The organism is Pseudonocardia aurantiaca (assembly GCF_039526725.1).
GTDB classification, from domain to species: domain Bacteria; phylum Actinomycetota; class Actinomycetes; order Mycobacteriales; family Pseudonocardiaceae; genus Pseudonocardia; species Pseudonocardia aurantiaca.
Window position 1 is genome coordinate 303,612 of sequence record NZ_BAAAJG010000003.1, and the last position, 55,929, is coordinate 359,540.

The 55,929-nt window shown below is 70.9% G+C and carries 58 protein-coding genes and 2 pseudogenes (1 of these 60 cut by a window edge); 40 read left to right on the forward strand and 20 right to left on the reverse strand.

Features of this window, described 5'->3' with window-relative positions:
* The first annotated feature begins 43 nt into the window (after nt 1-43).
* The 6 genes from rpsF (at nt 44) to ABD143_RS06010 (ending at nt 3,878) form a co-directional block, all read left to right on the forward strand.
* The gene (rpsF, locus tag ABD143_RS05985) at nt 44-379 is read left to right on the forward strand and encodes a 30S ribosomal protein S6 (RefSeq protein WP_343973387.1); all 336 of its coding nucleotides are present in this window, start codon (nt 44-46) and stop codon (nt 377-379) included.
* Nucleotides 380-389: 10 nt separating this feature from the next.
* Nucleotides 390-899, forward strand: a complete 510-nt coding sequence (locus tag ABD143_RS05990; RefSeq protein ID WP_343972334.1) for a single-stranded DNA-binding protein — start codon at nt 390-392, stop codon at nt 897-899.
* Between the two features lie 58 nt (nt 900-957).
* On the forward strand, nt 958-1,194 hold the full coding sequence (rpsR, locus tag ABD143_RS05995; RefSeq protein ID WP_094923024.1) for a 30S ribosomal protein S18: 237 nt from the start codon (nt 958-960) through the stop codon (nt 1,192-1,194).
* Nucleotides 1,195-1,207: 13 nt separating this feature from the next.
* Entirely contained in the window at nt 1,208-1,657 is a 450-nt protein-coding gene (rplI, locus tag ABD143_RS06000; protein WP_343972346.1) for a 50S ribosomal protein L9, read from the forward strand.
* A 536-nt stretch (nt 1,658-2,193) separates the two neighbouring features.
* Nucleotides 2,194-3,597, forward strand: coding sequence for a replicative DNA helicase (gene dnaB / locus ABD143_RS06005; protein WP_343972349.1), 1,404 nt, complete (start codon nt 2,194-2,196; stop codon nt 3,595-3,597).
* 62 nt (nt 3,598-3,659) lie between these two features.
* Nucleotides 3,660-3,878 carry a hypothetical protein gene (locus ABD143_RS06010; RefSeq protein ID WP_343972352.1) on the forward strand — a complete coding sequence of 73 codons (219 nt, stop codon included), beginning with the start codon at nt 3,660-3,662 and terminating at the stop codon, nt 3,876-3,878.
* 150 nt (nt 3,879-4,028) lie between these two features.
* Here ABD143_RS06010 and ABD143_RS06015 read toward each other — a convergent pair whose 3' ends face one another.
* Nucleotides 4,029-4,916 (reverse strand): alpha/beta fold hydrolase, encoded by an 888-nt coding sequence (locus ABD143_RS06015; RefSeq protein WP_343972355.1) that lies wholly within the window; start codon nt 4,914-4,916, stop codon nt 4,029-4,031.
* 86 nt (nt 4,917-5,002) lie between these two features.
* Here ABD143_RS06015 and ABD143_RS06020 point away from each other — a divergent pair, with 86 nt between their 5' ends.
* Nucleotides 5,003-5,482 carry a MarR family winged helix-turn-helix transcriptional regulator gene (locus ABD143_RS06020; RefSeq protein ID WP_343972358.1) on the forward strand — a complete coding sequence of 160 codons (480 nt, stop codon included), beginning with the start codon at nt 5,003-5,005 and terminating at the stop codon, nt 5,480-5,482.
* Here the strand turns inward: ABD143_RS06020 and ABD143_RS06025 are convergent.
* Together ABD143_RS06025 and ABD143_RS06030 are read right to left on the reverse strand one after the other, a co-directional pair.
* Nucleotides 5,479-5,871, reverse strand: coding sequence for a hypothetical protein (locus tag ABD143_RS06025; protein ID WP_343972361.1), 393 nt, complete (start codon nt 5,869-5,871; stop codon nt 5,479-5,481). The genes ABD143_RS06020 and ABD143_RS06025 overlap by 4 nt on opposite strands.
* 187 nt (nt 5,872-6,058) lie before the next feature.
* The gene (locus ABD143_RS06030) at nt 6,059-6,784 is read right to left on the reverse strand and encodes a hypothetical protein (protein ID WP_343972364.1); all 726 of its coding nucleotides are present in this window, start codon (nt 6,782-6,784) and stop codon (nt 6,059-6,061) included.
* Nucleotides 6,785-7,433: 649 nt separating this feature from the next.
* Between ABD143_RS06030 and ABD143_RS06035 the strand changes: the two genes are divergently transcribed.
* The gene (locus ABD143_RS06035) at nt 7,434-7,835 is read left to right on the forward strand and encodes a YidB family protein (RefSeq protein WP_343972367.1); all 402 of its coding nucleotides are present in this window, start codon (nt 7,434-7,436) and stop codon (nt 7,833-7,835) included.
* Between the two features lie 414 nt (nt 7,836-8,249).
* On the opposite strand, the gene ABD143_RS06040 is transcribed toward ABD143_RS06035, so the two are convergent.
* Complete coding sequence (locus tag ABD143_RS06040) at nt 8,250-9,206, reverse strand: methyltransferase domain-containing protein (RefSeq protein ID WP_343972370.1); 957 nt, start codon at nt 9,204-9,206, stop codon at nt 8,250-8,252.
* 270 nt (nt 9,207-9,476) lie between these two features.
* Between ABD143_RS06040 and ABD143_RS06045 the strand changes: the two genes are divergently transcribed.
* The 8 genes from ABD143_RS06045 (at nt 9,477) to ABD143_RS06080 (ending at nt 16,440) form a co-directional block, all read left to right on the forward strand.
* The gene (locus ABD143_RS06045) at nt 9,477-10,286 is read left to right on the forward strand and encodes a CoA transferase subunit A (protein ID WP_343972373.1); all 810 of its coding nucleotides are present in this window, start codon (nt 9,477-9,479) and stop codon (nt 10,284-10,286) included.
* A complete protein-coding gene (locus ABD143_RS06050; protein ID WP_343972376.1) occupies nt 10,283-11,080 on the forward strand; it encodes a CoA-transferase subunit beta in 798 nt (265 codons plus the stop codon). Before ABD143_RS06045 ends, ABD143_RS06050 begins: the two co-directional genes overlap by 4 nt.
* A complete protein-coding gene (pcaD, locus tag ABD143_RS06055; RefSeq protein WP_343972379.1) occupies nt 11,077-11,850 on the forward strand; it encodes a 3-oxoadipate enol-lactonase in 774 nt (257 codons plus the stop codon). Before ABD143_RS06050 ends, pcaD begins: the two co-directional genes overlap by 4 nt.
* A 109-nt stretch (nt 11,851-11,959) precedes the next feature.
* Complete coding sequence (locus tag ABD143_RS06060; RefSeq protein WP_343972382.1) at nt 11,960-12,223, forward strand: DUF3040 domain-containing protein; 264 nt, start codon at nt 11,960-11,962, stop codon at nt 12,221-12,223.
* A 241-nt stretch (nt 12,224-12,464) separates the two neighbouring features.
* Complete coding sequence (locus tag ABD143_RS06065) at nt 12,465-13,337, forward strand: aldo/keto reductase (RefSeq protein WP_343972385.1); 873 nt, start codon at nt 12,465-12,467, stop codon at nt 13,335-13,337.
* 92 nt (nt 13,338-13,429) lie between these two features.
* A complete protein-coding gene (locus ABD143_RS06070; RefSeq protein ID WP_343972388.1) occupies nt 13,430-15,604 on the forward strand; it encodes a hypothetical protein in 2,175 nt (724 codons plus the stop codon).
* A gap of 328 nt (nt 15,605-15,932) precedes the next feature.
* On the forward strand, nt 15,933-16,136 hold the full coding sequence (locus ABD143_RS06075; RefSeq protein WP_343972391.1) for a hypothetical protein: 204 nt from the start codon (nt 15,933-15,935) through the stop codon (nt 16,134-16,136).
* 13 nt (nt 16,137-16,149) lie between these two features.
* Complete coding sequence (locus ABD143_RS06080; RefSeq protein WP_343972394.1) at nt 16,150-16,440, forward strand: hypothetical protein; 291 nt, start codon at nt 16,150-16,152, stop codon at nt 16,438-16,440.
* 130 nt (nt 16,441-16,570) lie between these two features.
* Here ABD143_RS06080 and ABD143_RS06085 read toward each other — a convergent pair whose 3' ends face one another.
* Both ABD143_RS06085 and ABD143_RS06090 read right to left on the reverse strand, forming a co-directional pair.
* On the reverse strand, nt 16,571-17,932 hold the full coding sequence (locus tag ABD143_RS06085; protein WP_343972396.1) for an amidohydrolase family protein: 1,362 nt from the start codon (nt 17,930-17,932) through the stop codon (nt 16,571-16,573).
* Nucleotides 17,929-18,555, reverse strand: a complete 627-nt coding sequence (locus tag ABD143_RS06090; RefSeq protein WP_343972398.1) for an NYN domain-containing protein — start codon at nt 18,553-18,555, stop codon at nt 17,929-17,931. The genes ABD143_RS06085 and ABD143_RS06090 overlap by 4 nt, the downstream gene beginning before the upstream one ends.
* 73 nt (nt 18,556-18,628) lie before the next feature.
* Here ABD143_RS06090 and ABD143_RS06095 point away from each other — a divergent pair, with 73 nt between their 5' ends.
* Nucleotides 18,629-19,057, forward strand: a complete 429-nt coding sequence (locus tag ABD143_RS06095; RefSeq protein ID WP_343972401.1) for a hypothetical protein — start codon at nt 18,629-18,631, stop codon at nt 19,055-19,057.
* A gap of 46 nt (nt 19,058-19,103) precedes the next feature.
* Nucleotides 19,104-19,487 carry a hydroxyphenylacetyl-CoA thioesterase PaaI gene (paaI, locus tag ABD143_RS06100; protein ID WP_343973390.1) on the forward strand — a complete coding sequence of 128 codons (384 nt, stop codon included), beginning with the start codon at nt 19,104-19,106 and terminating at the stop codon, nt 19,485-19,487.
* 6 nt (nt 19,488-19,493) lie between these two features.
* Here paaI and ABD143_RS06105 read toward each other — a convergent pair whose 3' ends face one another.
* From ABD143_RS06105 to ABD143_RS06120, 4 genes are all read right to left on the reverse strand, one after another.
* A complete protein-coding gene (locus ABD143_RS06105; RefSeq protein WP_343972404.1) occupies nt 19,494-20,657 on the reverse strand; it encodes a nitric oxide synthase oxygenase in 1,164 nt (387 codons plus the stop codon).
* 256 nt (nt 20,658-20,913) lie between these two features.
* Nucleotides 20,914-21,624 (reverse strand): tRNA (guanosine(46)-N7)-methyltransferase TrmB, encoded by a 711-nt coding sequence (gene trmB, locus ABD143_RS06110; RefSeq protein ID WP_343972407.1) that lies wholly within the window; start codon nt 21,622-21,624, stop codon nt 20,914-20,916.
* Complete coding sequence (locus ABD143_RS06115; protein WP_343972410.1) at nt 21,617-22,636, reverse strand: glycosyltransferase family 2 protein; 1,020 nt, start codon at nt 22,634-22,636, stop codon at nt 21,617-21,619. Before ABD143_RS06115 ends, trmB begins: the two co-directional genes overlap by 8 nt.
* A gap of 36 nt (nt 22,637-22,672) precedes the next feature.
* Complete coding sequence (locus ABD143_RS06120; protein ID WP_343972413.1) at nt 22,673-23,545, reverse strand: glycosyltransferase family 2 protein; 873 nt, start codon at nt 23,543-23,545, stop codon at nt 22,673-22,675.
* Between the two features lie 166 nt (nt 23,546-23,711).
* Here ABD143_RS06120 and ABD143_RS06125 point away from each other — a divergent pair, with 166 nt between their 5' ends.
* From ABD143_RS06125 to ABD143_RS06155, 7 genes are all read left to right on the forward strand, one after another.
* Entirely contained in the window at nt 23,712-25,844 is a 2,133-nt protein-coding gene (locus tag ABD143_RS06125) for a DUF2339 domain-containing protein (RefSeq protein ID WP_343972416.1), read from the forward strand.
* Nucleotides 25,845-25,916: 72 nt separating this feature from the next.
* Nucleotides 25,917-26,717 (forward strand): hypothetical protein, encoded by an 801-nt coding sequence (locus ABD143_RS06130; RefSeq protein WP_343972419.1) that lies wholly within the window; start codon nt 25,917-25,919, stop codon nt 26,715-26,717.
* Complete coding sequence (locus ABD143_RS06135; RefSeq protein ID WP_343972422.1) at nt 26,710-27,042, forward strand: hypothetical protein; 333 nt, start codon at nt 26,710-26,712, stop codon at nt 27,040-27,042. Before ABD143_RS06130 ends, ABD143_RS06135 begins: the two co-directional genes overlap by 8 nt.
* Before the next feature lie 32 nt (nt 27,043-27,074).
* Nucleotides 27,075-28,598 carry a TldD/PmbA family protein gene (locus ABD143_RS06140; RefSeq protein ID WP_343972425.1) on the forward strand — a complete coding sequence of 508 codons (1,524 nt, stop codon included), beginning with the start codon at nt 27,075-27,077 and terminating at the stop codon, nt 28,596-28,598.
* Nucleotides 28,595-30,004, forward strand: a complete 1,410-nt coding sequence (locus ABD143_RS06145; RefSeq protein WP_343972429.1) for a metallopeptidase TldD-related protein — start codon at nt 28,595-28,597, stop codon at nt 30,002-30,004. Before ABD143_RS06140 ends, ABD143_RS06145 begins: the two co-directional genes overlap by 4 nt.
* 186 nt (nt 30,005-30,190) lie before the next feature.
* Entirely contained in the window at nt 30,191-30,451 is a 261-nt protein-coding gene (locus tag ABD143_RS06150) for a hypothetical protein (RefSeq protein ID WP_343972432.1), read from the forward strand.
* An 803-nt stretch (nt 30,452-31,254) separates the two neighbouring features.
* Nucleotides 31,255-32,598 (forward strand): GGDEF domain-containing protein, encoded by a 1,344-nt coding sequence (locus ABD143_RS06155; RefSeq protein ID WP_343972435.1) that lies wholly within the window; start codon nt 31,255-31,257, stop codon nt 32,596-32,598.
* Nucleotides 32,599-32,607: 9 nt separating this feature from the next.
* On the opposite strand, the gene ABD143_RS06160 is transcribed toward ABD143_RS06155, so the two are convergent.
* Nucleotides 32,608-33,171, reverse strand: coding sequence for a TetR family transcriptional regulator (locus ABD143_RS06160; RefSeq protein ID WP_343972438.1), 564 nt, complete (start codon nt 33,169-33,171; stop codon nt 32,608-32,610).
* A 216-nt stretch (nt 33,172-33,387) separates the two neighbouring features.
* Between ABD143_RS06160 and ABD143_RS06165 the strand changes: the two genes are divergently transcribed.
* Nucleotides 33,388-35,082: an MFS transporter gene (locus tag ABD143_RS06165; protein ID WP_379659610.1), complete on the forward strand. Its 1,695-nt coding sequence runs from the start codon at nt 33,388-33,390 to the stop codon at nt 35,080-35,082.
* Here the strand turns inward: ABD143_RS06165 and ABD143_RS06170 are convergent.
* Together ABD143_RS06170 and ABD143_RS06175 are read right to left on the reverse strand one after the other, a co-directional pair.
* Nucleotides 35,038-35,601 (reverse strand): annotated as a pseudogene (locus ABD143_RS06170) (TetR/AcrR family transcriptional regulator); the annotation flags it as partial. The gene ABD143_RS06165 and the pseudogene ABD143_RS06170 sit on opposite strands and share 45 nt — an antisense overlap.
* A gap of 13 nt (nt 35,602-35,614) precedes the next feature.
* Nucleotides 35,615-36,061, reverse strand: coding sequence for a hypothetical protein (locus ABD143_RS06175; RefSeq protein WP_343972444.1), 447 nt, complete (start codon nt 36,059-36,061; stop codon nt 35,615-35,617).
* Between the two features lie 448 nt (nt 36,062-36,509).
* Between ABD143_RS06175 and ABD143_RS06180 the strand changes: the two genes are divergently transcribed.
* Together ABD143_RS06180 and ABD143_RS06185 are read left to right on the forward strand one after the other, a co-directional pair.
* Nucleotides 36,510-38,333 (forward strand): phosphoenolpyruvate carboxykinase (GTP), encoded by a 1,824-nt coding sequence (locus tag ABD143_RS06180; RefSeq protein WP_343972447.1) that lies wholly within the window; start codon nt 36,510-36,512, stop codon nt 38,331-38,333.
* A 292-nt stretch (nt 38,334-38,625) separates the two neighbouring features.
* A complete protein-coding gene (locus ABD143_RS06185; RefSeq protein WP_343972450.1) occupies nt 38,626-40,539 on the forward strand; it encodes a hypothetical protein in 1,914 nt (637 codons plus the stop codon).
* An 18-nt stretch (nt 40,540-40,557) separates the two neighbouring features.
* On the opposite strand, the gene ABD143_RS06190 is transcribed toward ABD143_RS06185, so the two are convergent.
* The gene (locus tag ABD143_RS06190) at nt 40,558-40,863 is read right to left on the reverse strand and encodes a DUF3024 domain-containing protein (protein WP_343972453.1); all 306 of its coding nucleotides are present in this window, start codon (nt 40,861-40,863) and stop codon (nt 40,558-40,560) included.
* Between the two features lie 41 nt (nt 40,864-40,904).
* Between ABD143_RS06190 and ABD143_RS06195 the strand changes: the two genes are divergently transcribed.
* From ABD143_RS06195 to ABD143_RS06215, 5 genes and pseudogenes are all read left to right on the forward strand, one after another.
* On the forward strand, nt 40,905-41,492 hold the full coding sequence (locus tag ABD143_RS06195) for a peroxidase-related enzyme (protein ID WP_343972456.1): 588 nt from the start codon (nt 40,905-40,907) through the stop codon (nt 41,490-41,492).
* A gap of 68 nt (nt 41,493-41,560) precedes the next feature.
* Nucleotides 41,561-42,670: a glycosyltransferase gene (locus ABD143_RS06200; protein WP_343972459.1), complete on the forward strand. Its 1,110-nt coding sequence runs from the start codon at nt 41,561-41,563 to the stop codon at nt 42,668-42,670.
* A complete protein-coding gene (locus ABD143_RS06205) occupies nt 42,649-43,158 on the forward strand; it encodes an acyltransferase (protein WP_343972462.1) in 510 nt (169 codons plus the stop codon). Before ABD143_RS06200 ends, ABD143_RS06205 begins: the two co-directional genes overlap by 22 nt.
* Nucleotides 43,155-43,661 carry a class I SAM-dependent methyltransferase gene (locus ABD143_RS06210; RefSeq protein ID WP_343972465.1) on the forward strand — a complete coding sequence of 169 codons (507 nt, stop codon included), beginning with the start codon at nt 43,155-43,157 and terminating at the stop codon, nt 43,659-43,661. Before ABD143_RS06205 ends, ABD143_RS06210 begins: the two co-directional genes overlap by 4 nt.
* Nucleotides 43,662-43,963: 302 nt before the next feature.
* Nucleotides 43,964-44,116: pseudogene (locus ABD143_RS06215) on the forward strand (VOC family protein); the annotation flags it as partial.
* A gap of 70 nt (nt 44,117-44,186) precedes the next feature.
* Here the strand turns inward: ABD143_RS06215 and ABD143_RS06220 are convergent.
* A complete protein-coding gene (locus ABD143_RS06220; RefSeq protein ID WP_343972468.1) occupies nt 44,187-44,942 on the reverse strand; it encodes an SDR family NAD(P)-dependent oxidoreductase in 756 nt (251 codons plus the stop codon).
* Entirely contained in the window at nt 44,942-45,796 is an 855-nt protein-coding gene (locus tag ABD143_RS06225; RefSeq protein WP_343972471.1) for a fumarylacetoacetate hydrolase family protein, read from the reverse strand. The genes ABD143_RS06220 and ABD143_RS06225 overlap by 1 nt, the downstream gene beginning before the upstream one ends.
* A 140-nt stretch (nt 45,797-45,936) precedes the next feature.
* On the opposite strand from ABD143_RS06225, the gene ABD143_RS06230 reads away from it, so the two are divergent.
* From ABD143_RS06230 to ABD143_RS06260, 7 genes are read left to right on the forward strand one after another with little or no spacing between them, the layout of a single operon-like run.
* Entirely contained in the window at nt 45,937-47,223 is a 1,287-nt protein-coding gene (locus ABD143_RS06230; RefSeq protein ID WP_343972474.1) for an L-fuconate dehydratase, read from the forward strand.
* On the forward strand, nt 47,216-48,196 hold the full coding sequence (locus ABD143_RS06235; protein WP_343972476.1) for an aldo/keto reductase: 981 nt from the start codon (nt 47,216-47,218) through the stop codon (nt 48,194-48,196). Before ABD143_RS06230 ends, ABD143_RS06235 begins: the two co-directional genes overlap by 8 nt.
* Nucleotides 48,193-49,071 (forward strand): amidohydrolase family protein, encoded by an 879-nt coding sequence (locus ABD143_RS06240; protein ID WP_343972479.1) that lies wholly within the window; start codon nt 48,193-48,195, stop codon nt 49,069-49,071. The genes ABD143_RS06235 and ABD143_RS06240 overlap by 4 nt, the downstream gene beginning before the upstream one ends.
* Nucleotides 49,065-49,469 (forward strand): RbsD/FucU domain-containing protein, encoded by a 405-nt coding sequence (locus ABD143_RS06245; RefSeq protein WP_343972482.1) that lies wholly within the window; start codon nt 49,065-49,067, stop codon nt 49,467-49,469. Before ABD143_RS06240 ends, ABD143_RS06245 begins: the two co-directional genes overlap by 7 nt.
* Nucleotides 49,466-51,028, forward strand: coding sequence for a sugar ABC transporter ATP-binding protein (locus ABD143_RS06250; RefSeq protein ID WP_343972485.1), 1,563 nt, complete (start codon nt 49,466-49,468; stop codon nt 51,026-51,028). Before ABD143_RS06245 ends, ABD143_RS06250 begins: the two co-directional genes overlap by 4 nt.
* The gene (locus tag ABD143_RS06255) at nt 51,025-52,029 is read left to right on the forward strand and encodes an ABC transporter permease (RefSeq protein WP_343972488.1); all 1,005 of its coding nucleotides are present in this window, start codon (nt 51,025-51,027) and stop codon (nt 52,027-52,029) included. The genes ABD143_RS06250 and ABD143_RS06255 overlap by 4 nt, the downstream gene beginning before the upstream one ends.
* Nucleotides 52,030-52,071: 42 nt before the next feature.
* On the forward strand, nt 52,072-53,052 hold the full coding sequence (locus ABD143_RS06260; RefSeq protein WP_343972489.1) for an ABC transporter substrate-binding protein: 981 nt from the start codon (nt 52,072-52,074) through the stop codon (nt 53,050-53,052).
* A gap of 85 nt (nt 53,053-53,137) precedes the next feature.
* Here ABD143_RS06260 and ABD143_RS06265 read toward each other — a convergent pair whose 3' ends face one another.
* The 4 genes from ABD143_RS06265 to ABD143_RS06280 all read right to left on the reverse strand — a co-directional run.
* Nucleotides 53,138-53,812 (reverse strand): FadR/GntR family transcriptional regulator, encoded by a 675-nt coding sequence (locus ABD143_RS06265; protein WP_343972491.1) that lies wholly within the window; start codon nt 53,810-53,812, stop codon nt 53,138-53,140.
* 212 nt (nt 53,813-54,024) lie between these two features.
* Entirely contained in the window at nt 54,025-54,474 is a 450-nt protein-coding gene (locus tag ABD143_RS06270; protein WP_343972494.1) for a hypothetical protein, read from the reverse strand.
* A 602-nt stretch (nt 54,475-55,076) separates the two neighbouring features.
* Entirely contained in the window at nt 55,077-55,841 is a 765-nt protein-coding gene (locus tag ABD143_RS06275; protein WP_343972497.1) for an amino acid ABC transporter ATP-binding protein, read from the reverse strand.
* On the reverse strand, nt 55,841-55,929 hold the end of the coding sequence (locus ABD143_RS06280) for an amino acid ABC transporter permease (RefSeq protein ID WP_343972499.1). The gene runs 841 nt beyond the window's last position; the window shows 89 of its 930 coding nt (coding positions 842-930); its start codon lies beyond the right edge, outside the window — the gene reads right to left on this strand; it ends in the stop codon at nt 55,841-55,843. Before ABD143_RS06280 ends, ABD143_RS06275 begins: the two co-directional genes overlap by 1 nt.

The window sequence follows — 55,929 nt, forward strand, 5'->3', positions numbered from 1 at the left end:
ATGGACCGCGACCGTTCCAGTCCATAGGAGGTGAGTGGTTCTCATGCGTCATTACGAGCTGATGGTCATCCTCGACCCCAGCCTTGACGAGCGCACTGTGACGCCGTCCCTGGAGACGTTCCTCAACGTCGTGAAGACCGACAAGGGCACCGTCGAGAAGATCGAGGTCTGGGGCAAGCGCCGCCTGGCCTACGAGATCGCCAAGAACGCCGAAGGCATCTACGCGGTCCTCGAGGTCACCTGCGAGCCGGCCACCGTCGCTGAGCTCGACCGCCAGCTGGGGCTCAACGAGTCCGTACTGCGCACGAAGGTGATGCGTCGGGAGCCGAAGCGGGCCGCCGAGCCGAAGCGGGCGCCCGCGCCCGCTGCCGCGAGCTGAGGCGATAGCCATGGCCGGCGAGACCGTGATCACAGTGGTCGGCAACCTCACCGCCGACCCGGAGCTGCGCTTCACCCCGTCCGGCGCTGCTGTCGCCAACTTCACCGTGGCGGCCACCCCGCGCACCTTCGATCGCCAGACGAACGAGTGGAAAGACGGCGACGCGCTGTTCATGCGCTGCAACGTGTGGCGGCAGGCGGCGGAGAACGTCGCCGAGACGCTCACCCGCGGCATGCGCGTGATGGTGCAGGGCAGGCTGCGGCAGCGCAGCTTCGAGACCCGTGAGGGCGAGAAGCGCACCGTCGTGGAACTCGAGGTCGACGAGGTCGGCCCGTCGCTGCGCTACGCCACCGCCAAGGTCAACAAGGTCAGCCGCGGTAGCGGCGGCGGTGGCTTCGGCGGCGGATCCGGTGGATCCGGCGGCGGCGGTGGCGGCGGTGGCGCCCCGATGGACGACCCGTGGGGCTCGGCGCCGCCGGCCGGCAGCGGTCCGGCGATGGACGACGAGCCGCCCTTCTAACCCCAGAGACCACTTCCCGTCTCCTCGGCGGGTATCGAGCACAACCAGGAGTACCCCCATGGCCAAGCCCGTCCTGCGCAAGCCGAAGAAGAAGGTGTGCGCGTTCTGCAAGGACAAGGCCCAGGACATCGACTACAAGGACACCGGCCTGCTGCGGAAGTTCATCTCCGACCGCGGCAAGATCCGGGCCCGCCGGGTCACCGGCAACTGCCGTCAGCACCAGCGTGACGTCGCGGTCGCGGTCAAGAACTCCCGCGAGGTCGCGCTTCTGCCCTACACCTCGACCGCGCGCTGAGGATCGGAGAGAAATGAAGCTCATCCTCACCGCCGACGTGCCCAACCTGGGTGGGCCCGGCGACCTCGTCGAGGTCAAGGACGGCTACGGCCGCAACTTCCTGCTCCCGCGCTCGCTGGCCATCGTGGCCACCCGCGGCGCGGAGAAGCAGGTTGCGTCCATCAAGCGCGCCCAGCAGGCCCGCCAGATCCGCGACCTCGGCCACGCCAAGGAGGTCGCGGGTCAGCTCGGCGGCCTCACCGTCACGGTCAAGGCCAAGGCGGCGGGCGACTCGGGCCGTCTGTTCGGCTCCGTCACCGCTGCCGACGTCGTCGACGCCGTGCGCGCGGCCGGCGGGCCGGCCCTGGACCGCCGCGCCGTCGAGGTGCCGGGCCAGATCAAGACGGTCGGCAAGCACGCCGTCATGGTTCGCCTCCACCCGGAGGTCACCACCGAGCTGGACGTCGCCGTCGTCGCAAGCTGAGACCGCATCCAGCTCGTCACACAGAGTGAAGTAGGGCGGGATCGGGACCACGAGTCCCGGTCCCGCCCCGTTCATGTTCTCGGAGTCACGACGCCGGGCAGTCCGCCCAGGAGGGCGACACGCCCGCGAGTGATACACAGGTCGCCAGGTGACCGCTCGTGTGCGCCAAATGGGCGATCTTGAAACGGCCGTCCGACACGCCGTGGGAGGCCCGTCGGCGTGTCGTCGGAAGAAAATTGTCCACAGCCCGTGATGGGCGGATGACCTGGGGACTCTCCGAAAAATCGCCGGTTGTCCCCACTCCGTCCACAGGACACTCCCTCCGTGTTCCTGCGTGTCACCCCATCCGTCCCCATTCCATCCACAGGACGACGCACAGGGCGGTTTGGTGCCGCCGCCCGCGGCGCTTAACCTCGCCGCCAGGGTGCGAAGACTCGACCCGGCCGGCAGCTGCCGTTCATCGGCGAGCCAACAGAAGGTCGTCGAGCGGATCGAACCTTTGTTCGATACTATGGCGACCGGGGGTGACGCTGCGTATGGCACTGCCTGACGATCGTGGGGCCGGGAGGCCGCGTCCCGTCCGGCCGGCAGGCGAGGGCGGCGATCCTGGCGGCGCCTTCGACCGGCAGCCTCCGCAGGACCTCACCGCCGAGCAGTCCGTGCTCGGCGGCATGCTCCTGAGCAAGGACGCGATCGCCGACGTCGTCGAGGTGCTGCGGCCCGACGACTTCTACCGGCCCGCCCACCAGACGGTCTACGACTGCATCCTCGACCTGTACGGCCGCGGGGAGCCGGCCGACGCCGTCACCGTCTCCGCCGAGCTGCAGCGCCGCGGCGAGCTCATTCGCCTCGGCGGTGCGCCGTATCTGCACACGCTCATCGCCACGGTCCCCACGGCGGCCAACGCCGCGTACTACGCCGAGATCGTGGCGGAGAAGGCCATCCTGCGGCGGTTGGTCGAGGCGGGCACCCGCATCGTCCAGCTCGGCTACCACGGCGCTGACGGCGCTGAGGTCAACGACGTCGTCGACCGCGCGCAGGCGGCCATCTACGAGGTCACGGAACGGTCCACGAGCGAGGACTACGTGGCGCTGGAGGAGTTGCTCCAGCCCACGATGGACGAGATCGACGCCATCGCGTCCCGCGGCGGGGTGGCGCTCGGTGTGCCCACCGGCTTCGCCGACCTCGACGCCGCCACCAACGGCCTCCACCCCGGGCAGATGATCGTCGTGGCGGCCCGGCCGGGTCTCGGGAAGAGCACGCTGGGCCTCGACTTCGCACGCTCGTGCTCTGTGAAGCACGGCCTCACCAGCGCCGTGTTCTCCCTGGAGATGAGCAAGTCCGAGATCGTCATGCGCCTGCTGTCAGCGGAGGCGCGCATCCGCCTCGCCGACATGCGCGCCGGCCGGATGAGCGACGACGACTGGACGCGCATGGCCCGCCGGATGAGCGAGATCAGCGAGGCACCGCTGTTCATCGACGACTCGCCCAACCTCACGCTGATGGAGATTCGCGCGAAGGCGCGCCGCCTCAAGCAGCGCAACGACCTCAAGCTCGTGATCCTCGACTACCTGCAGCTCATGACGTCGGGCCGCAAGGTCGAGTCGCGCCAGCAGGAGGTGTCGGAGTTCTCGCGCCAGATCAAGCTGTTGGCGAAGGAGCTCGAGGTGCCGGTGGTGGCGATCAGCCAGCTGAACCGCGGTCCCGAGCAGCGCACCGACAAGCGCCCGATGTTGTCCGACCTGCGAGAGTCGGGCTCGATCGAGCAGGACGCCGACATGGTGATCCTGCTCCACCGTCCTGATGCGTTCGAACGCGACGACCCACGAGCAGGCGAGGCCGACCTCATCCTCGCCAAGCACCGCAACGGCCCCACCAGCACCATCACGGTTGCCCACCAGCTCCACTACAGCCGCTTCGCCGACCTGGCCCACGGCTGACGAGCAGCTGCTGTGTAGGGTCTCAAATCTGATGTCGTAATCTCAGAACCGTTGAACGGCGAGTGGGCGGTGTAGAGGACCTGGTGCTTGGGCGCGAGCCGCTGATCAATCAGCTTGAGCAGGTCCTGCTGCGCGCGGCCGCGCAGGGACAGCCCCGGTTCGTCGAGGAGCAGGATGAGCTTCTGCGTGACGGCGTCGCCTGTCGCCCCGCCAGCAAGATTCGTCGCCGGGTAGTCAAGAGCGGCATCCAATCGGGTGAGTCGGGTTTTGTGATGGCTTGATTTGGCACCACTGGCTCCACGGCTGGGAGTATCGACGTTATGTAGTCGTCCTTGCTGCAGATGGTGGCCCGTGCTGCCCGCGGCGGCTGGCGCCTACCCCAGGGCCGGGAGGCTGTTCAGCTCGTCCGGGCGATACGTTGGAAGCTCTCATTAGGCGGCGTCGACGCTTCCCGCGAAGCCGAGAATGGCCTTCGCCAATTCTTCGGGGGCCTCCATCGCGGCGTAGTGGCCCACGCCGTCGAGGGACACCGCGCTGATATCCGTCGACGTGACCTGGGACATGGTGCCGGACGTGAAGGGGCCTCCGCCGGCACCGACCGCGAGCACAGGTACCCGCAGCCCTCGAGTCTCCGCGAGTGTCTTGATCTCGGCGCCTTCCCGCAGCATCGACTGATACAGACCGATCGCTCCGCGCCAACCATCAGGGCGTGAGTAGGTGCGGGCGAACTCCTCGATGTCGGTCGCGGTGATCGCTCCCGGGACCGCGGTCATGGCCGGGAAGGCGTATTGCCCGAGGAATTCGCGTTCGCGGCCGGCGAGCAGCATCTCGGGGATGCCGGGCGCGGCGAGGACGCCGATGTGCCAGGCTCCGCCGTGGGTGACGTCGGCCAGTCCTTCCAGCCCGAACCCGGCCAGGCCCATCTCGATGGCGGTGAAGCTGAGCACGTCCTGTGGGTGGGTCGCGGCTAGGCGGAAAACAGTCCCCCCGCTGATGTCCTGCCCAGTCAGGTGCACGGGGCCGACATTCAGGTGCGCGATCAGCTGGTGCAGGTCCTCAGCCGAGGCCGTGCTGTCGTACTCGCCCGGCTTGTTGTCCGAGTCGCCGAAGCCGCGCAGGTCGACAGCGATGACGCGGTGGCCGGTCGCGAGCAGCGGGATGAGCTTGTGGAAAGCCCACCAGGTCTCCGGGAACCCGTGGACCAGAAGAATCGCAGACCCGGTGGTCCCCGCGGCGACATAGTGCAGAGTCGTGCCGTTGACCTCAGCGTGGTGGTGGGAGATCCCCGCAACCGTGCGGCCGGCTGGTGTGACGGTCATGTCTCTCTCCTCAATTCGACACCCTGACTGTCTAATAATAGACACCTTGGCTGTCGTGTGTCCAGGCGGTGTCGTAGCCTTCTCGCATGTCTCGCTCTGGCGCCGATCTCGCGCTGCTGCTGCTCGGGGGCTTCCGCACACTCGTGGACGCCGCGACCGCCGAACTGGCCCGGAGCGGCCACGAGGACGTGCGCCCCGTCCATGACTTCGCCATCCGGGCAATCGCCGCGGGCGCCGATACCGCTTCGGAACTAGGCCGTCGCCTGTCGATCACCAAGCAGTCGGCGGCGAAGACCATCGCGGTGCTGCAGGAGCGCGGCTACGTGGCCCGCGACACGGACCCGCTCGATGCCCGCCGCAAACGCCTGCAAGTCACTGCACTCGGCCTCGACATGCTGCGACAAGGCGAGACAATATTCGACGAGCTGCGCGATCAGTGGGCCCAGCAGATCGGCATCGCCGAACTCGAGAACCTCGAGACGCAGCTGGCAGCAATGGTGGGTGCACAGCCCGTGCGCTTTGATACGCCCGGGTGGCTTACCCATGACCTCGGCGAGCCGGTTTAAGCGACGTAGGCGAGGAAGGAGAAGAACCAGACGAAGCCGCGAGACCGCTCGTCGAAGGGTACGGACACGCGGTGGCGGTGGTTCTCCGCTCGGACCTGCAGGATCGGGCCTTCGTTCAGGGGTGCCTGCGCGCCGGCCTCGGGCTGCAGAACGTGCAGCTTGACGGCCAGTCCGTCGCTTTGAGTCCAGTATTCGAACACCTCGTCGGAGATCGAGGCGCTGGCGTTCTCGAGGTCGCGGATCAAGCGTTCGTGGTTGTCCATGTCGCCGAAGTCCGCCAGGTCCGCGTCGACGATGTCTAGCAGGCTGATCAGCGCGATCTCGCCTCGCTTGAGGGTGCCTGTGTCGCGGCGACGGATGAGGTCGAGGATGGAGACCTTGCCGGGCATGACGTCGTAGTCGTCGAAGTAGACGAACTTGGGCTGGTGCGGCCTGAGCAGCCGCTGGCGTCAGCAGTACCTGGTCGACAGGTGGGTTCGGGGGCCTGCCGGGGGTCAAGGGGGCGCAGGTTCACAACCTGTCGTCCCGACGGCACGATTGGCGGTCCCCTTTAGGCGGGGGGAGCCGGGTTGGCGCTCAGCTCACTCGGCCGAGCGCCACCTCGGTGTGCTTGGCCACCGTGGACACCCCGCCGCGCCAGTAGTACCCAACAGGCTCACCCGAGCGGTTCACGATCAAGCCCACCGTGCCGGTGCCGAGCCCAGTGGTGCCCTTGGCGCGGGAATCGTCGGCATGCGGCGACTTGGTGGAATCGATGATCTTGACCAGCCACTCGTTGGGGCGCTGCGGGTTCTGTACCGGCCGCCCGTCGACGACCATCACGTGTCCGGTGTTGTCGGTATCCGAGTCCGGCGCGGTCAGCCAGGCGATCACATTGCCGGGCCGCAGCTCAGCGACGGTGCCCACCGACTGCCACGGCCCGCCGGTGCCACCCTTGCCGGCCTTCTGCAGGTGGTGCACGAAGTCCTCGGCGAGCGGCCGCTTGGACCGCGCGTTCACATGCAGTGCCTGCAGCGCGTTCGGCTTGGAACGCTCCAGGGCGTAGTCCAGGAAGCCGGAGCAGTCGTAGAAGTACTTGCCCTCCTGCTCGTTCACCTCGGTCTTGTGCTGGTAGCGGCTGTGCCGCATCGCCGTGAGCTGGTGGTGTGCCTCGTCGAGCAGGGTCGTGCGAGCCGGTTTCGCGGCCGCCGGCGTCGAGTCCAGCGTCGTCGAGTGCGCTACGGGCACCGGTGTCTGGACGGACGCCTGTGGCGGTTGAGCGAAGCCGGTGACCAACCCCACCGCGAGCGCCGCCGACACCATTCCGACCAGCCGGGCAGGCGGCCTCGATGACCGCCGAATGGGTTTCTGGAACGACCAACCTGTCATCGGATTCCTCTCGTGATTCGATTAGACGTTGATCGTGTCTCAGCACAGGAATAGAATCGAACGTGCTGGCCCCCCAACTCCGGGGGGCCGCCCCACCCGTGTCATGTAGGGCTTCCCCGACCACTGGTCGCCGTCACTGAACCGGTACCGGTATACGCCTTCGACCGGCCATTATCTGTCGACAGCCGATGTCGTACCCCATGCCGTCGACCCCGAGTCGGCACGGCGACTCTGGGCGCTGAGCGAGGGGCTGCTGACGGCGTAACGGCCGCCGCCCTCGCCGAGGAAATGTCGCGGATTTGAGACTGATCTTGGGTGACATCACCGTGAGACAACCGAGGACCTGCAGTGGGGTCATGACCCGCGGCCGGGCCGGAAGCCACGTGCCCGGGTGCCGGTCACCACGTTGCGTCGCCTCGCATTCGAGTTCGCGGCCGGCGCCTTGAGCCAGAGGCAGGTCACCCACGTCGGGTGACGCCTGGACGCCGCCGCAAAAGCACCATGCAAGAGACAACCCAGTGCCTACGGTGGAGTCGGCGTCCAGATACGACGGGTGGGCGTCCCCTCGAGGCGAGGAGGAGTTATGACCGAGGGATTGAGCGGCATGCTGAGCGGCTTGCTCGGCGGTAAGGGCGACAGCCTCATCCAGGCCGCGTTGCAGATGTTCCAGGAAAGCGGCGCGAAAGAGGGCGGCCTCGCCGCCCTGCTCCAGCAGTTCATCGTCGCGGGCCTCGGGGACAAGGCCGACTCGTGGGTGGGCACCGGCCAGAACCAGGCGCTCAGTGGGGACGAGGTGGAGCAGGCTCTTGGTAGCGACAAGGTCGCCGAGCTGGCGCAGAAGGCCGGCGTGTCCCAAGACGAGGCCAAGAACGGGATGGCCGAAGCCCTCCCGGAGGTCGTCGACAAGGTCACACCGGAGGGCAAGCTGCCGGACCTGGGAAGCCTGCAGGACATGCTCGGCAAGCTCCTGAGCGGCGCGAAGTAGGTTCGCCCGAACTCCGACCGGCTCCGAAAGCGGAGGCCAACCGATGACGAGCGTGTGAGACAGTGCGAGAAGTCGCAGGTCGGATCATGACCCACAGGTCATTGGGGGTGAGACGTTGCACAGCTGTAGGTTCTCAATCCCCGTGTCACTTTCTCAGTCGCGATTTCATCTGAGTGCCCAATCTGACATGGGATTGAGAATCACTGGTCACCGCTACCACTACGCGGGTTGCCCAGGCCGAAGCCTGGGACCACCGACGGGCCCCCGTACGTCCAGCCCGCTTCGGCCCGCCCAGTGGTCGCGACTCGAAGCTGGACGCTCTGACGACCTTACTGTTGGGCCCTGACCCGGCCGAGGCGTCATAACCACCCGGCAGAATCAGTCCGGGACGGCCACCGCGGCCCGAATCGATCATCAGCCAGTAGCGTGCGCGATCTCGACGACGCGCGGATGCGGGTCGAACACCCAGCGCCCCCTTGCGGCCTCGACCCCCGGCATGGCGCCGCGCACCTCGTCCGCGAGGTCGGGGAGGAACAACAGCACGCGGTCCGGGGTGCGGACCAGCAGGTCCTCGGGGGAGACGATCGGGATGTCGGTGCCCGGCATCCGCCTGCCCTGCTTGGCCGGAGACGCGTCGGCGACGGCCGGGAGCAGCGACGCGTCGAGCCCGGCATGGCACACGCGGGGCACCGCCCGCGACGCGGCGCCGTAGCCGATCACGGTGCGACCGGCCGCGCGCTCGGCGGCGAGCCAGCGCCGCAGCTCGGCGGCCGAGCCGTCGGCGCTGCCCTGCAGCCCGCGCAGCAACGCCGGGTCGGCGACGCCCACACGCGTCCCGTCGGCCACCAGGTCGAGGGTGGCCGCGTCGGGGCGGGGCGAGTGTGTGGCCGCCACGAGCACCGTGCCGCCTGCCAGCGGGTAGCGCCACGCCCGGTGCACCCCGAGCCCGTGCTCGTGCAACGCCCGGTCGAGCGCCGGCACCGACCAGTAGCCGTGGTGCCCGTGGCGCAGGTCATACCACTGCTCGTGGCGCAATACGGTGGCCAGGCTGAGCAACTGGAGCACGAGTGTGCCGCCGGGCGCGAGCACCCCGGCCCGCGCGCGCAGCGCGGCCGCCTGGTCCGGCTCGTGCAGGAGCCCGTAGACATCGAGGACGAGGTCGGCTGGATCGTCCCCGTCCGGCGGAAGCACTCCGCGCGCGGCGAGCCTGGGGAGCCACGATTCCCCGTGCGGGCTGCTGAACTCGATCACCGAGCGCCCCGGCTCGATGAGCCCCATCTCGTCCATGCGGCGCACCGAGAGGGCGGTCTGGTCGAGCATCGCCTGCGGTTCGACCCCGGGGACCTCCTCCACGCCGTCGGCGTCCTCCATGAGCTGCGCGAGCCAGCACGAGCGGCACCATCACATGCGCAGGGGGAACCGTGGATCCGGTAACGGCTCGCGCGCCGGTGGCATCCGGTCCCACGACGGCTGCAGTCCGAGGTCGAGCACGACCTCACCCTCCGTGCCCCCGCACGCCCTGCAAGGGAACGTTCCATGCTCCATGTAGGTGACCCCCGATTACTCCCCGCAGATCTTGTGATCGTATGCCGCAGGTCGCCTTCGATTGCCGGGCCCCGGTGCACGCACTACCGTTCCCGCGTGGCCAAGATCGTGTCATTGCCGCAGGCCGTGTCCGATTTGGTGCGGGATGGCGACACCGTCGCCTTGGAAGGATTCACGCACCTCATCCCGTTCGCGGCGGGGCACGAGATAATTCGCCAGCGGCGGCGGGACCTGACGCTCGTCCGGATGACCCCGGATCTCATCTACGACCAGATGATCGGCGCGGGCTGCGCATCGAAGCTCGTCTTCTCGTGGGGCGGCAACCCCGGCGTCGGGTCGTTGCACCGCATGCGGGACGCCCTCGCCAACGGCTGGCCCTACCCCCTCGAGATCGAGGAGCACAGCCACGCCGGCATGGCAAACCGATACGTCGCCGGTGCGTCTGGGCTGCCGTTCGCGGTGCTTCGCGGCTACACGGGCACCGACCTCCCGGCGCACACCGACACGATCTCCACCGTCGAGTGCCCGTTCACGGGTGAGCAGCTCGCCGCGGTGGCCGCACTCAATCCCGACGTGACCATCGTGCACGCCCAGCGCGCCGACCGGGACGGCAACGTGCAGCTGTGGGGCATCACGGGTGTGCAGAAGGAGGCCGTCCTCGCCGCGCGCCGGGCCATGGCGACCGTGGAGGAGGTCGTCGACGAGCTGACTCCGGTGCCGGGAGCCGTGGTCCTGCCGCGATGGGTACTCGACGCAGTCGCTGTCGCCCCCGGCGGGGCAGCCCCGTCCTACGCCCACGGCTATTACGACCGGGACAACGCCGCCTACCGCGCGTGGGACGCGATCAGCCGCGACCGCGAGCAGTTCACGAGCTGGCTGCGCAGGATCGAGGAGAAGTCGGAATGACAGGCACGACCGAGCCGGTCGCGGGAACGCGGTCCGCAGAGACCTGGACCGCCGACGAGATGATGAGCATCGCGGCGGCGCGCACCCTGCGCGACGGGCAGGTCTGCTTCGTGGGGATCGGGCTGCCGTCCACGGCCGCGAACCTCGCCCGCAGGCTGCATGCGCCCCGGCTCGTCCTGATCTACGAGTCGGGCACCATCGACACCCGCCCTGCCGAGCTGCCGCTCTCCATCGGAGACGGGATCCTCGCCGAGTCCGCGCTGAGCGTCGTGTCCGTCCCCGAGATCTTCAACTACTGGCTGCAGCCCGGCCGCATCGACGTCGGTTTCCTCTCCGGCGCCCAGTTCGACCGGCTCGGCAACATCAACACCACCGTGATCGGCGAGTACGAGGAGCCGGAGGTGAGGCTGCCCGGCTCGGGCGGCGCGCCCGAGATCGCGGCGTCGTGCAAGGAGGTCGTCGTGGTGATGCGCCACCGGATGCGGGCGTTCGTCGAGCAAGTGGACTTCGTGACGTCGGTCGGGCAGGGCACCGGCCCCGGCGACCGGCAGCTGCTCGGCCTCCGCGGCGCAGGCCCGGTCCGTGTGATCACCGACCTCGGTGTGCTCGAACCCGACCCCGACACGGGCGAGTTGGTGCTCGCGGCGCTGCACCACGGAGTCACCGTGGAGCGGGTGCGGGCCGAGACCGGCTGGGACCTGCAGGTGGCCCCCGACCTGATGATCACGGCGCCGCCGAGCACCACCGAGCTGGACACGCTCCGCTCCCTGCGCACGGTCGGGTCGGACAAGTGACGCCCGCACCGGTCGCACTGCACCACGTCGACGAGGGCCCGCGCGACGCGCCCGTACTGGTGCTCTCCGGCTCACTCGGTTCGACACTGGAGATGTGGCGTCCGCAGGTGGCGCCGCTGAGCGAGCGCTTTCGCGTGATCCGGGTCGACCACCGCGGCCACGGGGGTTCCCCGGTCCCGCCCGGCCCGTACCGGATCGCGGACATGGCCGCCGACGCGCTCGCCCTGCTGGACGCACTCGGGCTGGAGCGGGTGGCGTGGTGCGGGCTGTCGATGGGCGGGATGGTCGGCATGTACCTGGGGTCGGAGGCTCCGGAGCGCCTGACGAGCTTGACGCTGTGCTGCACGTCGGCGCATTTCCCCGACTCGACCGTGTGGAAGGACCGGATCGCCGCCGTCGCGTCGGGCGGCACCGCGCCGATCGCCGAGTCGATCGTGTCCCGCTGGTTCACCCCCGAGTACGCCGCCGAGCACCCTGACGTCGTGGCCGAGACCGCGGCGATGGTGGCCGACACCCCTGACGAGGGCTATCTCGCCTGCTGCCAGGCGCTGGAGGTGTGGGACCACCGGGAGCGGCTCGGTGCCGTGACCGTGCCCACACTCGTGATCGCCGGCGCCGGCGACCCCTCGACACCGGTGACCCCACACGCTCGCACGATCGTCGACGGCATCCCGGGCGCCCGCCTGGAGGTGCTCGACGCGGCCCACCTGGCGACGATCGAACGGCCAGACGAGGCCACTTCGCTGATCGCGGAGCACGCCGGCGGCTGACCTGCGTCACATCGGTTAAGAGATCGTCTCTACCAGCACTTACTCTGAAAGCGCGGTACCGGGGTCAACGGCGAGCTCGGACCTGGTCCCAGCTTCACCGGAGGTCACCGTGCTGAGTGAACGCGAACGTCGGGTACTGGCGCGTATCGAGCGCCACATCGCCGACACCGATCCGGGCCTCGCCCAGATCCTCTCCAGCGGCAGATTGCCGCGGCCGCGATGGGCAAACCCCACTGCGCTGCTGATCATCGGTTCCGCGCTGCTCGTGTTCGGCAGCGTGATCGAGGCCGTGCCGGTTGCGGTGCTGGGCATCGGGATGGCTGTGATGGCGCTCTTCACGGCGCACCGGCGCCCGAGGCTGGGCCCGGCCTGAGCCCGAACCCTGGCAGCTTGCTCGAGCCACGGTCACATGCCGGCCCGGTCGGCAATTGCGTCCAGCAGGTCGCGCAGCGCAGTCGACGCGCACTGGACTTTCGGGATCGATGGCTCGTTCGGCCGGGCCGCCGTGCTCTCGGGAACGCTGCGTGACCGGTCTCTGAGATCCTGGTAACACACAGCGAGTCCCCCGTCACGAACTGCGGCAATTCCGTCTCGTACGGTGGGATGGTTACGCCGTGGTCACGCCATCCGACACCCGCCATGCCACCGCGGCCGGTTGCTTCCGGCTCGGCGGCGTCGAACGCCCCGTGCACCGCCTCGGCTTCGGGACGATGCAGCTCACCGGCCCCGGAGTGTGGGGGCCACCGGCCGATCCCGCCGCCGCGGTGGCCGTGCTCCGCCGGGCCGCCGAGCTCGGCGTCGACCTCTTCGACACCGCCGACTCCTACGGTCCGGACGTGGCCGAGAACCTCGTGCGCGAGGCGCTGCACCCCTACGACGGGATCACGATCGCCACGAAGGCCGGGTTGCTGCGCACCGGCCCCGGGGAGTGGCAGGCCTACGGACGACCGGAGTACCTCCGTCAGCAGTGCGAGCTGAGCCTGCGCCGGCTCGGCGTCGAGCGGATCGACCTGTTCCAGCTCCACCGGATCGACCCCGCAGTGCCCGCCGGGGAGCAGTTCGGCGTGCTCGCCGACCTCCAGGTCGAGGGCAAGGTCGCCGCCGTCGGGCTCTCGCAGGTCGGGGTCGACGAGATCGAGCACGCGAGAGCGATCGTGGACGTCGCCGCCGTGCAGAACCGCTACAACGTCGGCGACCGCGACAGCGACGACGTCCTGCGCTACTGCACCGTGCAAGGCATCGGCTTCCTGCCGTGGCGCCCGATCGCTGCGGGGGGCCTCGCCGGTGCCGGCAGCCAGGTGGCCGACGTCGCCGCCCGGCTCGGCGCCACGCCGGCGCAGGTGGCGCTGGCCTGGCTGCTGCAGCGCTCGTCGGTGATGCTCCCGATCCCGGGCACGAGCAGCATCGCGCACCTGGAGGAGAACATCGGCGCCGCGGCGCTGGACCTCGACCTCACGACGGTGGAGCTGCTCGACACGGCCGCATGATCCCCTGCAGGACCCCGGCATGACGCCGCTGCCGTCGCCGTGCCACTCCGTGATCCGGACGCGTGGTAGACACTCGATCGGACGACACGATCATGGGGGGCGGCACTGTGGTGGTCGAAGCGGTGTCGGTGCTCACGGACGCGCTCGCGGACGCGCTCGTGAGCGGGCGGGAGCTGGACTTCGCAGGGGCCACCCTCCCGGCGTCCGTGCTCGCTGCCGCGATCTGCGCCTCCCGGCCGGAGGGGGCTCCCGCGCTGCGGCTGCGCCGGGCCAACATCACCGGAGCCCTGCGGCTCACCGGCGCGAAGATCGAGGTACCGGTCGAGCTGCGGGGCTGCGTGTTCGCGCACGTCCCCGACCTGCGCATGGCCGAGTTCGCAGGCCTCGCGCTCACCGGGAGCCGCGTGCCGGGGCTGCGGGCGGGCAACATCCGGGTCGCCGCCGACCTCCTCCTCGACGACGGATTCATCTCCCACGGCCCGGTGCACCTGACCGACGCCCAGATCGGCGGGTCGCTGCGGCTCTCGGCCGGGCGGCTGCGCGGCGCGGGCGGACGCGCGCTGATCGCCGACCGGATCGTCGTCGAGGGCGCCTGCTACGCGCGCAGGCTGCACACCGACGGAGAGGTGCGGCTGCCTGGCGCGCGCATCACCGGGAACCTCGACCTCGGAGGGGCCGACCTCAGCAGCCCGACGGGCGACGCCTTCGACGCCACCGGAGTGACGGTCGGCGGGAGCTTCCTCGCGGGGCGGCACAACGCCGGTCCGGACATCGCCTTCGCCGCGGCCGGGCGGGTGCTGATCGCCGGGGCCAGGGTCGGTGGCGACCTCGTGTTCTCCGGCGCCATGCTCCGGCGGGACGTGACCGCGCCGGATCCCGGCTTCGCGCCGGACGAGAGCCGGATGCCGGTCATCCCCGGCGGGATCGTGGACGGCTCGGCGTGCCTGGTAGCGGACCGGATCAACGTGGAGGGCAACCTCGAGCTCGACGACGGGCTGCGCACCGACGGCACGGTCCGGCTGCCGAACGCCGTGGTCGGCGGGTACCTGCGGCTGTCGGGCGCGCGCTTGAACGCACCGCCCGGCTCAGCGGACCACGGGATCGCGCTGCTCGGCGACGGGATGGACGTCAGTGGCGACCTGGAGGCCAGGGACAACGGTAGGGGCGCCCTCGCCTGCGGGGGGCAGATGCGGCTGGTGGATGCCCACGTGCGCGGGAGCGCGAGCCTCTCCGGCGTCGAACTGGAGCTGCCGGGCGGGTACGCGCTGCTCGGCGACCGGCTGCGCATCGGCGGTGAGCTCTACCTGCGCGGCGCCCGTTGCGCGGGCAGCATCCGGCTACCCGACGCCGAGATCGGGGCGACCCTCGACTGCACCGGGGCGAAGCTGGAGAGCCCTCGCAGGCGGCAGGATGGGACGGCCCGGCCGTCCCTCGACGCGCGGTCGGCCAGCGTCGGCAAGGACATGATCTGCTCCGACGGCTTCAGCGCCGCGGGGGGCGTGCGCATCCGGCGGATGGCGGCCCTCAAGTCCGTTCAGTTCGTCGGTGCGGTGCTTGGTTCCACGGATTCCGATCCCCGGTACTCCCTCAACGCGTACGGGTTGACCACCCCCGAGCTCGTGCTGCGGCTGACCGACCCGCCTGCCGGGCGGGTGCGGCTGGCGCAGGCGGACGTCGGCGCCTTCGCCGACTCGGCCCCGCTGTGGGAGGCCGTCGGGGGGCTGGACCTCGACGGCTTCGACTACCAGAAGATGAGCGACACCCGGGTGATCGACGTCAGGACCCGGCTGCGGTGGCTCGAGAAGGTCATGCCGGACTACGCGCCGGGCCCGTACGAGCAGCTGGCCGCGGCGTACCGGAGGGCGGGCGACGAGGAGCTGTCCGAGCAGGTGCTGATGGCGCGCCAGCGCAGGCGGTACTCCGAGTCCAACCTCCTCGGCCGCGTCTGGGGCGTGCTGCAGGGCTGGACCGTCGGGTTCGGCTACCGGCCGTGGCTCGCGGTGTGCTGGCTGGTGCTGTTCGCGGTGCTCGGCGGGGCCTGGTTCGCCGTGCACGAGCCCCCTCCCGTCGACGACGGCCAGAACCCGGTGTTCAATCCCTGGCTGTTCGCGGCGGACACCTTGCTTCCGATCGTGAACCTCGGGCAGGACGGATACTGGCGCCTCGAAGGGGCGTCCCAGTGGATCTCCAGCGGGCTCGTCGCGGTGGGCTGGATCCTCGCGACGACGGCTGCAGCGGGCGCTGCCCGGATACTCAAGAGAGTGTGACTGACAACAGATTCCACCCGATCGGGGGGAACTGGCCCCCGGACCTGTAACGGTTTCGAACTACCCGTTTCCCTAGCCGGGTGTCGCCGTTGTGGGTGTCGAGTGCGTCGAACGGTCCATCAGGGCAGGGCCGGAGGCACCAAGAGGCGTGCTCTGGGCGAACACGGAGGTGACGCGTGTCCGAGCCGATGACGGATCTGGACTGGTGGGCAGCGACTCGCTACCCGAGCGCCGAGGACGACTGGAACCCCGCGCGCCCCTCCGGCCGGCACGCCTTCAACGAGGACGCCGCGGAGACGCCGATCTTCCACGCGCTCAGCACGGGGGCGTGGCGCACCCGGAACCACGAGCCCGCGTCGCCCGGGCGTTCGGCCCCGCCGCCCCGTTCGACGCCGGCCCGTTCGACCCTGCCTCGTTCGACCCCGCCCCGTTCGACGCCGCCCCGTTCGACGCCGACCCGTTCGACCCCGCCGACCCGCTCGGCGCCGCCGCCCGCCCGTTCCATGCCCGAGGCCCGTTCTCGGTCCACTGAGCCGTCCCGTGGCGTGAGGCGCCCTGCGCCCGACCCGGTCGAGGCGTTCCGGCGCGACCCCCTGACGATGCCGATCCCGAAGCAGGCCGCCGCGTCCACCGAGACCGCGTCCACCGAGACCGCCCGCCGCGCTGCCTTCGGGGCGCACGCGCAACGCCAGGAACGCGCCCAGCCGGTGCGCGCCCGCGAGCCCGAGCGCACCCGCAGGCCCGAGCGTTTTGAGCCGGAGCCGTTCGGGCGGGGTGAGGTGTCCGACAGCGGACGTCACCACCGCAGGCGCCCGTCGATCAGCTCGCTCCTATGAGACCGCACCCGCCCGCGAGCGGGTGACGGCGGCCGCTGGGGAGCTGGCCGTGCACGCAGCAGCAGTTGCAGTCCTGTTGCGAGTAGGGCCGGGTCCGTGGTGACGACCTCACACCACGGGCCCGGCCCTCCTAGTTGTCTCCGTGCAGGTTGTCTCCGTGCAGGCGCGCGGCGACGGCCCGCACCGCGGCGGTGGCGTCCGCCCGGTTCACACGGGTCGGCTCGCCGGATGCGATCACCTGCTCACCGGCCACCCAGACGTCCCGCACGAGCCGCGAACCGCCCGCCCACACCAGGTTGGACAGGAGCTGTGCGTCGTCCCCCGGGGCGGCGAACACCGGGTCGTCCAGGTCGACGTGCACGAGGTCGGCCCAGCGCCCTGGCGAGAGCGCCCCGATGTCGTCCCTGCCGATCGCGGCCGCACCATCGCGGGTGGCCATGAGCAGCAGCTCGGCAGCCGTGAGCGCGGCGGCATCCCCGCTGGTCACACGGGCAAGGAGGCCTGCGAGACGGGCTTCTGCCCACAGGTCGAGGGTGTCGCCGGAGGCCGGCCCGTCCGTGCCAAGCCCGACCCGGACGCCGGCTCGCCGCAGCGCCGCCACCCGCGCGATCCCGGCGGCGAGCTTGGCGTTCGAGCCGGGGCAGTGCGCGACGGCGGTGGCGCGCTTCGCGTACAGCGCCACGTCCGCGTCCGATAGCTGCACGCTGTGCGCCGCAAGCACCCGGCCCGCGAGCGCGCCCACGTCTTCGAGGAGCGCGGGCACCGAGCCGTGGGCCGCACGCTGAACGAGGTCCTCGTCGGCGGCCTCGGCGACGTGGATGTGCATCAGCGCGCCGCGTGCGCGCGCGTGCTCGGCGATCGACGCGATCGCCTCCGGCGACAGCGTGTACGCGGCGTGTGGCCCGTAGCCGAGCTCGATCCGCTCACCGGGCCCCGACCGCAGGCCTGCCGAGTCGATCCGGGCCGAGATGTCGTCGCGCATCTCCTCCCAGGTGCCGAGCCGGTCCCAGCCCGGCGCGGCGATGATCCCGGGCGTCAGCACGACCCGGGAGCCGACCGCCGTGACCGCGTCCACAACGGCGTCGGGGAAGAAGTACATCTCGACGCTGGTGGTGCAGCCGTTGCGCAGCAGCTCGATGCATCCGGATGTCATGCCTGCCCGGACGTCGTCGCCGTCGAGCTTCCCTTCCGCAGGCCACATGACGTCCTGCAGCCAGCGCATCAGCGGGAGGTCCCCACCCATCCCGCGCAGCACGATCATCGGCGTGTGGGCGTGGGTGTTGACCAGCCCGGGGAGCAGCGCGCCCGGCAGTGCCGTGACGGGAGCGTCGCTCGCCGGTGCCGTCGCCGCAGGCCCGACGTGGACGATCCGGCCGGTCGCGTCGACGTCGACGACGGCGTCGCGCAGCACGGAGCACCCCGGGTCGCATGGCAGCACGACCGCCGCCGTGAACCGGCGGGCTGTGGTCGGGGCCGTGATCGGAGCGGTCATCGGCGAGGTTCCAGCAGCGAGCGCAGCGACCGGAAGGGCGGCAGCCAGGCGCCGGTGTCGGGCAGGGAGTCGAGCGTGATGCGCGGCAGCGGCTCCCGGAAGACCCCGTCGATGTCCTCCAGGTCGATGAAGGAGATCACCTCGGAGGTGAGCGCGAAGCTCGCGTGCTCGCGGAAGCCGATCACCGTGACTCGGGTGCCGAGATCCTCCAGCTCCTCGAGCGGCTCCCGAAACGCTCTGCCGTCCCCTGATGCCACGACGACGTGTCGCAACCCGCCCTCGGCCGCGCGCTGGCGGATGTGGGCCAGCATGTCGTCGTCGACGTCGGAGTCCTCGGTGACCTTCGGCTTCGCGAACACCGCGAATCCGACGTTGCGCAGTGCCTCCACCCACGGGCGCACGACCTCGGTGCTGCCGGGCACCACGTTGGTGAAGACCGTGGCCTCGGCGATCGACTCGGGGCCGGCCAGGTCGAGCAGCCAGCGGCCGACGGCGTCGAAGCGCGGGCGGAATGCCGCAGTGGGCCGCGCGCCGAGCAGCGAGCCGAGGCTCATGTCCATGTTGGGGGCGTCCCAGACCAGCAGCACGCGGGGGACGGGGGCTACCGATCCGGTTTCGATCATGAGCTGGGCACCGCCGAGAATGTGAGGATCACTGCCCGACCCTATCCCTGCTCGCCGGATAGCATCCGCTCCGATGGACGAGACCGCGGACGACGTGTCGGCCCGGTGCCTGGCGCACATCAGCGACCTGCACCGCACGATCGCCGACTGGCTGAGCGGGCGCGCGCCCGGCACCGCCGAGGCGTTCGCCGCGTTCGCCGACGCCCATGCCGGTGGGTTCACGATGGTGACGCCGGAGGGCAGCCTGCTGCACCGCGACGACGTCCTTCCGGGGTTCAAGAACGCGCACGGCTCTGCACCGGAACTGTCGATCGAGATCGTCGGCGTATCGGTTGTGCACGCCGACTCCGCGTCCGTCGTCGCGACCTACGAGGAATGGCAGAACGGCCTCGCCGGGCGCACCGGGCGGCGCAGCACGGTGGTGTTCGAGCGGGACCCGGCCGCGTCACACGGCCTACGGGCGAAGCACCTGCACGAGACGTGGATCACGCGTGCCGGGTGACCGGCAGGACGACCCGGCCGAGGTCGCCGTCCGCACGGCCGCGGCTATGGAACGCGCGGATGCCGCCGCCAGGACCGCTGGGGTCCAGCTGATCGACGTCGGACCCGGCCGGGCGCGCGTCGGGATGACCGTGGACGAGCGGCACGTCAACGGCCACGGCATCTGCCACGGCGGGTATGTCTTCCTGCTCGCCGACGCCGCGCTCGCGTACGCGTCGAACAGTCACGGGACCTCCGCGGTGGCCGCGGGGGCGGACATCGTGTTCCTACGGCCCGTTGCGTCCGGCACCCAACTCGTCGCCGAGGCCGTCGAGCGGGCGATGACCGGGCGCTCGGGGCTCTACGACGTCACGGTCCGGGCCGGCGAGGAGACGGTGGCCGAGTTCCGCGGCCGCACCCGTCAGGTGCCGGGTCTGGCGCCGCCGACGTGAGGTGGCTCAGCTCGTGCGCTGCGGGGAGATGAAGGCGGGCCGCAGCTCGGGGTCGGGCTCGTCGTAGTAGCGGTGGTACACGGGGGTGAGGCCCCCGGAGACGGGCGGCACGATCCAGCTCCAGTCCGCCGGGCAGCGCCTGCCGGCCTTCTCCTCGCGAGCGACGTGCGTGAGGAAACGCTTCGACTCGCCGTGGTGATCGGCCATCGTCACACCCGCGGCGTCGAACGAGTGCTGCACCGCCCGCACCATCTCCACCATGGCGCGGTCGCGCCAGAGTGTGCGCTCGGAGCTCGTGTCCATCCCGAGCCGCTCGGCGATGACGGGCAGGAGGTCGTAGCGGTCGGCGTCCACGAGGTTGCGCGCGCCGATCTCGGTGCCCAGGTACCAGCCGTTGAACGGGGCGGCCGGGTAGGTCACCCCACCCACGACGAGCGGCATGTTGCTGATCGCCGGCACCGCGTGCCAGCGCAGCCGCAGGTCGGCGAACCACTCGTGGTCGGGGTGGCTCAGGGGCACCTCGAGCACGGCATCCGGCGGGATCTCGAAGATCTCGGGCGCGCAGGTGCCGGAGGAGACGATGATGGGCAGCACGTCGAACCGGCCGGGCGGCTCCGGGCGCTGCCAGCCGAGCGCCCGCGCGAGGTCGGTGATGTCGGTGTTGCGGCCGTCGCCGCGCACCTTTCCGGACGCTGTGCGATGCCCGGCGTACCGGACGAGCTGCTCGTTGTGGATGCGCGGCCCCGGGTTACCCGGGCGGTCCGGAGCGAAGACGGTGATCGTGGAGCGGATGCGGCCGCCGCGCGTGGCATCGCGCAGGTGCTCGACGCATTCCGTGGCGACGCCGGCAGGCGACTCGACGTGGCGCATGTCCCGCAGGCGGAGGCTGTTCCAGTAGAGCCGCCCGATGCACCGTGCCGAGTTGCGCCAGGCCACCCGCGCACCGAACGTCAGCTCGTCGAGCGTGTGGGTGTAGGTGCCGGTTGCGTCGATCTCACTGCGCACCTGGTGCAGCCGACCTTCCAGCGTCTCCGCCGGGGTGGTCTCGGTGTGGAACTGGGTGATGAAGTCTTCGGCCTCCGCGAGGTCGACCTCGCGGGGGGCGCGAGGTGCCGTGACGGGGCACCGGGCCTCCTGCCGAGGAGCGGGTACAGCAGCGTTCGTTGCCACGAGCGACGTCAACCCCGACCTCAGCCTTCCTCCCGGGCGGTGCCCGTTACCAGGGCGATGACCTTCCTACACGGTTAGTGACCAAGGACAACGATTTGCCCGATCAGATGACGTCTGCGCTCGCCGGGCGGTCTCGGAGTTGCGCCGGGCGCGGCACTGACCGGGACGGGCAGAGCTGTCGGGAGAGCCGAGCGGGCGGCCCTGTGCGGTGATTGCACAGTGGACCTCAGGACGGTGGACCTCAGGACGGTGAACCTCAGGACGGTGTGCGGCGGTAGAGGAGATCGTGCACCGCCCGCCCTTCCGTGCGGGCGCGCTGCTCGAACTTCGTGACGGGCCGCCACGGGGGGCGGGGCGTCCAGCCGCCCGGTTCACGCGCTGCGGTGTTCTCCAGGAGTGGCTCGGCGTCGCACACCGCTCGCATCTGCAGCGCGTAGTGATCCCAGTCGGTTACGAGGTGGAGCGTGGCGCCGGGAGCGAGCCGGGACGCCGCGAGGGCCACGAACTCCGGCTGCACGAGCCTGCGCTTGTGGTGCCTGCGCTTGGGCCACGGGTCCGGGAAGAAGATCCGGATCCCCGCCAGCGACGCGGGCGGCACCCGCTCCCGCAGCAGCGCCACTGCGTCACCGCGGAGCAGGGCCACGTTCGGGAGGCCGGCGTCGGCGATCCGCATGAGCAACTGCGCGAGGCCGGGCTCGAACACCTCGACGGCGACGTGATCGACCTCGGGCGTGGCCGCTGCCAGTGCGGCCGTCGACTCTCCCATCCCGGACCCGATCTCCAGGACGAGTGGCGCCGTGCGGCCGAACCAGGCGGGTGGGTCGTACGGCTCGGCGCCGCTCAGCAGGTCGGGGACGTCACGGCCACGTTCGGACCACCAGCGGTCCCATGCGTGCTGCTGGCCCTCGGTGAGCCGGCTGCGGTGGTGGACGAAGCTGGGGATCGGCGGGTGGGGCGCCTCAGCCACCGCTGGTCGGGCGGGCCGAGGTGTTCTCCGCCGCAGGCAGGTGCACCCCCGCGGTGGCGCCGGGGAGCTTGCCTCGCACGTAGCCGGCCGTGGTGCAGGCCAGCGCGGTGACGACGGCGGCCGCCGAGGAGACGCGGCCCTCCCTCAGCTCGCGCAGAACCGCGGTGGGCAGCACCTTGGCCACGTAGCTGCGTTCGGTGGACAGCGCGTCCTCGCTGCCCACGAGCTTGGAGACGGCCGCCTTCGACAGGCCCTCAGCCCAGCTGCGGCGGCGCAGGTACGCCCACTCCACGCGGTCCACACTGACCCGGTGGTCGACGGCTGCGGCGGGCTCGAAGACGATGCGGATCTTCTCGCCTGCGCGGGTGTAGGCCTGGCGGGCGCGAATGCAGAGCTCTGTCTCCTCGCAGCCCAGCGGGTTCTTCCCGATGCGGCCGATGTCCTCCGCGAAGCCGCCGATGCGTTCGAAGACTTCTCGTCGGAACGACATGTTGCAGCCCATGAGGTTGCGCACCTCGGTCTGGTACGTGGGCTGGCCGGTGTAGGTGCAGCCGACGATCCAGTCGAGCTCGCCCGTGGCGTTCGGGTCGTACGGCGCGGACCCGGGCAGCACCCGGGGCCGGTTCCTCGGCCAGCGCGGGTGGGCGATGCCCCCCACCGCCGCGACCGTGGGGTCGGAGTAGGGCGCGAGCAGGGCCGCGAGCCAGCCCTGGCGGGCCTTGGCGTCGTCGTCGAGGAAGACGATGACGTCACCGACGGCCTCGGCGATCGCGGTGTTGCGGGCGCCGGACAGGCCCTGCTTGTTGGTGTTCGGCAACACCCGCACCCCGGCGGGCCCGAACTTTTCCTGTGCCCGCGCGAGGAGCGCGGCGTTGTGGTCGACGACCACGAGCGTCTCCGCCGCCGGCACGTCCTGCGCCGCGACCGACTCCACGGCGTCGACGATGTCGTCCCACCGCTTCTCGGTGTAGACGCAGATCACGACGGACGCCGTGACGGTGGGGCTACTCACGGACGGTCTCCTCCTGGGATGGGCGACCGTGCCCGCTCAGAAGCGACGGTCGGACTTGCGGCGGTCGGCCCGCCGGTGCTCCGCAAGGAGCGTACGCAGTACCCGGGTGCCGTCGGCGAAGGTGCGGAGGTTGGTCTCCCCGAACACCCGCTGGCGCTCGATCGACGGGACCTCCGTGATCTTGAGACCGGCTGCGGCAACCCGGCAGTTCAGCACGGTCTCGATCTCGAAACCGTCGCCCCACAGCATTCCCTCGGCCGGCGCCGGGGCGTCGATCGGGGGGAGCTCCAGCAGCGGCAGCAGGTCCGCCCAGAAGGCGTTGTAGCCGTAGCAGAGGTCCGTGTACGACGTGCCGAACAGCGCGTTCGCCACCCCGTTGAGGCCGGCGTTGCCGGACTTGCGCAGCAGCGTGATGTCGTCGCTGCCCCCGCCGGGGGTGAACCGGCTGCCCTTGGCGAAGTCCGCCCCGGCCACCAGGGCCGAGACGAACGCCGGGATCTCGGCCGGATCGGCGGAGCCGTCGGCGTCGAACATCACGATGACGTCACCGGTGGCCGCGGCGAAACCGCACGCCATCGCGTTGCCCTTGCCCTTGCGGGTCTGGGTGATGATCTTGACCGATGGCAGCACGCGGCGCGCCGCCTCGATCGTGCCGTCGGTCGAGTTGCCGTCCACGACGATGATCTCGTGCACGGCGGGCCGCACAGCGGCGATCGCAGGTAGCACGATCTCCAGGTTGCGTGCCTCGTTGCGAGTCGGCACAACCACCGAGACGGCCGGGAACGGCGAACGGCTCGGCTGTGGGCGTGGGCGGGGTCGGCGCGTCGCCCTGATGGTCGTCCCGTGGGCCGACGCGTACTGCGTCACGACCTCGGGGACGGCCGGACGGGCGGCTGAAACGGCGCTCACACAACCTCCAGGCGGGACCGCTTCTCCAGCACAACGAATTCGTCGCCGGTGGGTTGCGGGCGATCAGTCAGGCGCCCCCCGGACGGGGGAACGACATGGATTCGTGACCTTATGCTCGTACTGCTACGCATCCCGCCGGGCACCGCCAGAGGCCAAGCTGCGCAGCATGGCGACTCCGACCGCTGATCCGTACGTCGCGCTTGCCGACGAGCTGGGCCGGCTGGGCCGACGGCTCGACGGAATCGGTGCTGAGGTCCTCCGGCTGCGCGCAGCAGCGGTACCGGCCGTCGAGCCGGGACCGGAGCCGGGCGGGGGAGCAGCGCCGTGGTCACATTTGGAAGACGTGCGGCCCGGCGATCAGGTTGCCTCGTCCGGGGAAAATCCGGCCTCCCCAGCGTCACCCGCAGTCACGCCGGGCGTCGAGAACGCTGGTCAGCAGGCCGCTGTTCCGCCGTCCGAGTGGATGCAGCCCCAGGGGCGGCCGACGACCTACCAGGGTCAGGGCTGGGCACCCCAAGCCGGATATCCCTCGGCTCAGAGTCAATGGCCCGGCTACGGCACTCCCGGCTACGGCACTCCCGGCTACGGCACTCCCGGCTACGGCACTCCCGGGTACGGGGCGCCGGGCTACGGAGCCCCGGGCCACCGATCGGCACCGCAGCAGCCCGCCCCGCAGCCGGCGCCCCGGCGCCGTCCCTTGTCCGGGCTGTCGGGCGCGCAACTGCTCGCTTGGACCGGCGGCGCCGTGACGCTGCTCGGGGTCGTGCTGCTGCTCGTACTGGCGGCGTCGCGCGGCTGGTTCTCGCCGCAGGCGCGGGTCGTGGCGGGCGCGGTGCTGGGGATCGCGCTCGTCGGGCTCGGGGTGTGGCTGCACCGGAAGGAGACCGCTCGGGTCGGGGCGCTGGCGCTCGCGGCCACTGGGTTCGCGACGCTCTACCTGGTCGTGGCTGCCGCCACGGCCTACTACGGCTACCTGCCGACGCTCCCGGCCCTGCTCGCCGCCCTGGTCGTCGCCGGGGGCGGGCTCGGGCTCGCGGACCGCTGGCGATCGCAGCTGCTCGGCGGCGGTGTGGTGGCCGGGGCGATGCTGCTCGCACCCGTGCTCGTGACCGACTGGCGGCTCGTGGCGCTGGCCCTGGCGCTGCAGCTCGCGGCGCTGCCGGTGGTGCTGCGCAAGCGGTGGCCGGTGCTGATGCTCATCGCCGCCGCCGGTCCGTTCCTGTTCGGGACGCTGGTCGGCTTCGGCCCGCTGGTCGGCCCCGCGGCGACCGAACGCGCGGGCGCGATCGCCGTGGTGCTCGCGGCGCTCGCGGTGGGGCTCGCGACTGTGCTGCTCGCCGCGCGGCGGCTGCCGGTCCCGCCCGTGGCGGTGCTGCTCGCTGCGTCACCGGCGCCGCTGCTGGTGACGGCGGCCGAGGTGGAGGGCGTGGGCGGTGCCGGGCTCGCGGCGGTGGCTGCCCTTGCGCTTGCCGCGGTCGCGGTCGCGGTCGCACCTGGTGTGGACCGGGTACTGCGGACAGTGGGAACAGCGGCCGCCGCGGTCGCCCTGTTCGTCGCCACCCAGCTCGTGCTGGACGGGGCCGCGGTCACCGTCGCGGTGCTCGGTGAGGCGCTCGTCGCGACGATGGCCGCGGCCGCGCTCCGGTCACGGGTGCTGCTCGCGGTCGGCGCGGCCTTCGGGGCGTTCGCCACCCTGGTGGCGATCACCCGCGACGCGCCGCTGGAGGCGCTCCTGCGGTTCTCGTACGTCGAGTACGCCGGGCCCTCGACCGTCGCGGAGCTCACGGCCGCGGGAGTCTCGGTGCTCGTGCTGGCGCTCGCCGTCGCGCTGCTCGTCGCAGGCGGCCGCACCGGGCTCGTGCGGCCGGACGCCACCGCCGCGCCGCTGTGGGTGCCGGTCGGGCTGGTCGGGCTGTACGGCGCCACATCCCTCGTCGTCACGCTGGCGCTGCTCGTCGCGCCCGACCGGGCCGGCTTCACAGCCGGGCACGCCCTCGTCACCGTGTCCTGGACGGTCGCCGCGCTCGTGCTGCTCGCTTGCGGGATCAGCAGGCCGGCGCTGCGGATCACCGGGATGGTGCTCGTCGGTGCCGCGGTCGCGAAGCTGGTGCTGTTCGACCTCGTCGCGCTCGACGGGCTGGCCAGGGTCGGCGCCTTCCTCGGCGCCGGGCTCGTGCTGCTCGCGGCCGGCACGCGGTACGCGCGGATGGTGGCGGAGGCCGAGAAGGCGACGGCCGGGGAGACCGCCACGAAGGGCGAGCCGCGGCCCGACCAGGCTCCGCCTCCCGCGGCCGGCTGACCGACGTTCACTACTGCACACGATCCGCCCGATTCGGGCCCGTCGGAGCGACCGACCTGGGAACCTCGGCGCATGCCCGATCGGTACGCCGACGCCGTGCGCGCCCGGCGCGCCGAGCTTCGCGCAACGCGGCCCGCCCTCGTTGGCGGCCACCGGGCCGAGCTGCGCAGTTGCCTCGCCCTGAGCAGGCTCACCGCGGCGGCCGACATCGAGCAGGCGCTCGCGCAGCTGCGCCGCGAGATGGCCGAGCACTGCGACGCGGGGGATCGGGCCGCCCGCGCCCGGTTGCTGGAGCTGCTCGCCGCCGCCGTGCCGCACATCGCGGAGGCGGTCGACACGAGGTGGACGGCGGGGCTCCGGCCGGGGCTGCGCCGCATCGGCACCGAACGGGGGCTCGACCTGGGAGCCGGCTGGCCCCGGCTCCCGGCGCCGCACCTCCCCGGCCGCCCACCGGAGGTCCCCGCGTCGCGACGGCCCGGCGCGGTGCGGTCCCTGCTGGCCGGTGCGCTCGACGGGGCCGCGCTCTGGCGCCTCGCGCTGTTCCCGCTCGCCGTCCTGCCACTGCTCGGGCTCCCCGTCCTCGGCGGGCAGGCGTTCGCGCCGCTCGCGCTCGGGGCCGGTGTCGCCGCCGTCATCGGCACTGCCCTCGCGCGGCGCACGGCGGCCGAACGCGCGCGCCTGCGCCTCGTCGCCGAACAGGCCGTCATGGCGGCAGGTGCGGCGCTCCACAGCGATCTCGACCGCAGGCTCGTCGAGGTCGAGAGATCGGTCGGCGCCGCACTCGATGCGGCCGTCCTGCGGCGCCGCGGCGCCGTCGACGCCGAGCTGGCCAGGCTCGCCCCCGACCGACCGCAGGAGGCTTCCCGTGGATGATCCGCGCCACCCCGGGCAGGTGCCCGACGACCCGGCGTTCGGCCCCGTGCTCGGCCCCGTGCTCGACCCCGTGCTCGACCCGGCGCTCGACCCGGCGCTCGACATCGACACCGACGGCGACGGCGTGCCCGACACGGGCGTCACCAGCGACGGCGTCGACCTGATGCTGGTCACCGACCTGGACGGCGACCGGTTCGCCGACCAGGTGCTGCGAATCGGGCCCGACGGCGCCATCCGGGAGGCGGGGCCGCCGCCTCCTGCCGGGCCGGGATCGGGGGTCGTCGACGGGTTGCTGGGCGGCGCGGCCGCAGGCGCCGGTTCCTGACCGTTGTCGGCAGGGATCAGTAGGTTGACGGGATGCGAGCAGACCGCCCAGCCGACCGCCTGGACCCCGAGTTCCGGGCCCTGCCGCTCGCCGCGCTGGCCGACGCCGCGCTGAGCCGGGCCGTGGCGCTGGGTGCGCAGCACGCCGACCTGCGGGTCGAGCGGGTCGTCAGCCAGTCGATCGACCTGCGCGACGGCACGGTCACCGGCGTCTCCGACACCACCACCGTCGGCCTCGCCGTCCGGGTGATCGTCGACGGCGTCTGGGGCTTCGCGTCCCACGTCGAGCTCACTCCGGAACGGGCAGCGGCCACCGCCGAGCGGGCCGTCGCGGTGGCGCGCACGCTCGCGCCGGTGGCGATCGAGCGCGTCGAGCGGGCGTCCGAGCCTGTGTACGCCGACGCCGTGTGGGTCTCGGCCTACGACATCGACCCGTTCACCGTGCCCACCCGCGAGAAGGTCGAGCTTCTCGGCGAGTGGTCGCAGCGGCTGCTCGCCGCCGACGGGGTCGACCACGTCCGGGCGGGTCTCGCGGAGGTGCGGGAGAACAAGTTCTACGCCGACACGTCAGGCACCAGCACGACACAGCAGCGGGTGCGGATCGAGCCCGGATTCACCGCGACCACGGTCGACCGTGCCGCGGGCGCCTTCGAGACGATGAGCTCCCTGGCCCCGCCAGCGGGCCGCGGGTGGGAGTACGTCACCGGTACGGGATGGGACTGGGACGGCGAGCTGGCGCAGCTTCCCGAGCTGCTCGCGGAGAAGGCCAAGGCGCCATCGGTCGAGTCGGGCGCCTACGACCTGGTCATCGACCCCACCAACCTCTGGCTCACGATCCACGAGTCGGTGGGCCACGCCACCGAGTACGACCGCGCTATCGGCTACGAGGCCGCCTACGCCGGCACCAGCTTCGCCACCCCCGATCTACTCGGCACCCTGCGCTACGGCTCCGAACACATGCACGTCACGGGTGACCGCACCGTGCCGCACGGGCTCTCCACCATCGGCTACGACGACGACGGCGTCGCCACCACGGAGTGGGACCTCGTGCGCGACGGCGTGCTCGTCGGCTACCAGCTCGACCGCACGTTCGCCCCGCGCCTCGGGCTGGTGCGCAGCAACGGGTGCGCATTCGCCGACTCGCCCCACCACGTGCCGATCCAGCGGATGGCCAACGTCTCGCTGCAGCCCGACCCGGTGCGTGACACCACCACGGAGGAACTGATCGCGGGTATCGACCGCGGCATCTACGTGGTGGGCGACAAGTCCTGGTCGATCGACATGCAGCGCTACAACTTCCAGTTCACCGGCCAGCGGTTCTTCCGCATCGAGGGCGGGCGGCTCGCCGGTCAGCTGCGCGACGTGGCCTACCAGGCCACCACGACCGACTTCTGGGGGGCGCTCGACGCCGTCGGCGGCCCGTCCACGTGGCTGCTGCACGGGGCCATGAACTGCGGGAAGGCGCAGCCTGGGCAGGTCGCGGCGGTGAGCCACGGCAGTCCGTCGGCGCGGTTCCGGGGCATCAACGTGCTCAACACCCAGGAGGAGGGCCTGTGAACGCCCCCGTCGGCGGGTCGCTCGCCGTACTGCGGCCCCAGGACGTCGTGGAGCGCACGCTCGCCGCTGCCACACACCTGCACGGATGTGCCGTGATCGTCCGGGAGACCAGCGAGGCAGTCCTGCGCTGGGCCAACTCGACGATGACCACCAACGGCCACACCACCTCCGGCCAGGTCACGGTGGTGGCGTTCGTCGCGGTGGAGGGCGGCATCGCGGCGGGTGTCGTCAGCTCGAGCGTGGCGGTCACCGCCGCCGCGCAGCTCGAGGACCTCGTCCGGGCAGCAGAGTCGGCGGCGCGCGACGCCGGGCCTGCTCGTGACGCCACGCCCCTGCTCCACCCCACCGGCGACGACCCCTCGTGGAGCGAGCCGGCCGCCGAGACCTCCATCCGGGTGTTCGGCCGGTTCGCGGGCGACCTCGCCGAGGTGCTCGCCGGGCCCAACCGGCACTACGGGTTCGCGAGCCACGAGGTCACCACGGTCTGGCTGGGCACGTCCACGGGCATCCGGCGGCGCTGGGTCCAGCCGACGGGTTCGGTGGAGCTGAACGCCAAGACCCCCGACCTCCAGGGCTCGGCCTGGACCGGGGCGTCCACGGCCGACTTCTCCGACGTCGACGTGATGGCGCTTGCCTCGGAGGCCGGGCGTCGGCTGGAATGGGGCGGGCGGCGCGTGTCGCTCGACCCGGGGCGGTACGACACGCTGCTGTCGCCGTCTTCCGTGTCGGACCTGCTGATCTACCTGATTTGGTCGATGGACGGGCGCCCGGCCCAGGAGGGCCGCAGCGCGTTCTCTGGGCCGAACGGGCCGCGCGTCGGCGAACGTCTGACGGACCTGCCGCTCACCCTGGCCAGCGACCCCGGCGCCCCAGGCCTGGGATACGAAACCTTCCTCACGGTCACAGGCTCGGGCGAGGGCATCTCGGTGTTCGACAACGGCGCTCCCACCCGCCGGGTGGAGCGCGTCAGCAGCGGGACGATCGGCGAGCTGACCTACTCCCGCGCCGAGGCTGCGGAGTTCGGCACGCGGTTCACCCCGCCGGGCGACAACCTGATTCTCACCGGCGGGTCCGGGGAATCGATCGAGGACATGGTCGCCCGCACCGAGCGCGGGCTGCTGCTCACCTGCCTCTGGTACATCCGCGAGGTCGACCCGGTCACGCTGCTGCTCACCGGACTCACCCGCGACGGGGTGTACCTGGTGGACGGGGGCGAGGTTGTGGCCGAGATCGACCACAACTTCCGTTTCAACTACTCACCGCTCGACGTGCTGCGCCGCACGACCGAGGTCGGTGCCACCGAACGGACACTCCCGCGGGAGTGGAAGGACTGGTTCACCCGCACGGCGATGCCGCCGGTGCGCGTGCCCGAGTTCAACATGTCCTCCGTTTCGCTCGGGCGGTGACCACAACCTGGTCGCGCCGTTCGCCCGCGGTGGGAGCACCGGTCGGCGCGTTGTGGCGCCGGCGCGATACCTGGCGGCGGATGATGGCCGTTCACTACCCATGGAGCGCCGACGTCGTCGCCGGGTCGCCTGACGGAGAAGGGGCGAGCAGTGTCGTTCGAAGTCGTTAGCGCATACACCCTGCTGGTGGGGGACGCGGATGAGCCGGCCACGGTGAGCGTGCACACCACCGCCGAGGATGCGTGGAAGGCCCTGGACCGGGAGGTGCGCAGGCGTTGTCGCATGCGCCCCCGCCCCCGCCGCCGCACCGACGCCGAGGCCGCCACCCGGTTCGCCAACGCCTGGCGCGCGGGCGACCTTGAGCGCCGCTACTGGAACATCGCCGTGCACCGGCTGCCGATCCAGCTGCCGGTCATCGCGGGGGAGCCGAGCGTCGCAGGCCGCTGACCGCGGCGATTCGTGACCGACTGGGAGTAGAGCCCGTCCGAAACAGCCCCCCAGGTGCGCCATGCCCTGTCGGGCTCGCGCCGGGGAGGCGTGGCGTGCGCCATCGCTGCTGGTGCGCAGCGGCACGGCGCGCCTTGCCCTGCGACGTCCGCTGGACCGCAAGGCTGGTCGCCGAGCGGATGCGGGCAACCCGCCTGCCGGCGGGCTTGTATTGGAAGTTCACACCGGGCGCGGCGCCGTGCGGCGCCCGGTCACAGCGGCCTTCGGAGTGTGGCCGCTCGCCGACCGGTCCGCGGGTGCCCGCGGCCCGGTGGGCTGCTCACCAGGTCCAGTTGCGCATGGGGATCTCCTTGGGGGGTCGGCGTCGGCGGGATCGCACGGTGTGTGGGTCACCAGGTCCAGTTGCGCACGGTTTGTCTCCTTGTCGGTGTGGGGTGGGTGGGGTTGGGGGTGTTGTCACCAGGTCCAGTTGCGCACGGTTTGTCTCCTTGTCGGTGTGGGGTGGGTGGGGTTGGGGGTGTTGTCACCAGGTCCAGTTGCGCACCGTTCACCTCCTTCTCAGTGCGGGGTGTGGTCAGCGGTGTTATCCAGCCGTGTTCACCAGGTCCAGTTGCGCACGTCGTCACCCCTTCCGCGCCTCACGCGAGGACTGTCGTAAGTAAGTTCGTCGCTACGCGTCACGTCGGTACACGGAGGCGGCCGCGGGGTGCCACCGATCGGTCACAGCAAGTCGCGCTCGCACCCGGCCTGCCTGCTAGCCTCACCCCGGACGGTGAAGACCGCGCGACGGTAGGAGAGCGGGAGTGAGCGCATCCGGGCGTCCGACGCTCCGCGTCACCCGATGGGCTGTCTGGGCACTGCCGCAGCGGTTGCTGGGCTCGGTCCTTCTCATCGAAGCCTTCGCAGCGGTACTCCTGATCACTGACGTTGTCGTCACACCGGTGCTCGGGTTCCCGTCGGATGGGCGCGACGCGTTCGTCTTGCTGATCGGCGCCGTCGTCCACACCGAGATCGCGTTGACGGTCGAGCGCGTTCGGCGGCGCATCACCGATGCGGCCCACATCACGCTGAATTCGGTGTGGACCTTCGCCGCGGCCCTGCTCTTCCCGCCGTTCGTGGCGTCCATGATCGTGATCGCGATCTTCGCGTACTTGTACTTCCGGGTCTCGCGCCCGGCCAAGACCCCGGCCTACCGGGAGCTCTTCAGCACCGCCACCGTCGTGCTGGCCGTGCACGCCGCGGCAGGCGTCGTCGCGTACATCCCCGACGGCGACAGCCGGTTCGGCGGCCTCATCGGCCTGCTGACCATCGTGGTGGCGATGCTCGCCTACACGGTCGTCAACACGTGCCTCGTCGTCGGCGCCGTCGTGCTCAGCTCCGACCGGAGCGTCCGCCAGGTGCTCGGGCAGGGCGACGAGATCGTGCTCGAGCTCGCCACGCTGTCGCTCGGTGCGCTGGTGGCGGTCACGATGGCGGTTTCCGGCCCACTCGTCGCGGTGCTCGTGCTCCCTGCGCTGATCGTGCTCCACCGGGCCGTGCTCGTACGCCAGCTCGAACACGCGGCCAACACCGACAGCAAGACGGGCCTGCTCACCGCGGCGGCCTGGCAGCGGCAGGCGATGCGTCAGCTCCAGCGCACAGAACGCAGCTCCGGCTCGGCCGCGCTGCTGATCCTCGATCTCGACCACTTCAAGCGCGTCAACGACGACCACGGCCACCTTGCGGGCGACTTGGTGCTGTCGGCGGTGGGCGTGGCGCTGCGTGACGAGACCCGCGAGCACGATCTCGTCGGCCGGTTCGGCGGCGAAGAGTTCGTGATGCTGCTACCGCACACCGACGGCGAGCGATACGCCTACCCCGAGCTGCGCAAAATCGGTGAGCGCATCCGCCACCGCATCGCGCAGCTCGCCATCGAGGTCCCGACGCCCGACGGCCCGCTCACGCTCAGGGGGCTGTCGGTGTCGATCGGCGGCGCGCTGTACCCGGAGGACGGCGCCGGAGTCCAAGACCTCATGGCCGTGGCCGACTCGGCCCTCTACGCCGCGAAGCGCGACGGGCGCAACGTCGTGCGGCTCGGCCAGCACACCACCGTGGCGCAGGCCGCCCAGGAGGCGGAGCGGTCCGGTTCCCCGCAGGCCGCAGGCTGACGCTCCCGGTCAGGGCGCGGGCGGAGCCATCTCCGGCCCGGCCGGCAGGTAGCGGCGCATGCGTGCCAGCAGATCCTCGACGCCGAGCCCGGGCGGCAGCGGCGTGCCTGTGAGCGTGCGCAGGTAGAGCCCGTCGCCGACGAGCTGCACGAGCCATGCGAGCACCGGGTCGTGCAGCTCGTCGCGCAGCGCCTCGTACCCGTCGGCGTCGACCACCGCGAGCGCGTCGCGCACCGCCTGCCCGGACTCCGTCCCGTCGGCCAGGCGGAGTACCGCGAGGTACGTGCGCGTCATCCCGCCCGGAGTGCCGCCGCCGGGCGCCGACGTCCGGATGTAGTAGCCGACCGACCCGTCAGGAGCGGTGCGGATGGCGTCGGCGTCGGCGGCGCTGCGGTCGCGCAGCCGGTCGAGCAACCCGGCGGCCAGCGCGTCCTTCGACGCGAAGTGGTAGAGCAACCCACCCTTCGACACGCCGGCCGCGGCCGACACAGCGTCGAGGGTGATGGCGGCCGCACCGTGCTCGATCAGCAGGGTCTCGTACGCGTCCAGCACGCGGTCCCGGGCGCTCGCCATCTTCGGATTCTAGGAGGGTACTGACCAACTCCGCCGTAGCGAGCGGCGTGGGCGTCGCGCAGTAGGGCCGAGTTGTTCAGGGCCCTCCTGGGTAGCGGTGGCGTTCACCACTCGGACTGGTCCGGGGGAATGTCCAGGGCATTTGTACCGTCTAGACGGTACAGTCGTGCGTCCTGACGTGTTCCTTACGCTCCCTCAGAGAGAAGAAGCCCCGGATTGATTCGCTCTGCTGTGCCTCGCCGCTCCACCCCGACCGTCCCGTCCCGTGCGGGGCGGCGCGAGTGGTTCGGTCTCGCCGTCCTGTTCCTCCCGACGCTGCTCGTCGCGATCGACAACACCGTGCTGGGCTTCGCCCTGCCGGCGATCAGCGCTGCCCTGGTGCCGTCGGCCACCCAGGTGCTGTGGATCGTCGATGTCTACCCGCTCGTGCTCGCCGGGCTGCTCGTCACGATGGGCACCCTCGGTGACCGCATCGGTCGCAGACGCGCTCTGCTCATCGGCGTGTCCGGCTTCGGTGCGGTCTCGTTCGCCGCGGCTTTCGCGACCGACGCGGCGCAGCTCGTCGGTGCCCGAGCGCTTCTGGGGTTCTTCGGCGCGATGTTGATGCCCGCGACGCTCGCCCTGCTGCGGACGCTCTTCCAGGACCGAGCGCAGCGCAGGCTCGCCGTCGCGATCTGGGCCACCGGCTTCGCCGCCGGTGCCGCGCTCGGACCGATCCTCGGCGGGCTGTTGCTGCAGCACTTCTGGTGGGGTGCGGTGTTCCTCGTCAACGTGCCTGTGATGGTGGCGCTGCTCGTGCTGGGGTTCCTGGTGCTGCCCGAGTCGCGGATGCCGGTGCCCGGCCGGATCGACCCGCTCGGTGTGCTCCTGTCCTTGCTGGCCATGGGCCCCGCGGTGCTGGCGATCACGGCCGTGGCGCACGACGGCGTCACCGGCACGGCCGTGCTGGCGCTGCTCGTCGCGGCGACCGCGGGTGTGCTCTTCGTGCGGCGGGCCAGGGCGCGGCTGGCGGCGGGCGAGGAACCGCTGCTCGACGTCTCGCTGTTCGCGTCCCCGGTGCTGCGGCTCGCGGCACTGGCCAACGCCACGACGATGTTCGCGCTCACCGGCCTGCTTTTCTTCTCCGCGCAGTTCCTGATGCTCGTGGCCGGGCTCGCCCCGATGGATGCGGCGCTGGTTCTGCTGCCAGGTTTCGTCGTGACGATGCTGGCCGGTCTGGCGGCCGCCCGGCTGGGCCGGATGTTCCCGCTCCGCGTGCTGGTGCCGGTCGGCCTGCTGACAGCCGCGGCCGGGTTCCTGCTCGCCACCGCGCTCGGGAGCGGTCACGCGGTGGCGTTGCTCGCCGCGGCGAACGTCCTCGTCGGCGCCGGCATCGGCCTGTCGGAGACGGTCACGAACGACGCCATCCTCGCCGCGGCTCCGGCGGACCGGGTCGGCTCGGCGTCGGCGGTGTCCGAGACGGCCTACGAGATCGGCGCGGTGCTCGGTACCGCGGTGCTCGGCAGCGTGCTGTCGGCGGCGTACCGGGGCACGGTCGCGGTGCCGTCGAGCGTCGGGCCGGTCGAGACCGGAACCGCGTCGGAGACCCTCGGCGGCGCCGTGGCGACCGCCGCCCGGCTCGGCGGGAACGAGGCGGCCGCACTGCTGGCCTCGGCTCGTTCGGCGTTCATCACGGGCATCGCGCTCACCTCGCTGGTGGGCGCAGGTGTGCTCGTGGTGGTGGCGCTGACCGTAGCCCTCGGGCTGCGGCCGCGTGCCACCTCAGCGGTTCGGCGTCTTGAGCAGGCCCACGAGGTCGACGACCTGCCGGGCGAGCGGGCGCAGCACGGGCAGCCGGGACAGGCGCACGAGCCGATCGACCATCGGCGTCGTCCGGTCCACGAGCAGGTGGGTGCGCGCGCAGCCGGGTGAGCGGTCGTGCACCCAGAACAGCACGATCCCCAGGTGGTAGAGCCACAGCAGCTCGGGCAGCTCACGGGCCAGCTCCGGGTCGACGCGGACGGTGGCGCCGTCGAGCACCTGCCGGTACAGGTCGATGGCGGCGTCCCGGGCCGGGTGGGACGCGGCGCTGAACGGGGAGAGCGGGTTGTCCGGCTGTGCCGCCACCGCAAAGAAGCGCCCGGCGAAGTCCCGATAGGGCTCGGCAGCGGTGATCCATGCGCGGAGCGTGTGGGTGAGCCGGTCGCCCAGGGCGCCGCGACCGGCAAGCGCGGGCAGTGCGAGCGCCCTGTGCTCGGCCACCAGCTGGTCGTAGAAGCCCTGGACCAGTTCTTCCTTCGAGGAGAAGTAGTAGTAGGCGTTGCCGACCGACACTCCGGCCCGATCGGCGACGGCGCGCATCGTCGTGCGCTCGAAACCCTTCTCGCGGAACAGTTCGAGTGCGGCGGCCACGATGGCCTCCCGGGTGCGGGCGGACCGCGGCGCAGTCACCGAGCCGCCGGGCTCACTGCTCGTTCGGCGGCTGCGGCGCAGGTGGCATGGCCGGCGGGGCGGCCGCCGCGGGACCGGCGCCGAAGCCGCGCACGGCCAGCCGCTCCTGCACGTGCTCGGAGATCTCGGCGGCCTTCCGCCGCTCGCGAACCTTGATGAGCACGAGCATCGAGATGCCGTAGGCGATGCCGAGCGTCAGGAGCACGACCCCGAGCCGCATGACGAACGACTGCAGCGGCTCACCCCCGCGGATCTCCACCACCGAGATGATCGCCAGCACGCCCAGGGTGACCAGGTGGAACAGCACGGAGAGCAGGAGGTTCACCGACCGCGTGACCTTCTCCTCGTGGAACACCTCCTGCAGGAACGGCTCGCCCGCGACGACCAGCAGGCGCCCGACGACGAAGGTCAGCCCAACCGAGACGATGAGTAGGACGATGTACTGGGCGTTCTCGGTCATCGGGCCCTCCCGGGGTTTTGAACGTGTTCAAAACACTACGCGCCGATGACCATCAGGTCCACGGCTGTCGAAGCCAACAAGTTGTGACGTCTCCCGCACTCTCCGTGTACCCGCCGCGCCCCGGACCTACGCACCGGGTTGGGCCGGGTCGGCCGGACCGGACGACCCGGGCTCGATGGCAATCCGCTGGTCACGCCGTCGAAATAAGTCGGCGCCGGCCTGCTGTCCCACCGCCCCGCCGCGCGAATTGGAAAGCGGTTTCTGATCTCTGAATCGATTACTCAATCGGTCCTGTGAGTGAATCGACAGCGGCCAGCGGTTGGGGGAATCCGACGGTCGCAGGTACCGTCGAGTCCCATCTCTCACAGGCACACCCGTTCCGATTCGGGCCGGGTGTGCGCAGCATTTCCGGGGGCCGGGGAAACCGGCGACGAGCGAGGACGGCGATATGACTGCGATGACCGTGTCGGGGATCGACGGAGCTCCTACTGCGAACGCTCGGCTGCTCTCCTGGGTCCAGGAGGTCGCCGAGCTCACGACGCCGGACCAGGTCGTGTGGTGCGACGGGTCCGACGAGGAGTGGGACCGGATGACGGCGCGGCTCGTCGAGGCGGGCACGTTCGTCAAGTTGAACGAGGAGAAGAAACCAAATTCGTTCTGGGCGGCTTCGGATCCAGATGACGTGGCGCGCGTCGAGGAGCGCACGTTCATCTGCAGCGTCGACGCGGCGGGTGCCGGGCCGACGAACAACTGGGTCGATCCGACCGAGATGAAGGCCACAATGTCCGAGCTCTACCGCGGATGCATGCGGGGCCGGACGATGTACGTGATCCCGTTCTGTATGGGCCCGATCGACGCCGATCCGCCGATGCTCGGCGTGGAGATCACCGACTCCGAGTACGTGGTCGTGTCCATGAAGATCATGACGCGCATGGGCGCGAACGTGCTGCCGCTCTTCGAGGACCGCGGCGACAGCTTCGTCAAGGCCCTGCACTCCGTTGGCGCCCCGCTCGGCGCCGGGGAGCAGGACGTCCCGTGGCCGTGCAACTCCACGAAGTACATCAGCCACTTCCCCGAGACCCGGGAGATCTGGAGCTTCGGTTCCGGTTACGGCGGCAACGCGCTGCTGGGCAAGAAGTGCTACGCGCTCCGGATCGCCTCGGCAATCGCCCACGACGAGGGCTGGCTGGCCGAGCACATGCTGATCCTCAAGCTGATCAGCCCCGAGGAGAAGGCCTACTACGTGGCCGCCGCCTTCCCGTCCGCATGCGGGAAGACGAACCTCGCGATGCTGCAGCCGACCATCCCAGGCTGGCGTGCCGAGACCGTCGGTGACGACATCGCGTGGATGCGGTTCGGTGAGGACGGCAGGCTCTACGCCGTCAACCCGGAATACGGCTTCTTCGGGGTCGCGCCCGGCACGAACTGGAAGACCAACCCCAATGCGATGCGCACCATCGAGAAGGGGAACTCCCTGTTCACCAACGTCGCACTCACCGACGACGGGGACGTCTGGTGGGAGGGTCTCGAGGGCGACCCGGAGCACCTGAAGTCGTGGACCGGCGAGGACTGGACGCCGGACTCGGAGAAGCCGGCCGCGCACCCGAACTCGCGCTACACCACACCGATCGCGCAATGCCCCGTCGTGGCCCCGGAGTGGGAGGACCCGCAGGGCGTGCCGATCTCGGCCATCCTGTTCGGCGGCCGGCGCAAGACGACAGTGCCGTTGATCACCGAGTCCCGCGACTGGCAGCACGGCACGTTCATGGGCGCCACGATGTCCAGCGAGATGACGGCCGCGGCCAAGGGCGGCCGGGGCCAGGTGCGGCGCGACCCGATGGCGATGCTGCCGTTCCTCGGCTACAGCGCGGGCCAGTACTTCCAGCACTGGGTGAACGTCGGAAAGGGTGCGGACGCCGAGAAGCTCCCGCGGATCTTCTACGTCAACTGGTTCCGCCGGGGCGAGGACAGCCGGTTCCTGTGGCCCGGCTTCGGTGAGAACTCCCGGGTGCTGAAGTGGGCCATCGAGCGGATCGAGGGCACCGCGGCCGCGACGGAGACGGCGGTCGGCTACGTGCCGACCGCTGAGCACCTCGACCTCGACGGGCTGGACGCCCCGGCCGAGGACGTCGAGGCCGCGCTCACCGTGGACGTCGAGGAGTGGAAGGCCGAGATCCCGCTCATCGAGGAGTGGTTCGAGAAGGTCGGCGAGAGCCTGCCCACCGCAATGCGTGACGAGCTGGAGGCGCTCAAGCTCCGTCTCGGAGCCTGACGCCCGACGCACCGACCGGCCCGCCGTACCGTTTGCGGCGGGCCGGTTTGCGCATGATCACTGAGCGTATCAGCGAGCGGGAAACCGCTTGCCGCTCCGATGGATCCGTTCGTCGATGTCGGGAGTGACTTTCGGCATCCGTGACCGTTTTCGCAGCCATCGCTCTACCGTGGTGTTCCGCCCAGCTCAGAGGAGCCGCCGTACGCCGCGGAGCGTGACTTTCCGGCCGCTTGACGATTGCTGTTCCCCCGATCGGGGGTGCAACATCGGGTAGGCACCAACGATACGAAGGGTGACTGCCGTCGCACGGCGGCGGCTCGGAGGTGGCTACGTGCTGGATGTCGGAACGGCGAACACAGCCGGCGAGGACGATGCCGACCTCGCCGTCTTCGTCGACCGTCTCGCAGCAGCGGGATCGGACCGGGCCACGTCGGCTGCTCAGGCGCAGCTGCTGCGCACCCTGGCCGACGGCCCCACCCCGCCGGGCCTGCGCAGGCTCGCGGAGGCGCTCGCCGCTTCCGTCTCCGAGCTCCCGCCGCCGCCCCGCCGCCCGTCCGAGAACGCCTCGGTGGTCGCCGCGGTCCGAGACAACGCGCTCGTCGTCCTCGACGGGTTCGACACCGCCGCCGTAGCAGGCACTGTCGCTGCGCTGCTGGCCGACGGCAGGCGGGTCGTCGTCACGGCGGCCACCCCGGCCGAGCTGGCCGGCGTCCGCGGTGCGCTCCCGGCGGGTGCGGTCGATCGCGTGCTCACCGCCCTCCCCGGGCTCTCGCCTGCCGAGCTGCGCGAGCTGCGCAGGCTGCTCGCCACCTCCACGCCGCAGCGGAGGGCCCGCGCGGGCCAGGACCTTCCCCCCGAGTCGACGTTTCCGCCCGTGGCCGAGATCGTCGACCTGTGCACACAGGCGGCCCACGGCGGCGCGGCGCGCCCGGGTGCCTGGGTGGTGCCGGCGCTCCTCACCGGGCTCGACGCGAACCGGCTCGCCGCCGTCACGTCCGTCGCCCAGTGCGTCGACCGATCGCTCGCCGACCTGCAGTCCCTCGCCGAGCACGAGTGGGCGTGGCGGCTGCTCTCCGAGCTGATCTACAGCAGGCAACGCGCCACGTTCGACGAGATCCAGCAGGACATCGCGCAGGCCGTCGCCGCCACCGAGCGGGCGCACGACGGCCCGCACGTCGAGTTCGTCGACACCCCACCGCCGGGGGCGATCGAGGTCCTGCTGCGCTACCGCGACTTCCTCAGCGCGGGGGGACGCACCCGTTCGGTTTTCCGCTCATCGGCCCAGCGCGAAGTGCAGCCGGTGCTCGGGCTCGGGCGAGTCGGCACGCGTGTGCCGGAGACCGAGGAGGACGTGCAGCGCCTCATCGAGCACGTGGAGCTCGTCGAGCGCTGGGACCGAGTCGAGGCGGGTTGTGTCGAGCTCGGGCTCCCGGTACCGGGCGACGAGCGTGAGCTTCTGGAACTCGCCGACGGGCTGGTCAAGGTCGCGGCGGCCGCCCGCTCGGTGGGCGCCTTGCGGCACGACGTGTTGTTCCTCGCGCCGGACTCTCCGCTCTCGGTGCCCGACGTCGAGTCGGCGGGCGAGATCGCCGGCGCGATCCTCGATTTCGCCGACCACGGCTCGGCCGACCAGGCGGGCCGGCGGCTGGACGCACTCGCCGACGCGCTGTCCGGCCCGGCGCTCCCGTCGGCGCCTGAGCACCAGCAGGCCGTTGCTGCTCTCCGCGCGCATGACGCCGAGGCCTACGCCGCCGCCGTCGACGCGCTCGGCGCGGCCCGGCGCGACGCCCACGACGAGGCGCGGCGCGTAGCGCTCCTGCAGCGGCTCTCCGACAGCGCGCCGCAGCTGGCGGCAGCGTGGGACGCGATCGCCGACACCGACCCGGTCGCTCTCGGCCTGGCGTCGTTCGTGCCTGCGGCCGCGCTGCTCTCGGCGCTCCCGCCGCCGGACACCGCCGACGTCGTGCTGGTGCTTGGCGCGGCAGGGCTCGGTGTGGAGCGGTTGCTGCTCACGGCCGTTGCCCCCCGCATGATCGCGGTGGTCGAGCCGGGTGCCGAGGTGGAGCCACCCACGCTGGTGAGCGTGCTGCGGCGGGCGTCCGCCTTGGTGATCCGCGGCAGGTCGAACGTGCCCGTGCAGGTCGTGCCGATCAACGGTGCCGCGTCCCGTAGCGCACCCACTCCCATCGGACAGGCCGGACGCTAGCGGGACACTAGTGCCCCGCTAGGAGTTGGCTGCCTCGTCCAGCAGCGCGATCGGGTCGTCGCCGCAGGCCTCGCGGCGCCACTCGCCGCCCTCCACGGGCCAGAAGAGTGTCCACATGCCGCCGTCCTCCTTGCGTAGGCGCGCGACCGGCACAGCCGACCACGCATGGCCGAGCTCGGGGAACGCAGGCGGCCTGCGCTCCACGATCGTCACGTCGTCCCCCTGGATCGTGTAGGCGACCTGGCGCTGCTCGCGTTCCTCGTCGGTCACCCGAGCGGCACACCACTGCGAGAGGCGCGTGCGAATCTCGTCGCTCACAGTCATGAGGCGCATGGTCCCGGTTCCGCGGGCTAACGTCGACAGCTATGACCAGTGGAGTGCGGCCGGTGAGCCGATTCGGACACGTCGAGCTCGAGGACATGCCGGACGACCTGCGCCGACGGATCGGAGCGATCGCGGAGAAGTCGGGCTTCGTGCCCAACGTGTTCCGCGCCCTGGCGCGCCGACCCGCCGAACTGCGCGCGTTCCTCGATTACCACGACGCCCTGATGGAGCGCGACGACGGGCTGAGCAAGGCCGAGCGGGAGCTGGTCGTGGTGGCGACCTCGGGGGCCAACCACTGCACGTACTGCGTGGTCGCCCACGGCGCCATCCTGCGCGTCCGCACGAAGGACCCCGAGATCGCCGACCACGTCGCCGCCAACCCGTGGGGTGTGGAGCTGAACCGGCGGGAGCGCGCGATCGTCGACCTGGCGTTGCTGATCGCTACCGACTCGGCCGGGCTCACCGACGCGGAGTTGGACGACGCGCGGCTGGCCGGGCTCACCGACGACGAGATCTGGGACGTCGGCGCGATCACGGCGCTCTTCGCGATGTCGAACCGGCTCGCCCACCTGACCGCCCTGCGGCCCAACCCGGAGTTCTTCCTGATGGGGCGCCTACCCCGCTCCTGAGCGTCACACGCACCTGCGCGCAACCGAGTGGACATGTGCATGTGACGCAGAACGGAGACGATCAGCAGATGTCGAACCTCTTCGGGCAGCGGGCGGCGCTCGTCTCCTACCGTCTCGGGATGGCAGACGGAGTGTCCATCACGGCGGCGCAGTTTGCCACGGCGCTGCGTCACATCGGGATGCGGGTGCGGATGGTGGCGGGCGACGGCGAGCCGGATGTGCGCGTTCCGGGCCTCGCCCTCGACGCGGCCCGGCCGCCGACGCAGCGATCGCTGCGTGCAGCGCTGGACGACGTGGATTGGGTCATCGCCGACAACGTGTGCTCGCTGCCGATGAACCAGGCAGCGGGCGAGGCGGTGGCGGAGTACCTGCGCGGCAGGCAGGCCGTGCTGCGCCACCACGACCTGCCGTGGGAGCGCAAGCGCTACGCGGACATCACGACCTGGCCCCCGGACGATCCGGCGTGGCGGCACGTCACCGTGAACGAGCTGGCCAGGCAGTCGCTCATGGCCGAGCGCGGCATCGCCGCCACGACCGTCTACCACGGGTTCGCCGAACATCCCTGCCCGCAGCGGCGCGACGAGGTGCGCGGCCTGCTCGGCGTTGGCGACGGGCTGCTGGTCCTCCAGCCGACGCGGGCGATCCCGCGCAAGAACGCGCACCTCGGGCTCGCGATCGCCGAGGCGCTCGGCGCCACGTTCTGGCTCACCGGCCCGGCCGAGGACGGCTACGCGGACGAGCTGGCCATGCTCCTCGCCGGGGCCCGCGTCCCGGTGCGCCGCAGGCTCCCCGACGGGGTCGACATGGCCGCCGCCTACGCCGCGTGTGACGCCGTGGTGCTGCCGTCGTCGTGGGAGGGCTTCGGTCTGCCGCTGATCGAGTCGGCCATGCACCGCAAGCCGATCGCGGTGGGCGACTTCCCGGTGGCGCGGGAGCTCGCCGGGTTCGGTTTCCGCTGGTTCCCGGTCGACGACCCCGGTCCGCTGCGGGACTGGCTCGCCGCCCCGGACCCGGCCCTGCTCGACCAGAACGAGGACATCGCGGGTACGCACTTCGGTATCGACGCATTGGCCCTTCGACTCGAGCTGCTGCTCTCCGCCCCCCGGATGTGCCACCATGCGCCCACTGTCCGTGACGCAGCCGGAGGAGCTCCAGAATGCGACTGCTTGACCGCCTGATCACCCGCGCTCTGCGCGGTCCGCTGGACGCGCTGGTCGCCCAAAAAGTGACAGAGCAGGTGGCGCAGCAGGTGGAGGAACTCAAGCTCGACGCGCTGTACTCGTACCGGTGGCACGGGGACCGCTCCCGCCTGCACATTCCCGACACGGCGGTCGTCAACAACGCGCTGTTCAACGTGTCGGGCGGCGAGATCACGATCGGCGAGTACGCCTTCTTCGGCCACGACGTCGCGGTGCTGACCGGCACGCACGACATCGAGAAGTTCGGACGGGAGCGCCAGCTGGCGTTCCCCCGGTCGGGCCGGGATGTCGTCATCGGTGACGGCGTGTGGTTGGCGAGCCACGTCCTCGTGCTGGGGCCGGTGACGATCGGCGAGCACGCCGTCGTCGCGGGCGGGTCGCTGGTGCGTGAGGACGTCGAGCCGTACACGGTTGTGGCCGGGCGGCCGGCCAAGGTCATCAAGAAGATCACCCCGCCCGGCGCATGAAAGTGGAGATCGGCGCCGGGGAGAAGCCGCACCCCGACTACGACCTCCACCTCGATCTGCTGGCGTTGCCCGACATCGAGGTGCGGTGCGCGATCGATCGGCTCCCGTTCGCCACGGGGTCGATCGAGGCGCTGCGCGCGAACCACGTGCTCGAGCACCAGAGTTACGAGCTGGTGCCCGAGACGCTGCAGGAGTGGGCCAGGGTGCTGCGGTCCGGCGCGCGGATCGACATCGGCGTGCCGGACGCGCGGTTCGTGGCCGAGCAGTGGGTGCGCGGTGAGATCGACACGGCGGAGGCGAACCACTGGATCCTCGGCGGGCACTCCGAACGCGCGGCGCATAAGGGCACCGACGAACGCGGGGTGCCGCTGTGGATCTGGAACGCCCACCACACGATGTTCGACGCCGAGTCGCTACGGACCGCGGTGGAGAAGCACTTCGTGGTGGACGAGCTGTTCACCTACGACGTGCGCAACCTGCGGATATACGCGCGCAAGCCCTGACGGCCTGATCTAGTGCGGTGGCCACAAACGTCCACCGGGTCCTCGCGGGCCAGAACGACGCCTCGCCGCGTTGCCCCCGCACCCGAGTACGCCCGGTACGAGGGTGCGGGGGCGCCTTGCGAGGCGCCGTTCTGATCCCGCGATCACCCCGGCAACGTTCGTGGCCACCGCACTAGCCAGCGCCGTCATGCAGCGCGCTCAGGATCCTGCGCCAGGCGGGATTCCGGTTGCGCGAACCGTAGGGTCGGCTGGTGACGGCTTGCATCTCGCACACGACCTTCGACGCGACCGACGCCTGCAGCCGCGACGAGGAGCTGGTGCGGCTACTGGGGCTGGGCGCCCGCACGGTCGAGGATCTGCGCAGGCCCGACGGCACCGGCTGGGTGGTGCTGGCCGACCCGGAGGGCAACGAGTTCTGCATCCTGCGCAGCGAGGCGGAGCGCGCGGCGACATGAGCCTCGGGACGTCAGCGGGGTGGCCTCGCTGACGTTCAACGTCTGCAAGGCCACCCCGCTGACGACCGGGCTAGCCCTTCGGGCGCAGCCGCAGCTCCTGCATCCCGCCGTCCACCGAGATCGACGTACCCGTGGTGGAGCGTGAGAGCGGGCTCGCCAGGTAGGCGACCGCATCCGCCACCTCGTCGGCGGAGACGAGCCGTCCGTGCGGCTGGCGCGCCTCCAATGCAGCCCGCTCGGCGGCCGGGTCGTCGGCCTTCTCGAGCAGCCTGCCGACCCACGGGGTGTCGGCCGTGCCCGGATGCACGCAGTTGACCCGGATGCCCTCGGCGAGGTGGTCGGCCGCCATCGCCCTGGTCAGGGCCAGGACCGCACCCTTGCTCGCGCTGTAGAGCGCACGCTGCGGGAGCCCGGCGGTAGCCGCGATCGACCCCGTGTTGACGATCGCCGCGGACGGCGAGCGGCGCAGCGCCGGCAGGGCCGCGCGGGTGGTGCGCACGAGGCCGAGCAGGTTCACGTCGAGCACTCGGTGCCACTCCTGGTCGGGGTTGTCGGCCACCGTGCCCTGTGCGCCGATGCCCGCGTTGTTGACGACGATGTCGAGCCGGTCCCACTCCTCCAGCACCCGGTCGACGGCCGCCCGCACCGAGGTGTCGTCGGTGACGTCGGCCTTGACGGCGAGCGTCCCCTCGGGCGCGGTGCTCACGTCGAGATCGAGCACGGCCACGCGGGCGCCGCCGGTGAGCAGCCGGCGGGCGATGGCCGCCCCGATCCCCGACGCGCCTCCGGTGACGGCCGCGACGAGCCCGTCGAACTCCGCCGCCACTAGTTCGACCCCACCATCTGGTGGCGCTGCCTACCGAGACCCTCGATCTCCATCTCGACGACGTCACCGTCCTTGAGGTACGGGAAACGGCCGGACAGGCCGACGCCCTGCGGGGTGCCGGTGATGACCAGGTCTCCCGGCTCCAGCCGCATGTACTGCGACAGGTGCCACACGATGAACTCGACGTCGAAGATCATGTCCTTCGTCGTCGAGTCCTGCCGCGGTTCCCCGTTCACCCAGCTGCGCAGGCGCAGGTCGCGGTGGTCCACCTCGTCGGGCGTGACGAGCCACGGGCCTGTCGGGCAGAAGCCGGGCAGGCACTTGCCCTTGCTCCACTGCCCACCGGAGACCTCCAGCTGGCCGTAGCGCTCGGACAGGTCGTCGGTCAGCACGAAGCCGGCCACGTGGGCCAGGCTCTGCTCGGGCGAGTCCAGGTTCGCGGCCGCGGAGCCGATCACGAGCCCCAGCTCGACCTCCCAGTCGACCTTCGCGTTCGGGTCGCGCGGCAGCACAACCTGGTCGTCCGGGCCGCCGACGGTGTTCGGCGTCTTGAGGAACAGCACCGGGTTGGCGGGCGGCTCCACTCCCGACTCCGCCGCGTGCGCCACGTAGTTCAGGCCGATGCACAGCACCGAACCAGGTCGGGCGATCGGCGAGCCGACCCGCAGCCCGGCGGCGTCCGACAGTTCGGGGAGCGAACCCGCCTCGGCCGCGCTGCGCACCTCCGCGAGCCCGCCGCGGGCGAGGAACGCGGGGTCGATGTCGGGGGTGACGCCCCGGAGGTCGTAGGTGGTGCTGTCGGAGACCAGTGCGGGGATCTCGGCTCCGCGTGGTCCCAGGCGCGCGAGCTTCATCGGCGGCTCCTTCATCCAGAGATCAGATGTACCAAGCGAGAACCTATCTCCGGGCGGCTCCGAATTAAGACCTCGCGTCTATTGACCCTACAGACATCGGATCTCTACGGTGGTCGCGCACTCGGCAGAAGGGACTACGCGTGACCCGGATCACGGCATTGGAGACCGCGGACGTGCGGTTCCCCACCTCGTTGTCGCTCGACGGGTCGGACGCGATGAACCCCGACCCGGACTACTCGGCGGCCTATGTACGGATCAACACCGATGCGGCCGACGGGCTCGTCGGACACGCGTTCGTCTTCACGATAGGCCGGGGCAACGACGTGCAGGTCGCGGCCATCGAGGCGCTGGCAGGCCACCTCGTCGGCCGGGACGTCGAAGCGCTGCTCGCCGACATGGGCGGCACCTGGCGGGAGCTCGTGCATGACTCCCAGCTGCGCTGGCTGGGCCCGGAGAAGGGCGTCATGCACATGGCGATCGGCGCGGTCGTCAACGCCCTGTGGGACCTCCGGGCCAAGCGCGAGGGCAGGCCGCTATGGCAGGTGCTCGCGGCGATGACCCCGGAGGCGCTCGTCGACCTGGTCGACTTCCGGTACCTCACCGACGCGCTCACCCCGGACGAGGCGCTGCAGATCCTTCGCGCCGCGGAACCCGGGCGGGCTGCCCGCGAGGCCCAACTCCTGCGGGACGGCTACCCCGCCTACACCACCACCCCCGGCTGGCTCGGCTACGACGACGAGAAGCTCGCCCGGCTGTGCCGCGAGGCCGTGGAGGAGGGGTTCTCGCAGATCAAGCTCAAGGTCGGCGGCGATCTCGCCGACGACGTGCGCCGGCTCGGCATCGCCCGCGAGATGGTCGGCCCGGACATCCGGATCGCCGTGGACGCGAACCAGCGCTGGGACGTCGACGACGCCGTGAGCTGGATAAAGGAGTTGTCGAGCTTCGACCTCGCCTGGGTCGAGGAGCCCACCAGCCCCGACGACGTGCTGGGGCACGCGGCGATCGCGCGTGGCATCGCCCCGGTGCCGGTCGCCACGGGCGAGCACATGGCCAACCGCGTCATGTTCAAACAGTTCCTCCAGCACGACGCGCTGCAGGTGCTGCAGATCGACGCCACCCGCGTTGCCGGCGTCAACGAGAACGTCGCGATCCTGCTGCTCGCGGCCAAGTTCGGGGTGCCGGTGTGCCCCCACGCGGGGGGCGTCGGCCTCTGCGAGGCGGTGCAGCACCTCGCGATGTTCGACTTCATCGCCGTCTCCGGCAGCCTGGAGGGCCGCATGATCGAGTTCGTCGACCACCTGCACGAGCACTTCGTCTCCCCGGTCGAGGTGCGTGACGGGCGCTACGTCACGCCGACCGCGCCCGGCGCAGGCACCGAGATGCGAAGCGCCTCGCTGGCCGGATACACGGTCGGGACCGATGTCTGAGGCGTCCGCCGGGCTGGCGCTCGGCCGCATCGGGCTCGGGGGAGCGAACCTCGGCAACATCTTCCAGGCGATGAGCGACGAGACGGCCTGGGCCATCCTGGAGGCGGCCTGGGACAGCGGCATCCGGTACTTCGACACCGCTCCCCACTACGGCCTCGGGCTCGCCGAACGCCGGCTCGGGGAGTTCCTGAGGACCAAGCCGCGCGGTGAGTTCGTCGTCTCGACGAAGGCCGGCCGCCTGCTGCGCCCGAGCCCTGAAACATCAGACAGGTTCGACGACGAGGGCCAGTTCGTCGTGCCGGCCGACGTCAAGCGCGTGTGGGACTTCTCGGCCGACGGCGTGCGCCGGAGCCTGGAGGAGTCCCTCGAACGGCTCGGGCTCGACTCGGTCGACGTGCTGTTTCTGCACGATCCGGATGAAGTCGACGCGGAGCAAGGGCCGGCGCAGCCGATCGCGACCGGCGTGCCCGCCGTCGTCGGCCTGCGCGAGGAGGGGCTCGTCCGGGCCGTGGGCATCGGGTCGAAGTCCACCGATGTTCTCCTGGCCGGCATCCGGACCGGCCCGCTGGACCTGCTCATGGTGGCCGGGCGCTACACGTTGCTGGAGCAGCCGGCCGCCGAGGAGCTGATCCCCGAGTGCCGCGAGCAGGGCGTCGACATCGTGGTGGCGGGTGCGTTCAACTCCGGGCTCCTCTCGACGTCGGAACCCGGCGCCGGAGCGCGGTACGAGTACGGCGCGGCACCGGACGAGGTCATCGCCCGTGCGCGGCGGCTCGCCGGCATCTGCGCCGAGCACGGCGTGGAGCTGCCCGTCGCAGCCCTGCAGTTCCCGCTCCGGGAGCAAGTGGTGCGTGCGGTCGTCCTCGGCGCCGTGGAGCCCGGGCACGTGATCGAGAACGTGCGGCGGATCTCCCAGCCGGTGCCCGACGAGCTGTGGCGAGACCTCGAAGCCGAGGGGCTGGTCCCTGCGTGACCAGCGCTCCGATCGTCGACGCGCACCTGCACTTGTGGGACCTGGATCGCAGCGGCTACTCGTGGATCACCCCTGAGCTCGGCCCGCTGCACACCACGATCACGGCCGACCGGGCGCGCGGCGAACTCAGCGCTGCCGGCGTGGACCAGGCCGTGCTCGTGCAGGCCGAGGACTCGGTCGCCGATACCGAGTTCATGCTCGAGGTGGCCGCGAAGCACGACTGGGTGGCCGGGGTCGTCGGCTGGGTGCAGCTCGACGACCCGGCCGTCGCCGAGGCCCAGCTCGACCGCTTCGCCGCCGACCCGGCGTTCGTGGGTGTGCGCCATCTCGTGCACGACGACCCGCGCGACGACTTCCTCGCCCTCCCCGCCGTCCGCACCTCGCTGGGCATGTTGGCCGACCGCGGTCTCCCCTACGACGTCCCGAACGCCTGGCCGCGCCACCTCGTCGCCACCGGTGACCTGGCGGGGGCCCTCCCCGAGCTGACGGTCGTGGTGGACCACCTCGGGAAACCTCCGCACGGGCGGCCGGAGTTCGCCGAGTGGCGCCAGGTCCTCGCCGGCGTCGCGGGGCGGCCGAACACGGTGGCGAAGGTCTCGGGGCTCCAGGTGCCCGGCGTCCCGTTCACCGCCGCCGTGCTGCGTCCGGCGTGGGAGGCGGCGCTGGAGCTGTTCGGGCCGGACCGGCTGATCTGGGGGAGCGACTGGCCGATGACGCTTCTCACCGACGGCTACGCGGCCACCTGGGAAGTGCTCTCCGAGCTGCTCGCCGAGCAGACCCCCGACGAGCGGCGGAAGATCCTCGCGGGAACCGCGTCCCGGGTTTACCGTCTCGGTTCCATGTCGACAACGCAGCAGACGGAGGCACCGTGCTGACCGGTATCCATCCGCTCCTGACCGGCCCCCTGTTACTGCACCTCGACGAGATGGGCCACTCCGACGCGATCGTCATCGCCGACGCGCATTTCCCGGCGCAGCGGCTGGCGGCGCGGTCGCTCACGTTCCCCGCAGTCACCACCCCGGACCTGCTCGCGGCCGTGCGCACGGTCGTCCCGCTCGACGACGTTCCCGCGGTCGACCTGATGGCCACGCCCGACGGCGAGATATTGCCCGTACAGGACGAGCTGACCGCGGCGGCCGGCACCGACGACGTCCGCTTCCTCGACCGGCTCGCCTTCTACGACGTGGCCGCCGGCGCGTACCTGATCGTGCGCACCGGCGAGACGCGCATCTACGGGAATGTGATCCTGCGCAAGGGGGTGGTTATGTCGTGAGCGACCTATCGGCGCAACCGGACCTACTGCTCGAGGCCCGCGGTGTGGGCAAGAGCTTTCCCGGCGTGCGTGCCCTGCAGGACATGCACATCGAGTTGCGCCGAGGCGAGGTATTGGCGCTCGTCGGGGAGAACGGGGCCGGCAAGTCGACCCTGATGAAGCTCCTGTCCGGCATCTACACGCCCGACGAGGGCGAGTTCTTCTTGGAGGGCGAGCCGTTGCGGGTCAGCGGTCCGCGCGACGCCCTCGAACAGGGCATCAGCATCATCCACCAGGAGTTCAACCTGATGCCCGACCTCACGGTCGCGCAGAACATCTACATCGGACGTGAGCCCCGCAGCGGGGGCGTCTTCCTCGGCGAGCGGGCGCTGAACGCGCGGGCCGCCGAGCTGATCGACCGGCTTCACCTGCCATTGGACCCGCGCCAGGTCGTCGGCAACCTGACCGTGGCGAAGCAGCAGATGGTCGAGATCGCGAAGGCGCTGTCGTACGACGCCAAGGTCCTGATCATGGACGAGCCCACGGCGGCGCTCAACGACGCCGAGGTCCAGGTGCTCCACGACCTGATCCGCCGGTTCCGCACGCCCGACACCGGCGTCATCTACATCTCCCACCGGATGGATGAGCTCAAGGCGATCTCCGACCGCATCACGGTGATCCGCGACGGCCGCTACGTCGACACGCTCGACACCGCCACCACGTCGATGGGCGAGGTGATCGCGCGGATGGTCGGGCGGGAGATCACGAGCGAGGCGGTGCCCGAGGGTGTGCGCCCCGGCCGCGAGACGGTGCTCTCGGTGCGCGGGCTCTCGACGAAGGCACTGCTGCGGGACTTGTCGTTCGACCTGCAGGAGGGCGAGATCCTCGGGTTCGCCGGCCTGATGGGCGCCGGCCGCACCGAGGTGGCACGCGCTCTCGTCGGTGCCGACCCCGTCGAGTCCGGAAGCGTCATGCTGCGTGGGAAGCCGGTGCGCATCACCAGCCCGGCCGAGGCGGCCAGGTACCGCATCGGCTACCTGTCGGAGGACCGCAAGCACCTCGGCCTGCTGCTGGAGCAGGACGTCAACGCGAACGTCGTGCTCAGCTCGATCCGCGACCTCTTCCAGGCGTTCGGATTCGTGCGCGCCAAGGCGATGCGGGAGAAGTCCACCGAGCTGGTCGGGAGCCTCCGGATCCGGACGCCGTCGATCGACCAGACCGTCAAGAACCTCTCCGGTGGCAACCAGCAGAAGGTCGTCATCGCCAAGTGGCTCGTGAAGGACTGCGACATCCTGATCTTCGACGAGCCGACTCGCGGCATCGACGTGGGCGCGAAGGAGGAGATCTACCGGCTCCTCAACCAGCTTGCCGCCCAGGGCAAGTCGATCATCATGATCTCCTCCGAGCTTCCGGAGGTGCTGCGTATGTCCCACCGCATCGTGGTGATGAGCGAGGGCCGGATCACCGGCCAGTTGGGCGCCGACGAGGCCACCCAGGAGAGCGTCATGCACTTCGCGACGCTGCGACCGGACGAGATCGGCCCCGAGAACAACCCCGCAACCGAGGCAGGTGTCCGATGACGTCACCGACCGTCACCGAGGAGGAGCGGCAGAGCGCGCCGGCCACAGTGCGGCGCACTCTGCGCGACCGGATCCAGCAGTTCCTCGCGTTCGCGAGCCTGCTCGTCATCTTCGGGTTCTTCTCGATCATGAGCCCGGTGTTCTTCAGCTACGGGAACGTCACCAACATCCTGTTTTCGACCGTCGTGATCGGGCTGCTGGCCCTCGGCACGACGTTCGTGATCATCACCGGCGGCATCGACCTGTCGATCGGCACCGGGATGGCGCTCTGCGCGGTGATCTCGGGTGTGCTGATCGTCAACACGGGACTGCCGTTGCCGATCGGCGTGCTCGGCGCGATCCTCTTCGGCGGTCTGATCGGGCTGGTCAACGGGCTGAACGTCGCTGTGCTCGGGCTCCCGCCGTTCATCGCGACGCTGGCGATGATGCTCGTGGCGCAGGGGCTCGCGCTCGTGCTGTCCAACCGGGCGCCGATCTACTTCGACCAGACCCCCGCCTACATCGACCTGTCGATCGGCAGCGTGATCCCCGGCGCCAACTTCCCCAACGCGGTGCTGGTCTTCGCGGCCGCGGCGGTGATCGCCGGCGTGCTGCTGAACAAGACGGTGCTCGGCCGCTACACGTACTCGATCGGCAGCAACGAGGAAGCGACCGCGCTCTCCGGCATCGACGTGCGCCGCTGGAAGATCATCATCTACACCCTCGCCGGCCTCTTCACCGGCCTCGCGGGCGTGATGATCTCGGCCCGGCTCGGGTCCGCCCAACCGGCCACCGGCATGGGGTACGAGCTGCAGGCGATCGCCGCTGTCGTCATCGGCGGCACGTCGCTCTCGGGTGGCAAGGGCACGATCGTCGGTACGGTGATCGGTGCGCTGATCATCTCCGTGCTCAACAACGGCCTGCAGATCATGTCGATCCCGCAGGAATGGCAGAACGTCATCCTCGGCTGCGTGATCCTGCTGGCCGTCTACGCCGACATGGCCCGTAAGCGGGCCCGTTGATCCCCTGACCCGTCCAAGTTCGACCAAGGGAGTTCGATCGACATGCGGATGAAGCGAATCGGGGCGGTCGTCGCAGCCGCAGCGGTGGCACTCACCGCCGCCGCGTGCGGCGGCTCGCCCAGTAGTTCCGGCGCGCAGGGCGGTGGCGGAGGCCAGCAGCCCTATATCGCCATCGTTTCCAAGGGCTTCCAGCACCAGTTCTGGCAGGCGGTGCAGAAGGGCGCCGAGCAGGAGGCCGCGGCGCAGGGCGCAAGGATCACGTTCGAGGGCCCGGCCACCGAGCAGGACATCGAAGCTCAGGTGACGATGCTGACCAACGCGCTGGCCCGCCAGCCCGCCGCACTCGGCTTCGCGGCTCTCGACTCCCGGGCCGCCGCCCCGCTGCTGCAGCAGGCCAAGAGCCAGAACATCCCCGTCGTCGCGTTCGACTCCGGGGTCGACAGCCCGATCCCGGCCACGACCGCGTCCACCGACAACAAGGCCGCTGCCGCCGAGGCGGCGAAGCACATGGCCGAGGCCCTGGGCGGCACCGGCCAGGTCGCTATGGTCGTCCACGACCAGACGAGCCGTTCCGGTATCGACCGGCGGGACGGCTTCATGGAGTGGATGCAGGCCAACGCCCCCGGCATCCAGGTGCTCCCGCCGCAGTACGGCGGTGGCGACCAGGCCAAGTCCGCCGACATCACCAAGTCGATCCTTGCGGCCAACCCCGAGGTCAAGGGCGTCTACGGCTCCAACGAGGGTTCGGCCATCGGCGTCGTCCGCGGTGTGCAGGAGAGCGGCAAGACCGGCCTCACCGTGATCGGCTTCGACTCCGGCTCGGCTCAGATCGAGGCGATCCGGGGCGGCACGATGCTCGGCGCGATCACCCAGAACCCGGTCGGCATGGGCAAGCAGCTCGTCGACGCCTCGATGAAGGTGATCCGCGGCGAGAGCGTTCCGCCGGTGATCGACACGGGCTTCTTCTGGTACGACAAGAGCAACATCGACAGCCCGGAGATCCAGGCGGTCCTCTACCAGTAGGCAGACCCTTACGAGATGCCAGGAAAGCCACGTTCAGGGCGGTAGATGACCTGAATGTGGCTTTCCTGGCGTTCGGGCTTGGGCCTCACCCCATCGCTCGGCGCAGCCACTCCGCCACGCCGTTGACGTGCACCGTCGCGTAGGCCGCCGCCAGGACCGCGTCGCCTCTCTCAAGCGCGTCGACGATGGCGCGGTGCTCGGTGAGGGTGCGCTCCACCGCGCCTTCCTCGCTGAGCCCGCGCCACACCCGCGCCCGCAGCGTGCTGCTGGACAGTGTCTCCAGCAGGCTCGTCAGGTAGGAGTTGCCCGACAGCTCCGCGATGTATCGGTGAAAGACCCGGTCATGCGCCACCAGGTCCTCCACCGATGTCGTGGCGTGCACCTGCGCGAGCAACCCGTGCAGGTGCTCGACGTCCGACCGCGTCGTGCGCGGGGCCGCGAGCGTCGCGGCGGCCGGCTCCAGGATCCGGCGCACCTCGAACAGCTCCAGCACCGAGGAGTCCTGGTGGATGTCGACCACGAACGACATCGCGTCCAGCAGCAGGTCCGGGGTCAGGCTCGTGACGTAGGTGCCGTCGCCCCTTCGCACGTCCAGCACGCGGATCACCTCGAGCGCCTTGACCGCCTCCCGCAGCGAGCTGCGGGAGAGGCCGAGCGCATCACTCAGTTCCTTCTCCGGCGGCAGCCGGTCCCCCGGCCGCAGCTCCCCGGACCGGATCATCGCCTTGATCCTGAGGATCGCCTCGTCGGTGACCGCCATCGGAAGAGTCTCGCAGGTCAGAGATCCCGGAGTGCCCTGCCGTGGTAGCCAGTGCGGTGGCCACAAACGTCCACCGGGTCCTCGCGGGCCAGAACGACACCTCGCCGCGTTGCCCCCGCACCCAAGTACGCCCGGTACGAGGGTGCGGGGGCGCCTTGCGAGGCGCCGTTCTGATCCCGCGATCACCCCGGCAACGTTCGTGGCCACCGCACCTAGAATGCGCCGACGACCTGGAAGTCCTGGCTCACGAAGACGTGGTGTGGCCAGTTGACGCCGATGTTGTGGGCTTCGTACTCGCCGGTGCTCAGCTGCACGACACGGTCGACGACGCCCCCTGGGTAGGCGGCCAGCGCGACTTCCGTCGCCTGGTCCGCTGCTGTTCCGCTGACGACCGTCCCGGATCCCTCGGTGTAGTTCTGCGGGATCTGACCGACCTGCTTCGAAGCACCCGGCGTACCGGGCTGGACGGGGACCACCCCTGCCGCCGTGGAAGCCGCAGCTCCGCCGTCGCCGCCCGGTTGCACGATGACCTGCGTGGCCGTGATGGTCGTTCCGCTGGTCATCCCGAGTGCGACGACGCTTTGGCCCGTTGTGATGGCACTCGCCGACGTCGAGCTCGTCCCCTGCTGATATGTCGTGGAGGACGCTTCGTCGACGGTCACCGTCGCACCCGTTGACGTCGTCAGTGTGAAGCCCGACGCGGACACGCTGGCGACCGTGCCGACTGCTCCCCCTGACGCCGGACCGGATCGAGCGTTGGATCCCCCGCCGCCGGCTGCGGGACCGCCGCCGGGTGCGCCTTGTCCTGCTGTCGCCGAGGCTGCTGCCGATGGGGGCGCGGCTGTTGCCGAGGTGGACGCGGCGCAACCCGCGGAAAGTCCGATCACCGCACACGCCGCCACAGCAGCCACGATCCATCGATTTCTGCTAGTGGACAGCAACCGGGGTACCCGCGGCCGGCGTGTCTGCTCGGCCTCGGTCACCGAGCCGGAACCGTCTGACGACGACGACGACGACGGCGGAGGCGGCGGCGGCGGCGCAGCGCCCGCGCCGCCTGATCCTCCAGCAACCGGCGGACCTGCCGGCGCGATCGGAACGGGGTGGGGGGTCGTCGGATCGTAATCGTTCATGGTCGCGCTCCTCTTGCTCAGCCAACTGAGCAGAGAGTGCTAGCCGATCATGTGCGGTCCCTGTAGGCGGCTTGTGACGGGAATGTGACCGGTTCCGAACCCTCCTATCCCAATTGAGGTAGGACGGGTTCGCCTCACAGCACCTTCGACAGGAACGCCTTCGTCCGCTCGTGCTGCGGGTCGGTCAGCACATTCCGCGGGTCGCCCGCCTCGACGATCCGCCCGCCGTCCATGAAGACGAGCGTGTCGCCGACCTCGCGTGCGAACCCCATCTCGTGGGTCACCACGACCATCGTCATGCCGTCCCGCGCCAGCTGCCGCATCACGTCGAGCACCTCGCCGACCAGCTCGGGGTCGAGCGCGGACGTAGGTTCGTCGAACAGCATCAGTCGCGGCTCCATGGCGAGCGCCCGGGCGATCGCCACGCGCTGTTGCTGGCCGCCGGAGAGCTGGGCCGGGTAGCTGTCGTACTTCTCGGCGAGGCCGACGCGGTCGAGCAGCGCCTCGGCCCGCCTGCGCGCGGCCTGTCGCGGTTCGCGGCGGACCGTGCGCGGCGCCTCCATGACGTTCTCGGCGGCCGTCTTGTGCGGGAAGAGGTTGAACCGCTGGAACACCATCCCGATCTCCCGGCGCTGCCGGGCGACCTCGGACTCGCGCAGTTCGTGGAGCTTGCCGCCGTGCTCCCGGTAGCCGATCAGCTCGCCGTTGACGCGCATGCGCCCGGCATCGATGCGCTCCAGGTGATTGATGCAGCGCAGGAACGTCGACTTGCCGGAGCCGGACGGCCCGATCACGCAGGCGACTTCACCCGGCATGACGGTGAGGTCGACGCCGCGCAGCACCTCGACGTGCCCGAAGCTCTTGTGGATGTCGAGGGCCTCGACCATTGGAGCGGTCATCACACGGCTCCCGCGGACTGTTCCGGGTTGCGGCGGGGGAAGAAGAGCCGGGCGCCCGTGTCGCCGCGGCTCGTCCCACGCCCGTAGT

Coding starts and splice junctions, on each gene's coding strand:
- ABD143_RS06015 (WP_343972355.1), bottom strand. CDS start 4,916: ATGACCGTCACACCAGCCGGCCGCACGGTTGCGGGGATCTCCCACCAC.
- ABD143_RS06030 (WP_343972364.1), bottom strand. CDS start 6,784: ATGGTGTCGGCGGCGCTCGCGGTGGGGTTGGTCACCGGCTTCGCTCAA.
- ABD143_RS06070 (WP_343972388.1), top strand. CDS start 13,430: ATGGGGGGCGGCACTGTGGTGGTCGAAGCGGTGTCGGTGCTCACGGAC.
- rpsF (WP_343973387.1), top strand. CDS start 44: ATGCGTCATTACGAGCTGATGGTCATCCTCGACCCCAGCCTTGACGAG.
- ABD143_RS06125 (WP_343972416.1), top strand. CDS start 23,712: ATGGCGACTCCGACCGCTGATCCGTACGTCGCGCTTGCCGACGAGCTG.
- ABD143_RS06200 (WP_343972459.1), top strand. CDS start 41,561: ATGTCGAACCTCTTCGGGCAGCGGGCGGCGCTCGTCTCCTACCGTCTC.
- ABD143_RS06050 (WP_343972376.1), top strand. CDS start 10,283: ATGACAGGCACGACCGAGCCGGTCGCGGGAACGCGGTCCGCAGAGACC.
- ABD143_RS06275 (WP_343972497.1), bottom strand. CDS start 55,841: ATGACCGCTCCAATGGTCGAGGCCCTCGACATCCACAAGAGCTTCGGG.
- ABD143_RS06205 (WP_343972462.1), top strand. CDS start 42,649: ATGCGACTGCTTGACCGCCTGATCACCCGCGCTCTGCGCGGTCCGCTG.
- ABD143_RS06095 (WP_343972401.1), top strand. CDS start 18,629: ATGGACGAGACCGCGGACGACGTGTCGGCCCGGTGCCTGGCGCACATC.
- ABD143_RS06140 (WP_343972425.1), top strand. CDS start 27,075: ATGCGAGCAGACCGCCCAGCCGACCGCCTGGACCCCGAGTTCCGGGCC.
- ABD143_RS06260 (WP_343972489.1), top strand. CDS start 52,072: ATGCGGATGAAGCGAATCGGGGCGGTCGTCGCAGCCGCAGCGGTGGCA.
- ABD143_RS05990 (WP_343972334.1), top strand. CDS start 390: ATGGCCGGCGAGACCGTGATCACAGTGGTCGGCAACCTCACCGCCGAC.
- ABD143_RS06265 (WP_343972491.1), bottom strand. CDS start 53,812: ATGGCGGTCACCGACGAGGCGATCCTCAGGATCAAGGCGATGATCCGG.
- ABD143_RS06255 (WP_343972488.1), top strand. CDS start 51,025: ATGACGTCACCGACCGTCACCGAGGAGGAGCGGCAGAGCGCGCCGGCC.
- ABD143_RS06130 (WP_343972419.1), top strand. CDS start 25,917: ATGCCCGATCGGTACGCCGACGCCGTGCGCGCCCGGCGCGCCGAGCTT.
- ABD143_RS06035 (WP_343972367.1), top strand. CDS start 7,434: ATGACCGAGGGATTGAGCGGCATGCTGAGCGGCTTGCTCGGCGGTAAG.
- ABD143_RS06195 (WP_343972456.1), top strand. CDS start 40,905: ATGACCAGTGGAGTGCGGCCGGTGAGCCGATTCGGACACGTCGAGCTC.
- ABD143_RS06180 (WP_343972447.1), top strand. CDS start 36,510: ATGACTGCGATGACCGTGTCGGGGATCGACGGAGCTCCTACTGCGAAC.
- ABD143_RS06025 (WP_343972361.1), bottom strand. CDS start 5,871: ATGCCCGGCAAGGTCTCCATCCTCGACCTCATCCGTCGCCGCGACACA.
- ABD143_RS06090 (WP_343972398.1), bottom strand. CDS start 18,555: ATGATCGAAACCGGATCGGTAGCCCCCGTCCCCCGCGTGCTGCTGGTC.
- paaI (WP_343973390.1), top strand. CDS start 19,104: ATGGAACGCGCGGATGCCGCCGCCAGGACCGCTGGGGTCCAGCTGATC.
- rplI (WP_343972346.1), top strand. CDS start 1,208: ATGAAGCTCATCCTCACCGCCGACGTGCCCAACCTGGGTGGGCCCGGC.
- ABD143_RS06085 (WP_343972396.1), bottom strand. CDS start 17,932: ATGACCGCTCCGATCACGGCCCCGACCACAGCCCGCCGGTTCACGGCG.
- rpsR (WP_094923024.1), top strand. CDS start 958: ATGGCCAAGCCCGTCCTGCGCAAGCCGAAGAAGAAGGTGTGCGCGTTC.
- ABD143_RS06040 (WP_343972370.1), bottom strand. CDS start 9,206: ATGGAGGACGCCGACGGCGTGGAGGAGGTCCCCGGGGTCGAACCGCAG.
- ABD143_RS06160 (WP_343972438.1), bottom strand. CDS start 33,171: ATGGCGAGCGCCCGGGACCGCGTGCTGGACGCGTACGAGACCCTGCTG.
- dnaB (WP_343972349.1), top strand. CDS start 2,194: ATGGCACTGCCTGACGATCGTGGGGCCGGGAGGCCGCGTCCCGTCCGG.
- ABD143_RS06210 (WP_343972465.1), top strand. CDS start 43,155: ATGAAAGTGGAGATCGGCGCCGGGGAGAAGCCGCACCCCGACTACGAC.
- ABD143_RS06225 (WP_343972471.1), bottom strand. CDS start 45,796: ATGAAGCTCGCGCGCCTGGGACCACGCGGAGCCGAGATCCCCGCACTG.
- ABD143_RS06175 (WP_343972444.1), bottom strand. CDS start 36,061: ATGACCGAGAACGCCCAGTACATCGTCCTACTCATCGTCTCGGTTGGG.
- ABD143_RS06190 (WP_343972453.1), bottom strand. CDS start 40,863: ATGACTGTGAGCGACGAGATTCGCACGCGCCTCTCGCAGTGGTGTGCC.
- ABD143_RS06235 (WP_343972476.1), top strand. CDS start 47,216: ATGTCTGAGGCGTCCGCCGGGCTGGCGCTCGGCCGCATCGGGCTCGGG.
- ABD143_RS06020 (WP_343972358.1), top strand. CDS start 5,003: ATGTCTCGCTCTGGCGCCGATCTCGCGCTGCTGCTGCTCGGGGGCTTC.